Genomic DNA, 50,720 nt, shown 5'->3' with positions numbered 1-50,720 from the left:
TCTTCCTTGATCGTATCGGGGCCGGCCCCTTTCGCCAGCAGGTAGGTATCGCTGCCGACGCCACCATTGAGGACATCCGAGCCCACGCCGCCGTCGAGGATGTCATCGCCATTACCTCCGTCAAGCGAGTCATTACCATTCCCGCCGAATAATTTATCGTTTCCATCGACTCCCAGCAGCGTATCATTGTCGTCGCCGCCGTCGAGCATATCATCCTTCGCACCGCCATAAATCGAATCGGTCCCACTCAGGCCATAGATGCGATTCGGCGCGTTGCTATACCCCGATATGACATTTGCATCGGCAGTTCCGTAAGTTGGAAGAGTCGCCTTAACCGCAGCCTCGTCCCATACTACGCCGTCACTGAACTTAAACAGTTCTATCTGCTTACCGGGAGCGTTGAAGTAATCGATGACTTTTAGTTGATCATCCGTTCCGTACCGCATGATTAGATCATTGCCGCTTCGCTCAAAGCCCGTCAGCTCAGTGGATTTGACATCGATAAATTGCACAACATCGATCGCCGTGGTTGACGTGTCTTCATTGATGATATCGGTCCCCGACCCCGTGGAAAATAGATAGGTATCGCTGCCTGCCGCTCCCAAGAGAACATCGGAACCCACATCGCCATCCAAGGTGTCGTCACCGCTACCGCCTTCAAGCGAATCATTTCCCTGGCCGCCGAACAGCGTATCGTTTCCTTCATAGGCGGTCAAAGTATCGTTGCCGGCATCGCCGTGAAGCACATCACCGCCGTCACGCCCGGTAATGTAGTCATTCCCGCCAAGCCCGGAAATCCGGTTGCCAGCGCCGATATACCCGCTCATGGTGTCAGCGCCTTCAGTCCCCAAGTGACTGACCCGTGCCAGGATCGTCGCCGTGTCCCAGACGATGCTATCACTAAACTTAAACTGTTCGACCGTCTTCCCAAGATAAGAGGAATTGAAATAGTCGGCTACTTTTAATTGATCGGATATTCCATACCATACAAAGAGATCGTCACCTTTGCGCTCAAGTGCGATAGGTTCGGTCGATTGGATATCAACAAACTGCACGACGTCGATTGTCGCGCTAGAGGCATCCTCTTTGATCGTGTCGATGCCGGCTCCCCTAGCCAATATATAGGTATCGCTTCCGGCGCCGCCATTGAGAAGGTCGGCGCCGATACCGCCGTCGACGGTGTCGTCGTGGCTCCCTCCTTCCAGTGAATCATTGCCATCGCCACCGAGCAGCACGTCATTCCCATCGTAGCCAGCCAAGGTATCACTGCCCACGCCGCCCTCCAACAGATCATCTCCCTCTCTGGCGCTGAGATAATCGTCTCCATCCAGTCCATAAATGCGGTTATCGGCACCACCATAACCAGTAATGGTGTCCGCAGCGTTGCTCCCGACAGTTTTTACCTGAGCCAGGACGGTAGCGACATCCCAGCTTACATCGCTGAATTTGAGTTGTTCGATTTTCTGACCCGGATAGGAGACGTTGAAATAATCAACCATCGTAACTTGATCAGAGGCACCATATTGAACTAGGAGGTCATTTCCCCTGCGCTCTAGCACGTTGACGGCTGAGGATGCAATATTGACAAAATGAGCCACATCGAGCGGACTGGTCGAGGTGTCGCCATCCTTGAGAATATCGTTGCCCGAACCTGTTGAAAATATATATAGATCACTGCCAGAGCTGCCGTACAGGGTGTCGTTACCAGCGCCCCCATCCAGCACATCGTCGCCTTGCCCCCCATTCAGCGAGTCGTTGCCATCGCCACCCAACAATGCATCGTTCCCTTCATATCCGACGACTAAGTCGTCGCCAGCGCCGCCATCGATCAAGTCATTGCCGTCACGTGCGTCGAGATAATCATTACCGTCAAGTCCATAAATGCGGTTATCGGCGCCGCCATATCCAGTGACGGTATCCGCAGCGTTGGTCCCGACGGTTCTTACCTTGGCCAAGACGGCGGCGACATCCCAGCTCACGTCGCTGAATCGGAGTTGCTCGATTTTTTGGCCTGGGTAGGAGACGTTGAAATAGCCGATCATGGTGACTTGATCAGACGCTCCATATTGAAGAACAAGGTCGTCTTCCCGGCGCTCGAGCCCGTTGACGGCTGAGGATGCGATATCGACAAAGTGAGCCACATCAATCGCGCTGGTCGAGGTATCACCATCCCTGATAATATCGGCGCCCGAGCCGGTTGAAAGTATATATACATCACTGCCGGAGCTGCCGTATAGGGTATCCTTGCCAGCGCCGCCAACTAGCGTATCGTCGCCTTGTCCGCCATCCAGAGAGTCATCGCCATCGCTGCCCAACAATGAATCGTTTCCTTCATATCCCAGGACCGAATCGTCACCAACTCCGCCGTCGATTAAGTCGTTACCACCGCGCGCGTCCAGATAATCATTCCCTTCTAGACCGTAGATACGGTTATCGGCCCCGGCGTAGCCGGTAATTGTCTCGCCGGAGCTGGTGCCAAGCGTAACGACCCGCGCCAGAATCGCTGCCGTATCCCATGTCACAGCATCGCTGAATTTGAACTCCTCGACTTTTTTGCCGGGATAACCAACGCTGAAGTAGTCCACGACCGAAAGAAAGTCGTCCAACCCGTACTGCAATATCAAATCATTTCCCTTGCGTAGAAGTGATGTGACTTCCTCCGATCTTACGTCCATGAACCGCACTACATCGGTCGATGTGATGGAGGTGTCTTCGTTGATCGTATCGGTTCCCGATCCTTTCGAGAGTAAATATGTGTCACTCCCTGCTCCGCCATCGAGAACGTCGTTACCCTTTCCACCAACCAGCACGTCGATGCCCGCGCTCCCGTTCAGGGTGTCGCTGCCGACATGCCCCATAAGAATGTCATCACCTCCGTTGCCCGTCGCCGTGCTCTCGTTGGCGTCGGTGATGATGATGTCTTCCTTCGACGATCCATATGGAGAGAAATTAGTTTGACCGGCTATCTTGACACCGACAGCCATATAGTTGTCCAACACCTCTTGGGACAGGGCAAGCGATTGCATTGCCTCGGCCGCCAGCAATTTCCCGTCCCAACCTTGCATATCGCCAAGCCCGGAGAAGCGATTGAACTCCATTAGCCCTATCAATCCATTCAGAGGGTTCGCTTCAATGGAATTTTTGAAGTATAGCTGCAGTTGGGAAAAATCAAATTCCGTAGTCTGATCGCCGAAGGAAATTTCTATTTTGTCAAATAGTTCTTGAAAGCGAGTTTGAGCTAATAGACCAGCATAGACGGAATCCCGCAGGCCTTCGTATGACTTTGTGAACAAATTCATATGCTCTTGGGTGAAAAAAACATCTACTTGGGTATGACGTCCGTCGGCGGTGGTGAAATATGAAGTAATACCCGGCCCGCTATAACCTATTGAAACGGAATTTCCAACTGTCTCACCCACATGCTTGTTGAATAGATTCCTGCCATTGAATGCCTCAAGTATATGTATTTTTGCATCCCATTCTTGTGACACGCTTCTGAATTCATCAGCGGTTAATTTGCTGTAAAGCTTCTCTCCGTATCCCCAAATGGCGAGCACTTGATTCGTGGGGCCGTTGGAGATGGGGCCAAATAAATGTTCTTGATCTGATTTAAGGGTTGAAGTAGACGCCCATTCTTTTAATATCAGGTCCACTAGCGAACGTTGCTCGCCAGAATCTTGTGATTGCACGAATTGTTCTAACAAGCCTTTCAAAATACTGGAAAGGCTGGCGGCATCATGCAACGAGCGCACTACCCCGGAGCCTCCCATATCGGGGAGCGCATCGACACCCGCTGCAAGCGGAATATGGTCGGTAAACTGGCTGATGAACGTATCTTGAGCCAGATTTATGTCCGCCATTTGAGCAATATCGCCCATGGTGCCAAGACTGCCATCCGTTTTGATATAGGTCCCTAGATCCGCCAGTTGGTTGCCATTTGGTAATATTGTGCTATTTTCTTTTTTTGCAACATTGAAGCTGGCGATCCCAAGTTCGGCCAATGACAGCAATTCGCCGGTCTCTGATATGCCATTTTGATTTAAATCGGTCCAGACGCGCAACGATGACCAGTTACCATCTGAACTATCCACTTTTCCATCTGAATTTTTATCTTCGAAAGCCAAAGCTGCGAATCCATCCCGCGCCTTGATGTCGCCAATAGGACTCGAATCCCCAAAGAGTTCCGTGCCGTTATCTATCGTTCCATTGCCGTTTCGGTCCAGCACTAAAAAGCCATCGGAAGGCAGAACCCATCCAGAACTTGTTTTTATGCCGTCGCCGTCCTGATCGAATAGAATAGGATTGGTTTGAGATACCCCGACCGAATCAAGACCATTTCCATTAAGGTCCAGCGTGAGGGGGTCTTTGCGAGGCGGGTTGGTTACAGTATTGAAGTTATTCTTGGTTTCAGGTGAGATGCCGTGGTCCGGCTTTGTCGCGTCGGAATTTGAAGAGCTATCGGGATTGATGAGGTCGTAAATTTTTGAGCCGATATGCAGGTCGTTCGCGGTATTAATAGCTTGATTAACAATTGAAGCAGCTGCGGCTCCGACGCCAAATGCTTTACCGACGTTAGTAAGTCTTTGGGCCACTAGCGGATCGTCGATCAATCCCATATCCATTAGCCGTTTTCCGATTCCAGCGGGGTCTTTCCCTAAAGCACCAATTGCTGAGCTCAAGCCGGAGATTGCATACGTCGAGCCAAATCCGGCAAGCGTTCCTGCAGCATATGCTGCTGAAACCGCCATTACGTGGGCGGTTGAGGCTGCGGCGTCGGCATAGTTCCCGTTTTCGAAGGAAGTTATTGCGCTGGTGACCTTGTCGCCCAAGGCGCTGGTTGCGGATGCTTTAGGAGTAAGTGGTGGTAAACCAAACATTTTATGCTTTCTGGAATTGGATTCTCATATGGAAGATTAGGTGCGCAAATATAGTTGCAGCACAAAACATCCCAAAAAGGTTGAACGAGAGTGACCATTTAGTTAGCTGGACTGGCCAATCATGGGCGATCGGGCTTGGTTCGCTTAGAGCTTGATTTAGCTGCAGGCCAAAAGCGAGCAAATAAATTCCATAAATTGAATTTCTTTTAAAAAACTCTTTCCATGATGTTTTTTCTATACGTTCAGTTGCAAAAAGACGTATGAGGTTAAATATAAAAAATAATGAAATTGTTATAAATGGAAAGGCAAGAAATCCGTATTTATTAAAAAAATCGGGCGGAACTAGGAAATTCAACAGAGAAAATGTGTAAATGCAAAACGTCGAATACGATGTTGTGAAAAACAACACAAAAAGTGTCAATGTCAATTCTGGAATAAGATATTTCATAAAAACTCACAATAGGTTCGTGGTTTTTGAGCGGGACAATTGGGCAGAAACTTGTTGTCAATATGGAACTCATTGGCGATCAGATGCCGGGAGATGCGGAAGCACGTGGCCTTTGCGTCCATAATGTAGTACGGGAAATAATTCCAGTTGGAAATAATATTGTAAAGCTGTCTTTCGCGAAAAAATCTATCCAAAAGTAACGGGTGAAGTAGCTGGCTAAAATATAGTCTTTCGGCGCGACAGATCACTGTGGCAGGGTTAGCTACGAGGCGCGGCTTCTAAAAATGACGCGCATGGGACGGGCGCATGTTGACAAAGTGCTTGGTGGGGCGCGAAGGGGGGGCGGTCGGGGAAGATGGGCTATCTTGCTGCAATCCCCTGCCATTTGCTTTGAAACGGCGCCCAGTGTTCTCACTTGGGGTGCATAGGTGTTATGCTTGCATGAGAATAAACAGAGATCCTCGCTATGCAACAAAAAGCACCCCGCCGCACCCGTGAACGCATACTGGAACTGTCCCTACGCTTGTTTAACGAGTTTGGCGAACCCAACATCACCACGACGGTGATCGCCGAGGAGATGAATATCTCGCCGGGGAACCTGTATTACCATTTCCGCAATAAGGACGACATCGTCAACTCGATCTTCGTCCAGTTCGAGGCCGAGATCGAACGCATCCTCACCGTGCCCAACGGCCGGCGCTCGAACATCGACGACGTCTGGATGTACCTGCACCTGATGTTCGAGCTGATCTGGCGCTACCGCTTCTTCTACCGCGACCTCAACGATTTGCTGTCGCGCAACCGCAAGCTGGAGCTGCACTTCAAGCAGATCCTGGCGCACAAGATCAAGGTCGCCAAGCAGCTGTGCGAGGACTTGCGCAGCGAAAAATCGCTGGAGGCGTCCGACGCCGCCATCGACGCCATGGCTACCAACATGGTGGTGGTGGCGACGTACTGGCTGTCGTACGAGTACGTGCGCAACCCGCGCAAATACAGCGAGCAGCAATCGATGGCCGACGCGCTGGCGCGCGGCTGTTACCAGGTGCTGTCGCAGATCGGGCCGTATCTGCGCAATGAGACCAGTTTGCTGTTCCAGAAACTGTCCGAAGAATATCTGAAGAAGCTCAAGTGAGCCGCGGAGACACCATGGCCTGGACCCCTTTCCCTTATCCCGATCCCGCCTACCGCTACACGCCGGAGGGCCTGAAGGCGGCCTGGCCGGCGCTGCACAGCGGCGACCTGGAGCCGTTCCCGGCCAATCCGGCGCTGCTGCAGGCCTGGATCGCCTTCCATGCCGGCGAGTTCGAGCGGGCCGCGCGGCTCGGGCTGGACGCCGGCGTGAACGGCTATTCGGTCGCCCACAAGGCGATCTGCATTTACGCCCAGTATCTGGAAACGAGCGTCAAGAAGCGTATCGCCACCTTTGAATGCGTGGCCGAGCGCTGCGAACGCCAGCAGCGCGAGCAGCCCGGCAATCCGGCCGGCTATTACTGGCACGCCTACGCGCTGGGTTACTACGCCGAGGGCATCTCGGTGGTCAAGGCGCTGGCGCAGGGGCTCGGCCCGCGCGTGCGCGCCAGTCTGGAAAAAACCGTCCAGCTGGCGCCGGCGCGCGCCGACGCCCATGTCGGCCTGGGCGTGTACCACACCGAGATCGTCGACAAGGTCGGCGCCATGATCGGCGGCCTGACCTACGGCGTCAAGAAGGAGGAGGGCTACCGCCACTTCGAGACCGCGCTGCGGCTCGATCCCGATTCGGCGATCGCGCGCATCCAGTACGGCCACGCGCTGGCGATGCTCGACGGTAAAAAGAAAATGGCCGATGCCACTGCCTTGCTGGAACAGGCCGCGCGCCTGGCCCCGCGCGACGCGATGGAGCGGCTCGATGTCGAGGCCGCGCGACAGGAACTCATGGAGGAAAAGCAGCAGTGACGAAGACGATTTGTGTGTATTGCGGCGCCAACGCGGGCGCCAGCCCCGTCTACGCCGAGGCGGCGCGCGCGCTGGGCCGGGCGCTGGTCGATCAAAACCTGGCGCTGGTGTACGGCGGCGGCAAGGTCGGACTGATGGGCATCATCGCCGACGAGGTGCTGCGGCTCGGCGGCGAGGCGACCGGCGTGATACCCACCGCGCTGGTCGAGCTTGAAGTGGGCCACACCGGCCTGACGCGCCAGTTCATCGTCAAGGACATGCATGAGCGCAAGGCGATGATGGCCAGCCTGTCGGACGGCTTCATCGCCATGCCCGGCGGCATGGGCACACTGGAGGAGTTGTTCGAGATGCTGACCTGGTCGCAGCTGGGCATCCACGCCAAGCCGATCGGCCTGCTCAATGTCGACGGCTTCTACGATGGCTTGATCGACTTCATCGCCCACGCCAGGGAGCAGGGCTTCATCCGTCCGCAGCACGCGGCGCTGATGATGTCCGAGAGCGATCCGCAGGCGCTGCTGAAGCTGCTGAAGGCCTAGGGCCTCGGCCTTTCCTGCATGGCCGCCGCGCGCCACATCCTGATCCTTGCCGCCGGCAGCGCCGGCGACGTCTATCCCTTCATCGCCGTCGGCCAGGCCCTGCTGCGGCGCGGCTACGACGTCACCCTGGTCGCCTCCGACAATTTCAGGGAGCGGGTCGAGCGCGCCGGCATGGCCTTCGCCTCCGGCCTGAGCCAGGCCGAGCTCGACGAGCTGGTGCACGACCCCGACCTGTGGCATCCGCAGAAGGGTCTGTTCACGATCTGGAAGCATATGGCCGGGCATTTCGCCCCCTCGTATGCGCGGCAGCTGGCGCTGGTTGAAGCGCGGCCCACGGTGATCGTGGCCAGCACCCTGGCGATGACCGGCCGCATTTTGCAGGAAGCCAGGGGCGTGCCGTTGGCCACGGTCCATCTGGCGCCGGCGTGTTTCTTTTCCGCCTATGACCCGGCCGCGCGCGCCGGACTGGAGTGGCTGGCCGGGATGCCGCCGTGGATGGTGCGCATCGTGCTCGGCTTGATCGACCGCCTGTTGATCGATCCCGCCGTTCGCCCCGGCGTCAACGGCTTGCGCGCCTCGCTCGGCCTGGCGCCCGCGCGCCGCATACTGAGCTGGTGGCTGCATTCGCCACAACGCGTCATCTGCGCGTTTCCCGACTGGTTAGCCGCGCCGCAGCCCGACTGGCCGCCGAACACCGTGTGCACCGGCTTTCCGCGCATGCCGGCCGCGCCGGATGATTCCCTCGGCGAGGAGCTGCGGCGCTTCCTCGATGCCGGCGCGGCGCCGATCGCCGTCACGCCCGGTTCGGCGATGGCGCACGGCCGCGCCTTCATCGAACGGGCGATCGCGGCGGCCGAGGCCTTGCAACAGCGGGTGGTGGTGATCACGCCGTTCCGCGACCAGTTGCCGCCGGTGTTGCCGGTGTTTGTGCACCACGTGGCGTATGCGCCGTTCGACGCGCTGGCGCCCCGCGTGGCGCTGTTCGTCCACCACGGCGGCATCGGCACCAGCGCCACGGTGATGGCGGCGGGCAAGCCGCAGCTGGTCGTGCCGTTTTCGTACGATCAACCCGACAACGGCAGGCGCCTGGCGCGCCTCGGCGTGGGCGACATGGTCAAGCTCGACGCGCCGCTCGCCGCCTGGACCGCCGCGCTGTCCGGGCTGCTGAACCGGCCGGAGGTGGCCGGCGCCTGCGCGGCGCTGGCCGCGAAGCTGGCGGCCGAACGCCCGCCCGCCGAACAGATCGCCGATTTGATCGTGGCGTTGGCGGCGGAAGTGCCGCATAATCCGCCATAATTTCAGAAAAACAACAAGGAGACGAAGTGACTCATCGACTGGGCAAGGTACTGATCGCCTTCATTCTCGCGGGCTGCGCCTGCATTGCTGCGACGTCTGCAACGGCCGCCGAGCCGGCCCCGCCGGCCGCGGCGCGCGCCGTCGACGGCCGCGAACGCATCAACATCGACAAGGACTGGCGCTTCGCCCACGGCCACGCCTACGACGCGCAAAAGGATTTCCGGCACGGCCTGCGACCCTTCTTCTTCGCCAAGGCGGGCTATGGCGACGGCCCGGCGGCCGTCGACTTCAGCGACGCCGCCTGGCGCAAGCTGGACCTGCCGCACGACTGGGCGGTCGAGTTGCCGTTCGATGCGCGCGCCAACACCAACCACGGCTCGCTGGCCATCGGCCGCAGCTTCCCGGAAAACAGCGTCGGCTGGTATCGCAAGGTGATCCATATCCCGGCCGCCGACAAGGGGCGCCGCATCTCGCTGGAGTTCGACGGCGTGTACCGCAACAGCGTGGTCTGGGTGAACGGCCACTACATCGGCACCGAGCCGAGCGGCTACTCGGGCTTCCGCTACGACATCACCGATTATCTGACCGTCGGCGGCGACAACGTCATCGCCGTGCGCGCCGACGCCACGGTGGAGGAGGGCTGGTTTTACGAGGGCGCCGGCATCTACCGCCATGTCTGGCTGACCAAGACCGATCCGCTGCACGTGGCGCAGTGGGGCACCTTCGTCAAAACCAAGGTGGATGGCGGCAAGGCCCGCGTCGACGTCGACGTCACCGTGGTCAACGACGGCAAGAGCGCGCAAGCGTTCACCTTGCGCCAGCAGGTGTACGGGCCCGACGGCAAGCTGGTGGCGCAGGCCGAGCAGGCCCGCCGCTCCGTGGGCGCCGTGCGCGATGGCGGCTTCAGCTCGGCGCTGACGGTGCCGCGTCCGCGTCTGTGGTCGCTCGAAGAACCGAACCTGTACACCCTGAAGACCACGCTGCTGCAAGGCGGCCGGGTGGTCGACAGCTACGACACCCGCTTCGGCATCCGCACCGTGGTGTTCGATCCGGACAAGGGCTTCTCGCTGAACGGCAAGCCGCTCAAGCTGCAGGGCACCAACAACCACCAGGACCACGCCGGCGTCGGCGTGGCGCTGCCGGACGGCTTGCAGAGCTGGCGCCTGAAGCAGCTCAAGTCGTTCGGCGTGAACGCCTACCGCGCCTCGCACCATCCGCCGACGCCGGAACTGCTGGACGAGGCCGACCGGCTGGGCATGCTCGTCATCGACGAACACCGCATGATGGGCACGACGCCCGAGGTGCGCGGCCAGCTCGAGCGCATGATACGGCGCGACCGCAACCATCCGAGCGTCATCATCTGGTCGGTGGGCAACGAGGAATGGGCGCTGGAGTGGAAGGACCCCGGCCCCCATCTGGCGCGCGAGATGGACGAGTACGTCAAGCGCATGGATCCGACGCGGCGTACCATGCTGGCCGCCAGCGGATCGGGCAAGGGCGTGTCGCTGGGGGCGGACGTGATCGGCTTTAACTACGGCGCCCAGCACGACGTCGACCAGTTCCACCGCGACCATCCGGCCAAGCCGGCGATGATGTCCGAGGAGGGCTCGACCTTCACCACGCGCGGCATCTACTTCGACGAGCCGGCGCGCTCCCATCTGAACGCCTACGACCGCCAGGGTCGCCCGGGCAGCAGCCTCAGTATCGAAGAGGGCTGGCGCCGCGTCCAGGAGCGCGACTGGATGAGCGGCATGTTCGTCTGGACCGGCTTCGACTACCGGGGCGAGACCACGCCGTTCGGCTGGCCGGCCGTCGGCTCGCAGTTCGGCATGCTCGATACCACCGGCGTGTTGAAGGACACGGCCTACTACCTTAAATCGGTGTGGACGCGCGAACCGATGGTGCACATCCTGCCGCACTGGAACTGGGCGGGCAGGGAGGGGCAACCGATCAAGGTGCACGTCTACAGCAACGGCGACGCGGTCGAGTTGTTCCAGGATGGCCGCCCGCTGGGCCGCAAGGCGATGGTCAAGGACGGCAAGCTCGAGTGGATGGTGCCCTATCAGGCCGGCAAGTTGACCGCGACCGCCTACCGCGACGGCCAGCCGGTGGCCACGGCCGAGGTGGCGACCACCGGCGCCGGCGCGCGCGTCGCGCTGAGCGCCGACAAAACCGTCCTTAAGCCCGACGGCACCGATGTCGCCGTCGTGTGGGTCAACGTCGCCGATGCAGCCGGCAAGATCGTGCCGACCGCCGGCGACCTGGTCGGCTTCGAGGTATCCGGCCCGATCCGCATCATCGGCGTCGGCAACGGCGATCCCGGTTCGCACGAGGCGGACCGTCCGTCCGACCGCCACAGCTTCGTGCAACTCTCCGGCTGGCGCACGCTCGCCGTCGACAGCGCCGACCAGCCGGCCGCGCTGGCCGCGACGGCCGATACGTCGTCGTGGCGCGACCCGGCCGCGTGGTTGCCGCCCACGGAGCAGCCGCCATTGACGCGCTATCTGGTGTTGCGCGGCGAGTTCCCACGTCCCGCCATGGCGCAGGACGGCCGCGCCGCCCTGTTCATCGACCGCCTGGACGCCGACCAGGCGGTGTATGTGAACGGCCGCGCGGTCGAGGCGACGCCGGTCGACGGCGGCCTGATGATCGCGCTGGAGGGCGCGCGGCTGAAGGACACCAACAGCCTGGCCTATGTCGTGGCGACGCCGAAGGATGGCGTGCAGGGCATGTTCGACCGCTCCGTCGGCACCAGCAAATGGGGTGTGCTGCGCGTCACCGCGCCGGCGGCGCCGTGGCAGCGGCGCGTGTTCAACGGCTGGGCACAGGTGATCGTGCAATCGACCGGGCAAGCCGGGGAGGCCAGCTTGACGGCCAGGTCGCCCGGCCTGGCGCCGGCGGCGATCCGGTTCCAGACAGGGCCGGCCGCCCGTTAACGTTCGACCAACGTTCGACCCTATGCGGCCGCCGCATAGGGTCAGTTCCAAATTGCATAACCTTGTGTGGTCGTGCGGATATCGTGGAGGCATGACTTCCACACAAAAATGCATCGGCATCATCGGCGGCCTCGGCACGCTTGCGGGCGCGGACGTGCACCGCAAGATGCTGCGCGGCGTCGCCCGCGACGCCTTTCCCGACCAGTACCGCATCCTGTACCGGCACCACCATTTTGAAGGAGCCGACCGCCAACCGGGCGGCGGCGCGGCGCTGTACGGGCGCCAGTTGTATGTCTACGACATGGTGCAGCGCTACGCGCGGGCCGGCGCCGACAGCGTCATGCTGCCTTGTTTTATCAGCCACACTTTCCTGCACCAGCTGCGCGCCGAACTGCGCCTGCCCATCATCAGTCTGATGGACGCCGTGCTGGCCACGCTGGAGCGGGGCGGCGCCGGCATCGGCGCCCGCACCGTCGGCGTGCTCACGTCCGACCACGTGCGCGGCGAGCGCCTGTTCGAACGCCACCTGGAACCGGCCGGTTACCGGCTGCTCTATCCGCAGCCGGAGATCCAGCGGCGCTGCGTCATGGGGGCAGTCTACGGCGCGGGGGGATTGCAGGCCGGCGCCCCGACACCGCACGCGGCGGCCCTGCTGATGGAGGCGTGCCGCGACCTGATGGCGCGGGGAGCAGATGTCATCGTGCCAGGCGCGACCGACATCGCCATCGTCGCCGGCCTGCTGCGCGCCGGCGGCATGCCGGTATTGGACAGCAACCAGGCATACGTCGATTTCGCGCTGGCGCAAGAGGAGTTCCAAGGGCGCCAGCCGCCGGGCGCTTTCAAGATCGGCATCGTCGGCGGCGTCGGTCCGGCGGCGACGGTCGATTTCATGGACAAGATCATCTCGAACACCGATGCCCGGCGCGATCAGGACCATATCAAGCTTGTCGTCGACCACAACCCGCAGATTCCCGACCGCACCGCCAATCTGATCGGCGACGGCGAGGACCCCACGCTGGCGATCTATGCCGCGTGCAAACGGCTGGAGGCCAACCAGGCCGATCTGATCGCCATTCCCTGCAACACCGCCCACGCCTATGTCGAGCGCATCCGACGGCAATTGACTATCCCCATCGTCAACATGCTGCACGAAACGGTGCGGCATATCGGCTTGCGCCACCCCGGGCGCCGCCGGGTGGGCCTGCTGGCGACCACCGGCACCATCGGCAGCCGGGTGTATCACCAGGCCGCGGCGGGCGCGCCGTTTGAATTGCTGGTGCCGGACCAGGCGCACCAGGCTTTGGTGACGCGCGCCATTTATGGCGAGCGCGGCGTCAAGGCCGGTTATCTGGACGGCGAATGCCGGGACGATTTGATGCGGGCGCTGGCGCATCTGGCCGACGCCGGCGCCAGCGTGGTGATCCTGGGTTGCACCGAACTGCCGCTGCTGCTGCGCGAGGACGCGGCGTTCGCCGTCGGCGGGCGCGAGGTCGCGCTGCTCGACCCGACCGCGATCCTGGCGCGGCGTTGTGTGGCGCTGGCGCGCCAATAGCCGGTCGCCGGCCCGGCGTTCCGCGGCGTCACCGCGCCTTTGCGGGGGCCAGGCCGGCCAGCAAGGCTTGTAGCTCGGTTTGCGCCAGCAGGAAGTCGAAGTCGTCGATGGCCGCTTGCAGCGTGGCCAGGCGCCGCGCCACGGCGGCGGGCGCTCCCGCCACGCTACAGGCCAGCGCGGCCAGCGCGGCGTCGTCAAGCGCGCCGCGCCGCAGCGCCGGCAGCAGCGCTGCGGCGCTGGCGAGCGCGCCCGCCGGATCGAAGGCCGTGGCCGCCGGGCCCCGTTCGGCCGGCGGCAGTTCCATCGCCCGCGCGATCTCGTGCGACGGCGCCGGCCAGTCCACCGGTTTGGAGGCGAAGCCGTCCATGCGCGGCATTTGCAGGTCCATCGGGATCACGTCGGAGCGCGGCGCCGCCGCCATCCGCGCGGCCTGCGCGCCGTCGCCGGCCGTGCCGAGCGCGTGGCCGTGCTTGGCCGGCAGCCCCAGGTTGGGCGGCGCGTCGTCCGCCGCCGGCGCGCCGGCCGCTTGCAGCGGCAGCGTCACGTGGAAGGTCGTGCCCGCGCCGGCCGTGCTCTCGACCCGGATCGTGCCGCCCATCAGCGACACCAGTTGCCGGCTGATGGTCGTGCCCAGTCCGGTGCCGCCGAAACGCCGCGTCATCGAGGCGTCGGCCTGGGTGAACGGCTCGAAGATGGCGGCGAGCCGTTCGGGCGCGATGCCGATGCCGGTGTCGCGCACGGCGATGCGCAGCATGTCCTTGTCGGCGCTGGCGCGCAGGCCGACGCCGCCGGCGGCGGTGAACTTGACCGCGTTGTCGAGCAGGTTGCCGAGGATCTGGCGCATGCGCAGCTCGTCGCCGTGCAGCCGCGGCGCCAGCGCGGGGTCGTAATCGACGTCGAACGCCAGCCCCTTGGCGCGCGCGACGGCGCCGAAGGTGGCGGCCAGGTCGTCGATCAGGCCGAGCAGGCTGTAGTCGCAAGGCTCCAGCTCCATCGAGCCCTTGTCGAGCTTGGCGGTGTCGAGGATTTTGTTGAGCAGGCGCAGCAGCGAGCGCCCCTGCTTGCGCACCGTGTCGAGATGGCGGCGCTGGTCGGCGTCCAGGTCGGTGTCGAGCAGCACGTCGGTGAAGCCGAGGATGGCGTTCATCGGCGTGCGGATCTCGTGGCCCATGTTGGCGACGAAGCTGGCGCGCGCCGCCGCCGCCCGTTCCGCCGTCTCCTTGGCTTGGCGCAGTTGGTGCTCCATCTGGTGGCGCTCGCTGATGTCGAGCACCACGCCGTCGATCCAGCGCATCGCCGCGTCGCCCTCGTCGTGGGTGACGGCGCCGTGCTCCCACATCCAGCGCGTGTCGCCGTTGGCGTGGCGCAGCCGGTATTCGACCTGGTAGGGACGCCGTTCGGCCACGCTGCGGGCGATCTCGGCCTCGACGCCGGGGCGGTCCTCGGGCAGCACCAGGTCGGCCAGCGCGCGGGTGCGCCCGGGGCCGACGAAATCGCTGGCCGGATAGCCCGCCAGCCGCTCGACGGCGTCGCTGATGAACACCGGCGGCGCGCCGGCGCGCAGGCCGTAGCGGAAGGAGATGCCCGGAATGTTGCCGATCAGCGAACGGAATTGCTGTTCGCTGTCGCGCAGCGCCTGCATGATGGCGCGCCGCTCGCTGATGTCGGTGATGAACAGCACGTACAGGTCGCGGCCGGCGAGCCGCGCGTGGCCCAGCGCGCTGCGGATCGGCACCTGGCCGCCGTCCTTGCGCACGGCGTTGACCTCCCTGCTGTTGCCGTTGACGATGGGGATGCCGGTGCGCAGGTAGTGCAGCAAGCCGTCGCGGTCGGCGCGCTCGGGGTCGGCCATCAGCAGGCGGATGTCGCGGCCGACGATCTCGGCGCGGGTCCAGCCGAAGATGCGTTCGGCCGAGACGTTGAACTCGTGGATGGTGCCGTCGCGGTCGATGGTGATGACGCCGTCGACGGTGGTGGTGAGCAGGGCGCGCATCCAGCTTTCGGTTTCGCTTTGCCGGCGGAACAGTTGCGGGTAGCGCAGCAGCGCGTTGGCCGCCATGACGAGTGCGGTGATGACGAGCGTAAGCAGGGTGACGGTCAGCGCCAGGGACGCGGTGTTGTGCGCCGGCGCGGCGCCGGCCGGCAATTGGCCGACAAAGCGCGCCGCCGCCATGCCGGTGTAATGCATGCCGGCGATGGCGCCGCCCATGACGACGGCGCTGATCGGTCCCGGTGCGCGCGCCGGCAGGCGCACGCCCGGCCGGCCCAGGCCGAAGCGTATCCAGATCGCCAGCGTGGCCAGCGCCACCGCCACCACGATCGACAGCGCGAACATGGCCGGATCGTAGCGCAGTTCCAGGTTCATGCGCATGGCCGCCATGCCGGTGTAGTGCATGGCGCCGATGCCGGCGCCGACCAATACGCCGCCGGTGAGCAGCGCCGGCGTGCCGAGCCGGGGCCGGCTGATGATGGCCAGCGCCAGGCCGGACGCGGCTATGCTGGGCAGCACCGACAGCATGGTGGTGCCGTGGTGGTAATCGACGGCGGTGCACAGGTCGAAGGCCAGCATGCCGATGAAGTGCATGGCCCACACGCCGGTGCCCAGGGCCAGGCCGCCGGTGCCCAGCATGACGGCGCGCACGCCGGCGCTGGTGCTGTTCTGCACCTGGCCGACCACCCGCAAGCCCATCCATGATGAGAAGATCGCCACCAGTATCGACAGCAGCACCAGCGACGGGGTGTAGGTGCCGTAATGCAGAAGGGAGGGGGTGTCCGGCGTCACGAACAGTTGCGGCATCGCCAGGCCGGTCATGGCGGGCCGCCGCGCGCCGTCGAGGCCGAAATGGCGCTCCCGGCCCGTGCCGTCGTGCCGGCACGTATTGTGATGTCCATGCGCTTTTCCCCGTTTAGCGTTGCACGGCGCGCTGGATGATCGTCCGCGCGCGCGCCGCGTCACCCATGTTTGTCGAGCAGTCGTGTGTATGGATGTAAGGTAACAAACATTTCACAGAAAAAACGTCGGGAAAAGATGGTTTTCTTGTAGGGAAATTCCTGCTCCGGGCTCCGTCCGGCGCCGCCTAGCCCTGTGGCGTGCTGCCCCGCCCAGCCGCATCTTCAACACCGCGGCCGGTCCGGTGGGGCTGGCCGCCGGCGCTCAATTCATCACGGTGAACTACGCCCATAGCCGGCCGGCGCCGGTGTCGAGATGGGTCAGGTACAGGCGCAGATCGAACTCGTACTGGTGGTAGTTCGGCTCCATGTACGTGCACAGTTTGTAGAAGGCCTTGTCGTGCTGCTTTTCCTTGACGTGGGCCAGTTCGTGCACGGCGATCATGCGCAGGAATTCCAGCGGCACTTCCTTGAACATGGTGGCGACGCGGATCTCGTGCTTGGCCTTGAGCTTGCCGCCCTGGACGCGCGAGATCGACGTGTGCAAACCCAGCGCGTGGTTGATCACGTGGATCTTGCTGTCGTACTCGACCTTGTTGATCGGCTCGGCGTTGCGCAAGTGCTCATCTTTCAATTCCTGCACGTAGTTGTACAGCGCCTTGTCGGTGCGCAGCTCGTGCGGCTTCTTGTAGCGCTTGAGCAGCACGTCGCCCAGCTGGTTCTTGGCCAGCAGTTGTGTCACTTGTTGCTGCGTTTGCTCGGAATAGGCGCTGAGGTACTTCAGGGAGGACATGGCGTGACGGCTGAAAAGAATCGAGGCGTGAATGTACCACAACCATGACAAAGGGCCGTGCGTCGAGTACGATGGCGCAAACTTCCCTGCGCTCATCCATGCTCGATATCCTCGCCATCACCAGCCCGATCTACATCATCGTCCTCGCCGGCTATCTCGCCACCCGTTTCGGCGTGTTCGAGCGGGCGGACATGCGGGTGTTCGGCAAGTTCGTGCTCAATTTCGCGCTGCCGGCGCTGATCTTCAACGCGCTGGCGACGCGCCATATCCGCGAGGTGCTGCACCCGGCGTATTTGCTGGCCTACCTGGGCGGCTCCCTGGCGATGATGACGCTCGCCTACGTGGTGGGCCGGCGCCTGGGCGGCTTGAGCCGCATGCGCAGCACCTTCCTGGCGATGGGCGTGTCGTGCTCCAACAGCAGCTTCATGGGCTTTCCGATTCTGTTGCTGATGGTGGCGCCGGTGGCCGGCGTGGCGCTGGCGCTGAACGTGATGGTGGAGAATCTGGTGATGCTGCCGTTGTTGCTGGCGATGGCGGAGAGCGCCCGGGGCGCCGGCGGGTCGTGGCACCAGGTGCTCGGGCAGTCGGTCAAGCGCCTGGCGCGCAACCCGCTGGTGCTGGCGGTGACGGCCGGCCTGGTCGTCAGCCTGGCGGAAGTGTCGCTGCCGCAGCCGGTGCTGCGCAGCGTGACCTTGTTCTCGCAGGCCAGCGGTGGCGTGTCGCTGTTCGCCATCGGCGGCACCCTGGTGGGCTTGCCTTTGGCCACCGGCTGGCAGCGCGTGCTGCCCATCGTGGCGGGCAAGCTGGTGGGGCATCCGCTGGCCGTGCTGATGATTATCGCGCTGTTGCCGCTGGTGGGCATCGCGCCGATGGAGCCGTCGCTGCGCGCGGCGGCGCTGCTGATGGCGGCGATGCCGATGTTGAGCATTTATCCGATCCTGGCGCAGGCCTACGGCGAGGCCGATCGCAGCGCGACGACCTTGTTGATTTGCATGGTGGCGTCGTTTTTCACCCTGAGCGCTTGGATGTGGTTGGTGCGGTAAAAAGCACCAACCACGCTGCGCCTCGGACGTCGGCGTTATTTCGCCTCTAATTTGGCGCGCACTTTCGCGACATCCTTTTCCGATACCGCGCCCGCCGTATTGCCCCAACCCTGGCGCACGAAGGTCGCCAGCGCGGCCGCCTCGCCGTCGCTGAGCCGCTTGCCGAAGCCCGGCATCACCAGCACCGACGGCGCCTTGTCCGTCGACGGCGTGCGCGCGCCCGCCAGCATCACATGCAGCAGCGCGGTCGGATTCTCGGCGTTGACCACGGTGGCGCCATCCAGTTCAGGGAATACCCGCGTCGCGCCCTTGCCGGTGACGAAGTGGCAGGCTACGCAGTTGTCCAGGTACAGCCGCTCGCCGAGGGTCAGCCCGACGGCGGCGGACAATTTCTTGACGGTGGCGTCGTGCCCCTGCGCCTTGACGGCGGCGCCGCGCGCCGGCGCCGGCGGCAGGGTCTTGAGGTAGGCGGCGATGTCGTTCAAATCGCCCTCGCTCAAGTGCGAGGTGCTGTGCTCGACGACGGCGGTCATCTCGCCGGCCACCGCCGAGTTCTTGTTGCGCCCGGTTTGCAGGTAGTCGACGATGGCCGCCTGGCTCCAGTGCGGCATGCCGCGCAGCGACGGCACCGGCCAGTCGTTCAGCTCGCCGCCGGCCAGGAACTTGGGCGACGAACTGTCGCCGGCCTTTTCGTTCATGGCGAAGCCGCGCGGCGTGTGGCAGCTACTGCAGTGGCCCAGTCCTTCGACCAGGTAGGCGCCGTTGCGAACTTGCGCGCTCCAGCCCGGCTGCGCCTTGAACGGCTTGTCGTCGGCGAAGAAGTAGTTCCAGAACGCCATGCCCCAGCGCAGGTTGAACGGGAAGCTCATTTGCGAGGCCGGCGGCTTGTAGGCGGCCGGCTTGACGCCGCGCTGGAAGTAGGCGTACAGCGCCTTGATGTCCTGGTCGCTGACCTTGGCGTAGCTGGTGTACGGCATGGCCGGGTACAGGTGGGTGCCGTCGGCGCGCACGCCCTTGCGCACGGCGTCGGCGAACTGCTGTTCGGTGTACTTGCCGATGCCGTGCTGCTTGTCGGGCGTGATGTTGGTCGAATAGATGATGCCGTGGCCGCTGTCGATGGCGAGGCCGCCGGCGAAGGCCGGCTTGCCCGGCGCGCTGTGGCAGGCGATGCAGTCGCCGGCGCGCGCCAGGTAGGCGCCGCGCTGGGCCAGCGTCTCGGCGGGCGCCGTGGCGGCGGCGCCGGCCGCGAGCGCCGGGGCCGCCGCCAGCGCGATGGCGGCCGCGCCCAGGAAGTGCTTGAGAGTTTTCATAACGTCGCTCATACCCGGACCAGCGGTCCCGGGTTTTTCAGATATTGGTTTTTGATCGCCTCGGCCGCGAACAGCGTGATGGCGCCGATGGTGGCGGTCGGGTTGGCCTGGAAGTTCTGCGGGAAGGCGTTGCCGCCCGGGACGAAGACGTTGTGCACGTCCCACGATTGCAGGTAGCGGTTGAGCGCCGAATCGCGCGGCGAGGTGCCCATGATGGCGCCGCCGACGTTGTGGGTCGAGACGTACTTGGTGATGTCCCAGTGCGAATCGAGGCCGAGGAAGTTCTCCGACATGGCGTCCGGCTTGAGTTCCTTGGCGATGCCGAGCACGATGTCGCGCAGGTGGCGTTGCAGCTTGAGTTCGTTCTGGCGCCAGTCGAACGTCATGCGCAGCAGCGGTTGGCCCCACGGGTCCTTGTAGTTCGGGTCCAGGTCCAGATAGTGGCCGCGATAGGACATGCAGGTGGTGGTGATGCCGATCTTCATCGAGCGGCCGTACCAGTCGACCATGCCTTCCTTCCAGCCCTTGCCCCAGCCCGGCGTGCCCGGCGGCAGCGCGGTGCCGATCGGCGCGCCGGTGGCCTGCGAGCTGTGGATCTTGGCGCCGCCGATGAAGCCGAGCGACGGCCCGTCGAAGTTGCCGGGCGAGATGTCGTTGAACATTTCTCCGGTGGCGCCGGCGGTGGCGAACGGGTTGAAGTGCTTGTCCTTGAAGAACAGGGTGGCGTCGCCGTTGCTCAGGAAGGCGTAGTTGCGGCCGATGGTGCCCTGCTCGGTGAGCGGGTTGTAGGGCTGGCCGATGCCCGACAACAGCATCAGGCGCACGTTGGCGAACTGGAAGCTGCTGAGGATGACGATCTTGGCCGGCTGGAACACCTCGCGCTGATGCTCGTCGATGTAGGTGACCCCCTTGGCGGTCTTCTTGTCGGCGTGCAGGTCGACGCGGATGACGTTGGCGTTGACCTTGTAATCGAAGTTGGGCATGCGTTTGACCACGTCCAGGATCGCCGTCTGCGGCGAAGCCTTGGAGTAGTTCAGGCACGGGTACTTGCTGCAATAGCCGCAGTAGTTGCACGGCGCCAGCTGGGCGCCGTACGGATTGGTCCAGGCCTGCGAGACGTTGGCCGACGGATTGGGGAACGGATGGTAGCCCATCTTTTTGGCGGTGGCCGCGAACAGCGAGCTGTTGAGCGTGTCGTGCAGCGCCGGCAGCGGGTAGGGGCTCGAGCGCGGCCCTTCGAACGGGTCGCCGCCCGGCTGCAGCTGGCCGTTGAGGTTGCCGGTGTTGCCGGACAGCCCGCAGATCTTGTCGAACTTGTCGAAGTGCGGTTCGATTTCTTCCCACGTGAACGGGAAGTCCTTGACGCGCATGTCGGGGTCGAGCGTGCCGCGCTTGTAGGCCTGGTCGGCGTAGGTCTTGAGCTTGAGGTCGGTGGTGGTCGGGCGGATCAGCACGCCGGTCCAGTGCAGGCCGGAGCCGCCGACGCCGGTGCCGGGCGCGAAGGCGCCCCATTTGCGCGTCGGCAGCGCCGTCTCGCCGGTGTTGTAGCGCACCGTGAGGGCGGCGTCGCGCGGCGTGGCGAACACCTTGTTCTTGATCGCGTAGGCGTACTGGTCGGCAGGCTTCGGATAGGCGAAGTCCTCCGGCGGACGGTCCGGGCCGCGTTCGAGCGCGCGCACCTTCAGGCCCTCTTTGGCCAGTTCGATGGCCATGATGGAGCCGGCCCAGCCGAGTCCGACGATGACGACGTCGACGTCGTCGTTAGTGATGGTTTGCATAGTTGGTCTTTGTGTGGGATGGATCAGGCGCGCTTGCCGCTCAGGCTCACCGGCCCCAGCGGATATTTGACGTCGTGCGCGTCGACCCATTCGGTGTAGGCGGCGCGGGCGCCCGGGAAGCCGATGGCGACCCAGGCCTTCATGTCCTTGTTGCCGCCGTACATGGGGTCGGCCAGGTAGCCGTTCTTGGCGTCGCCGAGGAACTGGCCGAAGAACTGCGACGGCTTCAGGGTCGGCTCGCCCAGGTCGGCAAAGCTGATCCCGTTCTTTTGCAGCGCCGTCAGCAGCGCGTCCTTGTCGGCAGGCGCCAGCTGCTCGAACGGCTTGCCGTGCGCCTGCTGGCTATGCTGCTGGGTCAGCTTGATGCCGATCCGGTACATCTGCTGCGGCGTGTGGTCGTGCTGGAAGCCCAGGGTCGGCGCGGCGTCGGCCTTGTGCGGGCCCTGCATGTAGACGTCGTCGCCGAGGCCGGCGTGCAGCTGCTGGTCGATGAAGACGGGGACGTTGGTCTCCAGCGCGCCGGGGCCTTTGCCCTCGGCCGGGATCAGGCGGTCGCAGGCGGCGAGGACGAACTGCCATTCGGCGGCCGAAAAGAACACCGGCTGATACCGATGCAGCTCGACGCCCTCCAGGCCCTCGGCGCGCGCGCGGTGCGGCGACAGCGACGCGAGGGGAATGGCTGCCGCGGTCGCCATCAGTATCGTTCGGCGGGAAAGATTGACTTTTTCTGTGGACATGGGTGGCTTATGGAAATATTAAGTAACCGGAGGAAATTTTGACTTGTACGATGACTAGCTTAGTTGGAAAGTAATACATAGTCAAACATTTTATATGTGAAGTTAGTGCTTCTACGTAGACGCTTTGCCAAGGTAGCTGGTGCCTTGGGGAAAAGTGCGCATACGGGGCGGCCGCAGCGGTTACGCTAGCCGCATACCCGTTTCGAGAAGGAGCCTGCTTTGGATATCCGTCAATTCGGCTTGCCGATCGCCGGCATCGGCCCTGAAAACTGGATCGTCGCGGCCATTGCCTGCGTGGTCACGTTCGCCGCCATTCACGGCGCGCTCATGCTGCTGCGCCGTCGCATGGCCAGACTGGTCGACTCCGGCCAGGCCGGGAAACCGGCCGCCGAACTGCTCGGCGCCACGCTGGCGCGCACGAGCAACCTCGCCGTCGTGCTGATTTCGGTGCTGGTGGGCCTGTCCCTGCTGGACCTGCCGCCGCCGTGGCACCAGCGCGTGCAAATCCTCTGGTTCATCGTGCTCGGCCTGCAGGTGACGCTGTACATCGACCGCGCCGTCGGCATCGGCACACGGCGCTACTTCCGCCAGCATTCGGCCGACGAGTCGGCGCCGGACACGGTGGCCAACACGCTGATCGGCTGGGCCGTCAAGACGGTGCTGTGGGCGATCTTCGCGCTGGCGGTGCTGTCGAACCTGGGCATCAACATCACCACCTTCGTCGCCAGCCTGGGCATCGGCGGCATCGCCATCGCGCTGGCGGCGCAAAACATCCTCGGCGACCTGTTCGCCTCGCTGGCGATCGCCATCGACAAGCCGTTCGAGGTGGGCGACGCCATCGCCGTGGCCGGGGTTTCCGGTTCGGTCGAGCATGTGGGCCTGAAGACGACGCGCATCCGCGCCGACAGCGGCGAGCAGATCGTCATCTCCAACGCCGACCTGCTCAAAAACGTCGTGCGCAATTACAAGCGCATGTCGACCCGGCGCGTGCAGCTGTCGTTCCGCATCAACCCGGCCACGCCGGCGTCGCTGGCGGCCGTCATCCCGGCCGCGATCCGCGAGATCGTCGAGGCGCAGGAAGAGGTGCGTTTCGACCGCGTCCATCTGAAGGGATTGAGCCCGGAGGCGATCGAGTTCGAGCTGGTGTTCTTCATGTTGACGGCCGCGTACGGCACGTACATGGATACGCAGCAGGCGGTGCTGCTGGCGGTGATGGAGAAGTTCGACCAGTTGGGCGTCGACACCGGCACGCCGGCGCACCATGTGATGATCGAGCGCCAGCCGCGCGCCGTGGATGACGCGCCGCAGCGCGACGAGCTGGCGGAGTTCAAGGGGCGCGCGCACGGCAGCCGCTAGTCGGTGACGACGAGCTCGCGGAACGCGCCGCCGTTAAAATAGATGATCTCGCAACTGGCTTCGCCGAAGCACAGACTGATCGCCTCATTGCTGATTTTTACCGGAGCGCATGGAACGCCTGCGTGGCAGACCGGCGTGTAGCTGCCGGGCTTGACCAGCGACAGGCGCGGCGGGTTGGGCCCGGTATCAATGAAGGTCTTGACGACCTTGGCCGGTTGGCCGCTGCCGGCGTCGGGGAATATCACTACGCCATATTGGTCGCCCCGGCCTTTTTTGTCGTTGTGCGTGAGCACGGCGAGGTCGCGTTTGCCCCGTTGCCGGAAGCTACCCGTCAGCACAGGCAGCGACGTCGGCTGCCAGCGTTGCGGCGACGGATGTTCATTGATCGCGCCCGCCGCAGCCGCATCGGTGCCCGCATCCGTGTCGGCGTTGGCGTGGGCTGCCAAGGCCAACAGGCCCGCCATCAATCCGCCTTGTAGCCGGCGTGTGGCGGCACCGCCGCGCAGTGGCTGAGACATCGCTATTCCCTCCAAGATCATTGCGTTTAACGCAAGCTGAAGGTCATGGTAGGTTTTTTCGGTACCGGCGCCAATATGGAAATCATTACGATTTGGTAATGATCGTCAAGCTTGGTCAGTCGCCGCCGCCTCCGCCGCAGCCACCGCCGCCGCATCCGCCACCGCCATCGCCGCCACCATCGCTCGCGCCGTCGCTATCGCCGGAACCAGAACCGCCGCCGTCACCGCCGCCGCCCAGATCGGCGCCGCAATAGACGCCGCCCCCGGAACCGTCGCCGCCGGCACCACCTTGGCGCTTGACGCCGCTGCAATCGGGGACGTAGTGAAAGCCGCCCGGGATGTGGAGTTTGGTGTCCAGGGCGAACAGCAACGGCAGCCGGGTGGGCTTGAGGGGATTGATGTTTTCTTCGTGGCACGCGAAGTGCCAGGCGCGGCGAATGCCGTCGTTGCCCTGATTGCGTTCGCCCAGGACGACGGCCGGCGTGTGGTGCAGCATGTGGCCGAAGGCGCGGCGGCAGAATTGTTCGTAGGCCCGCGTGTACAGGATGAACTCGTGCCACATGTCGTCGACCACTTGCGACGGCATGGAAACGAATTTGCCGCCGCTCTTCAAATGGGCCAGGAAGAATTGACGCAGTCCCTGCGCCACCAGTTGGCAGTCCTTCAGCGACAGTTGCGGATGATGGGCGCGTAGCGCTTCGAACAATCCCTTCGGCAGCAGGAAGTCGCGGATGTAGGCTTCGCGGGTGGACCTGCGTTGGCGCGCCCAGAGGAAGCCGGAAAAGCTGGCCAGGGAGATACAGGCAAGGGATATGAGGACGCTCATGAGGAAATCCGGTGACGAGTTAAGTCATGATTGCATGAAAGACAATCTTGGGCAAGATTGCGGTCTTGATATACCCCGCGGTTCCGAAAACCCGTATGGGATCGAGAGGTAGCCATGGAAAGCGGTTCGTGCGCATGGTCGATCATTGCATTATCTTGATCGGAAGGCCAAGTTGCTTATGGCGTTATATAATTGGGTATATTGCGGTTCCGTGCCCTGCGTGGGCCGCCGATGACGCACGCAATGGCGGATTACGCTGCGCTAATCCGCCCTACGTGGTTTAGATGAGGCCAGGGCCTCGGTCCCCAGCGCGAACCTGGGATCACGTAGGGTCGATTAGGCGGAACGCCGTAATCCGCCATCGATGAGCCGCCACCACACTTCAACGAAAAGGAAACCGATGCGGGCTTTGAAAACAACGATGGCGGCGGTCCTGGTGACCGTTGCGGCAACGGCGTCGGCCACCGACATCACGGTCTCGGCCGCCGCCAGCCTGACCAACGCCTTCAAGGAAATCGGAGCCGCCTACGAGAAGGACCATGCGGGCGACAAGGTGCATTTCAACTTTGCCGCCTCCGATCCGTTGGTCCAGCAGATCGGCAAGGGCGCTCCCGTCGACGTGTTCGCCTCCGCAGACCAGGAGGCGATGGACAAGGCCGAATCGCTGAAACTGCTGGTGCCCGGCACCCGTCGCAACTTCGTCACTAACACTTTGGTGCTGATCGCCCCCGCCAACAGCAAGCTCGCGCTCAAAGGGATCGCCGACTTGCAGCAGGCCGCCGTCACCCGCGTAACGATGGGCAATCCCGCCAGCGTGCCGGTCGGACGCTACGCGAGGCAGGCGCTGGAGCAGGCCAAGCTGTGGGCGGCGGTGGAGCCCAAAGCCATCTTCGGCATCTCGGTGCGCCAAAGCCTCGACTACGTGGCCCGTGGGGAAGTCGATGCCGGCTTCGCCTACGCCACCGACGCGATCGTCCAGAAAGACAAAGTCAGGGTGGTCGCGACCGTGCCGACCGCCGCCCCGATCAGCTATCCGATCGCCGCGATCGCCGCCGGACCGCGGCCCGCGGCCGGGCGCAAGTTCGTCGAGTATGTGCTGACCCCCGCGGCGCAGGCGATCCTTGCCCGCCATGGCTTCGGCCGTCCATAGGATCGGAGCTCGCGTTTGGATAGTTTTCTCGCCGAACCGGCCTGGATCGCGCTGCGCCTGTCGCTGAAGGTGGCGCTGTGGGCCACGCTCATAGATCTGGTGTTGGGCGTCGCGCTCGGCTATCTGCTGGCGCGCAAGCGCTTCCCCGGCCGCGAGCTGCTGGACGCGCTGCTGACGTTGCCGATGGTGATGCCGCCGACGGTGCTCGGCTACTACCTGCTGGTGGTGATCGGACGCGAGGGTGTGCTGGGTTCGTGGTTGCGGGAAACCTTCGGCATCAACCTGATCTTCACCTGGCAGGCGGCGGTGATCGCGGCGGCGGTGGTGGCGTTCCCGCTGGTGCTCAAGGGCGCGCGCGCGGCCTTCGAGTCGGTCGACGGCCAACTGGAACAGGCCGCGCAGGTGCTGGGCATCCCGCCGTTCGGCGTGTTCCTGCGAGTGACGTTGCCGCTGGCGTGGCGCGGCGTGCTGGGCGGCACGCTGCTGGCGTTCGCCCGTTCGATGGGCGAGTTCGGCGCGACCTTGATGGTCGCCGGCAGCATTCCGGGCAAGACCCAGACCTTGTCGATCGCCGTCTACGAAGCCGTCCAGGCCGGGCAGGACGACAGCGCGAATTTGCTGGTCATCATCACGTCGGTGGTGTGCGTCGCCGTGCTGATCGCGGCCAATAAGTTGACGCCGAACCGTCATTTCCAGGGCTGACCATGCATATCAAAGTCGACATCGGCAAGACCCTGCGTTCCGGCGCGCGCGCATTCGAGTTGAATGCGCGCTTCGAATCGGCCAGCCGGCGCGTGGTGATCTACGGCCCGTCCGGCGCCGGCAAGAGCCAGTTGCTAAAGGCGCTGGCTGGCTTGATGACGCCCGATCGCGGGCATATCGAACTGGCGGGGCGCCGCTTGTTCGACAGCAACGCCGGCATCGATCTGGCGCCGCAGCGGCGGCAAGTGGCGTATCTGTTCCAGGACTACGCCTTGTTTCCGCACTTGAATGTGCGGCAGAATATCGGCTTCGGGTTGCAGCGTGGTTGGCGCAATCCTTTGGCCCGGGTCGACGGCGAAACCATCCGCTATTGGCTGCAAGCGTTTGAACTGGACCATGTCGCCCATCAGTTTCCGCATGAATTGTCCGGCGGACAGCGTCAGCGCGTGGCGTTGGCGCGCGCGCTGGCGCCCCGGCCGACCGCGCTTTTATTGGACGAACCGTTCGCGGCGCTCGACCCCGGCCTGCGCGATCGCATGCGCGCCGAACTCGATACCGTGCAGCGCAAGCTGGCGATACCGATGATACTGATCACCCACGATCCGGAGGACGCCCGGGCTTTCGGCGACCACGTGCTGCGCATGGAGCACGGGCGCGTCGTCGATGCGCAGGAGCAGCCATCATGAAGCCGACCATGGAATTGCAGGGCAACGTCTGGATGACTATCGACGGCCAGAAGCTCGGCGGGCATGAGCGGGTGGCGCTGCTGGCGGCGATAGCCTCGACCGGCTCCATCACCAGCGCGGCCAAGGCGGTGGGTATGAGCTACAAGGGCGCGTGGGACGCGATCGAGGCGATGAACAATCTGGCCGGCGAACCGCTGCTGGAGCGCGTTGCGGGCGGCAAGGGGGGAGGCGGCACGCGGTTGACTCCGCGCGGCGCGCAGTTGGTCGAAAACTTTCGCAAGATCGACGAGGAGCACCGCAGATTCGTCGCGCATCTGAGCGGGCAGTCGCATGCGCTGGCAGATGATTTCCTGCTGATACAAAGGATGAAGATGAAAACCAGCGCGCGCAACCAGTTCAGCGGCAAGGTGGTCGATGTGAAGGAGGGGGCCGTCAACGACGAGATCACGCTGGAGATCGTCGGTGGCCAGCATATCGTCGCCACCATCACGCGTGACAGCAGCGACAGTTTGGGTTTGACCATCGGCGCCGAAGCGTTCGCGTTGATCAAGGCGTCGTCGGTGATCGTGGTGGCGGAGATGGGAACGGCGCGCTTGTCGGCCCGCAATCAGCTGGCCGGCAAGGTCACGCGCCTGCAGGCCGGCGCCGTCATTATGGAAGTGAGCATCGAGTTGCGCGGTGGCGGCGTGATCGCCGCCATCGTCACCCGCGAGAGCGGCGACGCGCTGGCGCTGGCAGTCGGCAGCGAGGTGGGCGCCGTCTTCAAAGCATCGAGCGTCATCATCGGTACACCCGCTTAGCCAGCCTTACGAATCGCGCTTGCCGCCCTGACGGCTGCCCGTCTTGGCCGATTGCTCCGACTCCGTACCGCTGCGCGCCGCGCCGGCCGCCGCGGTCTTTTCAGCATTGGCGCGCGCGGCGGACTGGCGGCTTTCGCCCCCTTTGCGCCCGATCTGCGCCATATGTTCGCGATCCCGGCTGACCGTCTCGCCGCCTTTCTGGCCGGCGCGGCGCGCTTCCTCCGAGTCGAATTCGTGGGCCGTGCCTTTCTGGTGGGCGGCCTGGCCGCCCTTGCTGGCGATGGCGCGCTGGGTAGCCTCGTCCATCGCCGCGAAACCTCGCTTGGCGGTGCCCTTAGGCTTCGGCTGGGCGTTTCCTGAGTTATTACTATTACTTGCCATAACTTCCTCCTGATCTGTCTGGTGGTTCCGTCGGGTTGGTGGTCGGGTTGATAAGCAGCGACACATTCCGCTGCTCTGTGTGGTTAGAGTTGCAAGATTGACGGAAGTTCCACCTGGTTCGAGGGGCACGGCATGGCGAGCCTCGTCGTGTGCTTTGGTTAAAAAAACGCCGGGTTCTCGCCCGGCGGGTTATTCAGCACAGGGATAGACGCCCGTTGGGCGGGAAGGTTCCAAAAATGCACGACCGTTCTAGTTTTACCGGATGAGCCCAGCCGTGCGACAATACCGGCCTTGTTATTGTTCCGTTGATATCGAAATCTACTGTGATGGCCATGACTAAACCCGCATATCCCGAATACATCCTGAGTTTTTCCTGCCACGACCAGCGCGGCATCGTTCATCGCGTTTCGGGTTTCTTGGCCGATCACGGCTGTAACATCATCGATTCGGCCCAGTTCGGCGACAGCGAGTCGCGCCTGTTCTTTATGCGCGTGCACTTCGCGCTGGAAGACAGCGCCATCAACGACGAGCTGCTGCGCGCCGATTTCGGCCTGCTGGCGGCCGAGATGCAACTGACGTTCGAGATGCGCGACGCGCGCTACAAGCCGCGCGTGATGCTGATGGTGTCGAAGATCGGCCATTGCCTGAACGATTTGCTGTTCCGCTACAAGAGCGGGCTGCTGCCGGTGGAGATTCCGGCGATCGTGTCGAACCACATGGATTTCTATCAGTTGGCGGCGAGCTACAATATTCCGTTCCACCACTTGCCGCTGGCCGCAGGCGCGCCGCAGGAAGCCAAGCTGGCGCAGGAAGCCAAGGTCATCGAGCTGATGGACACCCACAAGATCGACCTGGTGGTGCTGGCGCGCTACATGCAGATCCTGTCGCCGGGCCTGTGCACGGCGTTGAAAGGGAAGGCGATCAACATCCACCATTCCTTCCTGCCGAGCTTCAAGGGCGCCAAGCCGTACGCGCAGGCCCATCACCGCGGCGTCAAGCTGATCGGCGCGACCGCCCACTTCGTCACGGGCGATCTGGACGAAGGTCCGATCATCGAGCAGGACGTCGAGCGGGTCGACCATTCGATGGACGCCGAGACCCTGTCGGCCATCGGCCGCGACGTCGAGTGCGTGGTGCTGGCGCGCGCCGTGAAGTGGTTTGTGGAGCACCGCATTTTGCAAAACGGCGACAAGACTGTCGTCTTCAAATAAAGAGATTTACCGATGGCCCTCAAAGCAACAATTTATAAAGCCGACTTGCAGATCGCGGACATGGACCGCAACTTCTACGAGACCCAGTCGCTGACGCTGGCGCGCCACCCGTCCGAGACCGACGAGCGCATGATGGTGCGGCTGGTGGCGTTCGCGATCCACGCCAACGAGGCGCTGACCTTCACCAAGGGCTTGTTCGACGTCGAAGAACCCGATATCTGGCAGAAGGATTTGACGGGCGCGATCCAGCTGTGGATCGAGGTCGGCCAGCCCGACGAGAAGGTGATCCTGAAGGCCAGCGGCCGGTCGGAGCACGTCTATGTGTACAGCTACGCCGCCACCAGCCACATCTGGTGGAAGTCGCTGGCGAACAAGGTCGAGCGCTGCAAGAACCTGACCGTGATTAACCTGAACGCCGACGCCACCGAGCAGCTGGCCCGCATGGCGCAGCGCTCGATGCAGCTGCAATGCACGATCCAGGACGGCCAGATCTGGCTGACCGACGGCACCACGACGGTGGAAGTGGGCCGGGAGACCTTCAAGGGCGAGCGCTAAGGTTTTACCGCACCACCGCGCCACCCTTCATCACCCACTGGACCCGCTCCAGCACCGTCACATCCTTGAGCGGTTCGCCGTCGACGGCTATCATGTCGGCGAACTTGCCCGCCTCTATTGTTCCGATCCGGTCGCTCCAGCCCAGCAGCTCGCTGGCATTGACGGTGGCCGTGCGGATCGCCTGCGCCGGCGTCATTCCCAGCTTGACCAGCACCGCGAATTCGCGCGCGTTCAAGCCGTGCGGATAGACGGCCGCGTCGGTCCCGAACGCCACCGGCACGCCGGCCTTGATCGCGCGGCCGATATTGATGCGCGCCTGCGGCAACACCACCTTGGCTTTTTCCAATAACGGCTTGGGCAGCTTGATGGCCTCGGCGTTCTCCACCAGCCAGTCGCCCAGGTAGACGGTCGGCACCAGCCAGGTCTTGTGTTCCTTCATCAGTTTGATGCCCTCGTCGTCGATGTACGAGCCGTGTTCGATCGAATCGACGCCCGCCAGCACCGACAGCTTGATGCCGTCGCCGCCGTGCGCGTGGGCCGCCACGGTGTGGCCGAGGCCGTGCGCGGTCTTGACGATGGCCTTCAATTCCTCCAGCGTGTACTGCGAGGCGCGCGGGTCGGTGCCGAACGACAGCACGCCGCCGGTGGCGCACACCTTGATGACGTCGGCGCCGTACTTGATGTTGCGGCGCGCGATCTTTTGCGCCTCGTCGGTGCCGTCGGCCACGCCCAGCGCCGAGCGCTGGTATTCCGGCGCGTGCATATTGTCGTCGCAGTGGCCGCCGGTGATGCTCATCGCCGGGCCGGAGGCGGCGATGCGCGGGCCGGGCACGTCGCCGTCGTTGATGGCGTCGCGCAGGCCGATGTCGGCATAGCCGTCGGCGCCGACGTCGCGCACGGTGGTGAAGCCGGCGTGGAGCGTGAGGCGGGCGTTCTTGGCGCCGGTCAAGGTCGAGCGCGGGATCGATTTGGCGACGATGGCGTAGCCGGCGTCCTGCGGGTCGCCGGTCAGGTGGGTGTGGCTGTCGATCAGGCCGGGCAGCAGGGTTTTGTTGCCCAGGTCGATGACTTTGGCGCCGGCCGGGATCGCCAGCTTGCCGCCGGCGGCGGTGATGCGCTCGCCACTGACGAGGACGACGGCGTCGTCGATCACCGTGCCCTTGCGCACGTCGAGCATGCGGGCGGCCTTGATGGCGGTGATGGCAGGCGAGCCGGCAGGGGCTTCTGCCGCAGTGGCGGCGGAACTCAACAATATGGCGGGCAGCGACGCCAGCGCGAGGCGGACGGATAAGGCGATGACGTTCAAGTATTTCTCCCTTTGGTTGATGTTTTTTTGAGGAGCGACAAAGCGGGCTCGCCAACAAGCGTACTCGTCAATGATGTCGAACGCTACACTTTGTCGATGAAAAGTCACAGCGATATGTTGTATAAGCAGTTGTTCGCACATCCCGAAGTCGTCCGGGATCTGCTGACGGGATTTGTCTCGGCTGAATGGACTGGATCGCTGGATATCGGCGCGTTCGAGCGCATCAACGCCAGCTACACCGGCGACGGTGGCAAGGCCCGCCACGAGGATATTGTGTGGCGCGCGAAAATCGGTGGCGATTGGGTGTATGTCTATTTATTGCTGGAGTTTCAGTCGCGCTCCGATCCGTGGATGGCGTTGCGCATGCAGGTGTATGTCGGACTGTTGTGTCAGGACCTGGTCGCGCAGCATCGGCTGACCCGGTATGGGAAGTTGCCGCCTGTTTTGCCCATCGTGCTCTATCACGGCCGCAAGCCTTGGAGCGCAAGCACCGACTTGACAAAGTTAATGCTGCCTCCGCCGGAGGGCCTGGAACGCTTCCAGCCAAGGCAGCATTACTTGCTGATCGACCAGTATCGGAACGTCGGCGCCGACGGCCGGTCTAATGTTTTGGCGATTCTTTTCCGCTTGATGCGTTCGCAGACGGACGGAGAGATGCGCGAAGCGTTGCGTGCTTTCGCGGACAGGATGAAATTGCCGGATATGTTGCGTGCCCGCGATAGCTTGGTGCGTTGGGTCCAGGTCGTGTTGCGGGACGAATTTTGTGAGACCGATATGAGTTTGGAGGAGGGACCGGCCATGTTATTTGACAAGCGATTTAAAAAGTACGAGGACCTGCTGGAGTTTGAGGCGATCCAGCGCGGCCGGGCGGAAGGGGTACGTCTGGTGTTGCAGGATGTACTGCAGGAAATGACAGACGACTGCAAGGCCGAATTGCCCGCTGATATGGACGAGAAAATTTCAGCGGCCGATGTGCCGCAATTGCGGCGCTGGGTTAAGCTACTGGTCGGCGGCGCCAAGCCACAGCAAGTATTTGCCGGGCCTTGACGCCTTGCGATGTGTTATTGCGGCGCCGCGCCCAGCCGCTTGATAGTGCCGGAGCCGCGTATGTTCTGGCTCACCTTCGGATCGCCGTAGTAGCCGATGTCGCCGGAGCCGGCCACGCTCAGGTTCAGCGTTTTGCTCGCCGCCACTGTCGCCTCGCCCGAGCCGCCGATGCTCACCACGGCGTCGCGCGACGCCAGCCGGCCCGCCTGCACCTCGCCCGAGCCGCCGATCGAAATCTGCAAACGCTCCACGTTCCCGCCCACATTCAGGCCGCCGCTGCCGCCCAGCGACACCGCCAGCGACTCGGCGCGCAGGTCGCGCACATTGAGCTCGCCGGACCCGCCAATGTCGAATTGCATGCGCTCGACGTGCAGCTTGTCCGCCGCCACCGCGCCGGAACCTGCCACCGAGACCCGCTCCAGGGTGCGAGCCATGACCACGATCTTCATGGTGCGCGTCTCCAGCGACATGTTTTTCTTGGCCGGGCGAATCCGCAAGGTGCCGTTTTCCACCACCGTCTCGACCAGCGCCTGCAGGTTGTCGTCGGTTTCCACGATGACGCCTTCGGTATTGCCCTGGCGGATTTCGACATTGCCGCTGACGCTGGTGGCGAAGGCGGTGAAGTGGCCGACTTCGCGGTTCTGCTTGACGATTTTGCCGCTGCCCTGGACGCGGTCGCCGCCGACCCAGCTCAGGGGACCGGCCAGCGCCAGGTTGGCCGGGGCGGCGACCGCCAGCATGCCGGCGGCGAGGATCAGGACGCGCAGTGTGTTGCGGACGGTGGTGGTGGTCATGGTGTTCTCCTGGTTGGTCATCTTGAGTTTGGATACTACGCAACCGGCGCCGCCGGCGATACCGGGCTGCGACAGAATGCGCGCTGGGCGGGCTGGAATGCGTTCCGGCGGGAATCGGCGAGGGGCGGTGGCGGCCGACGGCGGCCCGGGGAGCGGCATGAGGTATCATTCGGCCTATCCCGCAAAACCCTCGCACCACCACCGCGACACCTATCTGGAATCACATGCTTATCATCACCATCAAACAGGGCAAGGAAAAGAGCTTGCTGGCCGGCGACCCCTGGATCTACCCCACCGCGATCGACAAGGTCGACGGCAAGCCGCAGGAAAAAATGAAGCCGGGCTCGACCGCGATCGTGCAAAGTTCCTCGCACCAGTTCATCGGCCGCGCCGCCTACAACTCCAAGTCGCAGATCCGCGCCCGCATGTGGAGCTACAAGGAGGACGAGCCGGTCGACCACGCGATGATGAAGCGCCGCGTCAAGGCCGCCGTGGCCAAGCGCGCCGCCGCCATCCGCGCCGCCGGCCCCAATGCGCTGGTGCCGGTGATCCTGGGCGAGGACGACGGCCTGTCCGGCCTGCTGGTGCACGGCTGGGGCGGCGTCAACGGTTATCTGATCTGCCAGTTCCAGTCTGGCGGCGTCGACGCCTGGAAAGTGCCGATCGTGCAGGCGCTGCTGGCGGAGACCGGCTGCCCGAACGTCTACGAGCGTTGTGACGACCTGATCCGTAAGGGCGAGGGCCTGCCGTTGTTCTCCGGCGCGCTGGCCGGCGAAGAACCGCCCGAACACGTACTGGTGCTTGAGGGCAATCAGCGTTACAGTATGGACTTATGCACCGGCTTCAAATATCCGAAGCTGAAGAGCTAGTTCCTATGCCCCGGAGAGCACTGTACAGATGGAAAATTACTTGTCGTCGCAAATACGCACGCTGACCTATATCGAGAACGAAGACCACCCGGTGTTCGGCACCCTGGTACAACAGATCCTGCACCTGCTGAACTCCAAGCTCATTTTCAGCGACATTCTGATCCATCAAAACAGTCCGCTGTTGCTGCGCCAGCCCAAGGGGCTGGTGGCGGTGACCGATTCGCCGATCACGCGCGAGGAGCTGGAAGAGTTCTTCGAAGTGGTCGAGCCGAACTGGTCCGAGCGCATCCAGGACCGCGCCTTCGACCGCGCGGTCGACCTGCACACGGCGCGCATCCGCGCCAACTGCTTCACCTTCCAGGGCAAGAAGCGGCTCGGCTGCGTGATCCGCCGTTTCCCCAAGGAGCCGATGCCGCTCGATCAGCTGGGCCTGCGTCAGCACGAGCAGAACTTCGCCAAGCTGACCAGCGGGCTGGTGTTGATCATCGGCGACACCTGCCAGGGCAAGTCGACCACCATCGCCTCGATGCTCGACGAGATCAACAAGCACCGCTCCGGCCACATCATCACCATTGAAGATCCGGTCGAAACCTTGATTCCGCAGCGCCAGTGCGTGATCACGCAGCGCGAGGTGGGCTTTGACGGCGACGTCGAGAGTTTCTATCTTGGCGCTTTGGACGCGCTGCGCGAGCGGCCCGACGTCATCGTCATCGGCGAGATCCGCGACGCGCAAACGGCGCAGGAAGCGCTGGCGCTGGCCGAATCCGGCCCACTGGTGCTGGCCTCGCTGCACGCGCGCTCGACCGAGCTGGGCTTGCAGAAGATGGTGCGGCTGCTGGGCAACACCGAGGCGCAGTCGCAAGCGCTGGCGCACGCTCTGCGCGGCGTGCTGTGCCAGGCGTTGCTGCCGTCGGTGGAAGGGGAGCGCTACTACCTGGCCACCGAATGCCTGACGTCCAATCCGGAGGTGGTCGACATGATCGCCGGCGGGCAGTTGTCGGCGCTGCGCGGCTGGATGGCCGGCAAAACCAGCGAAGGCTGCCACACGATGAACGCCTCGCTGCGCGTGCTGCTGGCCGAAGGCAAGATCGGCGTCGACGACGCGCGCAACGCCACCACCGACCGCATCGGCTTCGCCGAACACCACTAGAGCTCGATTCGCCCTGGTTTCACGTAGGGCGGATTAGGCGGAACGCCGTAATCCGCCTATGCGTGCGCCGTCGAAACGCATGCATGGCCGATTACGCTGCGCTAATCCGCCCTACGTGTCTCCGTGGTTGCGCATCTCCGTGGTCGATTTTGATGGTTGGTTGCAGGCGATCAATCCAGCGGAATCGCCCGATACCGGTTGACCTCGTTGCCATCGACCGGCGGCGCGTTGTTGCCCCAGGCGCTGCGCAGGTAGGAGACGACTTGCGCCACCTCGGTGTCGTTGAGCACGTGGCCGAACGGCGGCATGCTGTACGGACGCGGATTGCCGGCGGTGCCCGGCGCGAAGCCGCCATTGAGCACGATGCGGATCGGGTTGACCGCCTGCTCCATCGTCAGCGCGCGGTTGCCCGCCAGCGGCGGATAGCCGGGCGGCATGCCGGCGCCGCCGGCGCCATGACACTCGGCGCAGTGCTGCTCGTACAGCTTGGCGCCCGCCGTCAGGAAGGCCGTCGCCTGCGGCCCGTTGTCGCGCTCGAACTCCGACTTGACCCCTTGAGCCGGCAACGCGCGCAGATACACCGCCATCGCGTTGATATCGCTGTCGCTCAGATACTGCAGGCTTTCCCTGACCACCTCCGCCATCGGCCCGAACACGGTGGCGCGCGGCGACACGCCGGTCTTCAGCAGCGCGGCGATGTGGTCCTGCCGCCAGTCGCCCAGGCCCGCTTCCGCGTCCGAGTTGAGCGACGGCGCATACCAGCCCAGCACCGGTATCATGCCGCCGGACAGGCTCTCGCCGCCGACCGCGCCCAAGGCGTTGCGCGGGCTGTGGCAGGCGCTGCAATGCCCCGGTCCCTGCACCAGATAGGCGCCCCGGTTCCAGTCCACCGACTGCCCGGTCTCCGGACGGAATACCGCCGGCTTGAAGTACAGCGCGCGCCATGCGGCCAGCATGAACTGCTGGTTGTACGGGAAGCGCAACTCGTGCGGCTGGTTGGCCTGGTTCACGGCCGGCACCGACTGCAAGTAGGCGTGCAGCGCGTCCGAGTCGTCGCGGGTGATGCGGGTGTAATTGGTGTAGGGAAAGGCGGGATACAACAGCCGACCGTCTTTCGATTTGCCGTTGTGCAGCGCGAGCCAGAAGTCGTCGGCGCTCCAGCCGCCGATGCCGGTGGCCTTGTCCGACGTGATATTGGGCGAGACCACGCTACCGAACGGCGTCTTGAGCGCGCGCCCGCCGGCGTATTGCCGGCCACCGCGCGTGGTGTGGCAAGCCATGCAGTCGCCGGCCTTGGCCAGGTAGGCGCCGCGGGCGATTCTCTCGGCGGGCGCCAATGTGGCGGTCACGCTCGGCGGCGGCCCGGTATCGTCGCCGCCGGTACGGAACAGCACGAAGAGCACGCCGGCCACGACCAGCCCGACCAGGCCCGCCAGCGTATAAAGGATTTTTTTTATCATCGTCGTCCCCGCGCTCATTTGGCGCCGTTCGGCACGCTGCCGCATGGCTGCGGCAACGGCATGGCGATGCTGGCGGCCGTGGCCGGCCGGGCGGCCGCGTCCGGCGGCTGCTTGCTGAGCCAGGCCGAAATGGCGGCGACGTCGGCCACGGTCAGTTTGCCGGCGATGTCGGCCATGCAGTCGGGCGCGGCGGCGCGCCGCACCCCGCTCTTCCACGCGCCGAACTGGGCGTTGATGTAATCGCTCGGCAGGCCCAGCAGTCCGGGTGTGGCCGGTTCGACCCCGTACAGCGCCGCGCCGTGGCAGCTGACGCAGGCGGGGATCTTTTTGGCCGGATCGCCGTGCCGCACCAGCGCCTCGCCGCGCGCCAGGCTGGCGGCGCCCGCGTTGGCGCCGCTGCCGGCCAGGGCGGGCGGGTAGGGCGGATGCTGGGCGGCGAAGTAGTCGGCGATCTCGCGCAGGTAGGCGTCGGGCAGATGGTCGACCATATAGGTCATCATCGGATAATTGCGGCGGCCCTCGCGGAAATTGATCAGCTGGTTATACAGGTAGCCGGCCGGCTTGCCGGAGATGCGCGGGAAGAAGGCGTCGCCGCGCTCCTTGACGGCGTGGCAGGCGATGCAGGCGGCCACGCGCTGCTCCAGGGTGTCGGGCGGCGCCGCGGCGGCCGCCGGCAGGCTCAACGCCAGCAGCGCGCCCAATCGCATGGTGGAAAAAGTAAGCATCCAATCCCTCGTTCATCGTCCGCATCCCACGTGCACGTACCTAGCCTGTGTTTCACGTAGGGCGGATTAGCGCAGCGTAATCCGCCATGAGCCGCCACGGACTTGGCCAGCGTCATCGACACAGCATACCCCGGTGTTGCCAGAAATGACAGTGGACAGAACGTCTAAGCGTCGGTTTGCGGCGGCTTGGGCGCGCGCGGCAGCTTGACCGGCCGCATCGGCGGCAGCTTGCCGCCGTTGGCGATCCAGTGCCGGTACACGCGCAACGCCACCTGGGCGTCGTCGGCCGCGTACAGGATCTGTTTGTCGTTCAGGCGCGGCAGCGCCCAGTTGGTGGTGGAGATCTTCTTGGATTTTTGCAGCTTTTGGCCGAAAAACTTGGCCACCGCCGTCTTGGCGCCGAGGTCGTTGCGCTGACCCGGCGAGCGCAGCGCCACCGACAGGTCCACCACGCCGGCGGCGCGGATCGCCAGTTTGGCGTGCAGCCGCTTGACGTCGTCGGACAGGCCGAAACCGACCTTCAGCGGCGCCGGCTGTTCCAGGACGGCTTGCAACAGTTCGAGCGTTTGCGCCGACGTGCTGGCGCCGATCTGGAACAGATAGGCTTTGTCGTCGGTGGAGAATTGAATCAGGTGGGGGCCGGTCGAGGTCTCGCCCTTGACGAAGGTCGGCTTCGACTCGGTGTCGAAGCCGATGGCGTCGGCCGCCAGCAGGGCGGCGCGCGCGGCGAGCGCGTGTTCCGGCGTCGTCACCAGTTGCACATCGGCGATGCGCAGGCCGACGTAGGGCGGAAGCTCGGCCTCCGCCGCCGGCGCGTGCCGCGCATTCGGCAACTGAGTGGGCAACTCGGCCAACTCAGCCCTTGCGCGAGAATTTCGCGGTCAGCTGGTTCAGCTTGTCGGCGCGCACGCGGGCCGCTTCTTCGGCCGCCGCCGCGTCGCGTTCTGCCTTCTTGCGTTCGGCTTCTTTCTTGAAGCGCTCCTGCAATACTTGTGTGGCGTGGGCGCGATGGGTATCGGTGACTTCGGCGCCGGGCGTGCCGTCGAGGTCGTGGCGCACCTTGGCTTTTTCCATCACTTTCAGATAACGCAGCGAGCCGGTGTGGATGCCGAGCGCCGAGCGCATGGTCTTGCGGTCCAGTTCGGGCATGATCGCCAGGATCTGCTTGTCGATACCGATCGACAGCGGCAGAAAATCGCGGAACGCCGGGAATTGGGTTTGCAGCTGTTTCAACAGGGTGCGCGGGGTCAGGGCCGCGGTGGCCGGAGCGGATGCGGCTGGCTCGGTCGCCAAAGGCTGAGGGGTAAGGCTAGTGTTCATCGACTTCGTAGGTTAAGCAAGAGGCGCCAGCATATCATGCGCCCCCCGGGATTGCAGTGCCTTTTAGGCTACCGTGCCGGTTTGCTCACACCCAGGCCAACGGGAGATGGACGGCAGGTGCGGCGGCGGCCTAAAACGTGTATAATGCTTGACGCACCAATTGCAGGGCGGTGCGTTTCAGTTTGGTACAGGATGCGATTCGGACGGTCTGACAGGGGCGCGTGCCCTTGTTATATGGTTTTAGGATGTCGGATATGTGATTTATTCATTATCCTGATGTCTCGCTATACGGCATACTTTGCCCTCTCCTCATTCTTCACTGAAAAGAGAAACAAGCCCGTTGTTGGAAGCGGGCTTTTTTTATTCCGCAGATAATCGTCAGCTAAATTACAACATTTCCATCCATGCGCACTGGTAACGGTCGGCGCGGGCTATGGCATTTTGTATTTTCTGGCGAATACGCATTGAGAGACTTTTAATGACAAAAACGCCGAAAACTTTAACGTTGTCCGTCAAGACCGCCCGCACCAGCTCCGCTCCGCTGGTGGTGCCAAAGACGACTCTATCCTATGTGATCGATAATGCGCAAGAGGCAGCGAGCAAAGTAACGGTAGTCAAGAAAAAAACGCGTCTGAGCGCCGCCGCCGAAGCGGCCCAGGCCGAAGCGCAGGTGGCCGTCGAGTCGCCGGTCAAGGCCGTCAAGGTGGCGCGCAAGGGCGCGCTCGCCGGCGCCGTCGCGGCCGACGAGCCGGTCGCCGACACGGTGGTGGTCAAGGCCGCGCCGAAGTCCAAACTGGTCAAGGCCGCCAAGGCGGAACCGGCGCCGGTGACCATCGTCACCGCCGGTCCGGCCGTCAGCCAGGTCACCGACGCGGCCACGCTGGCGTCGATCGACACCTCCGGCTATCTGCTGCCGAGCGTCAAGGTGCCGGGCCGCCGTGGCCGCAAGCCGTCCGAATTCACGCCCGAGAACGATGAAGTCGCCGCGTTGAACGCCGTCGAGCGCGCCGAACTGAAGGCCGTGTCGAAGGCGCGCGAGCGCAAGGCCAAGGGCGGCGCCGCCGACATGCTGGGCATGGACCCGAAAAGCTCGGCAGAGGACCTGGAACGCCGCCGCAACCAGATCAAGAACCTGATCAACATGGGCAAGGAGCGCGGCTTCCTGACCTACGCCGAGATCAACGACCAGTTGCCGGAAAACATCGTCGATCCGGAAGCGATCGAAGGCATCATCGCGACCTTCAACGACATGGGCATCGCCATCTACGAGCGCGCCCCGGACGCCGAATCGTTGCTGCTGACCGACAGCGTGGCCACCGTCACCTCCGACGACGAAGTGGAAGCGGCCGCCGCGACCGCGCTGTCGACGGTCGACTCCGACTTCGGCCGCACCACCGACCCGGTTCGCATGTACATGCGTGAGATGGGCGCCGTGGCGCTGCTGACGCGCGAAGGCGAGATCGAGATCGCCAAGCGCATCGAAGGCGGCTTGAAGGACATGATCCAGGCCATCTCCGCCTGCCCGACCACGATCGCCGAGATCGTCGCGCTGGCCCGCAAGATCGAAGCGGACGAGCTCAAGGTCGATGAGGTGGTGGACGGTTTCGTCGACCTGAACGAAGCGAACAACGCCCCGGCCGTGGCCGCCGCGCCGGCCGCGCCGTCGGACGACGACGAGGAAGAGGAAGAAGAAGTCGAGGAAGAAGACGGCGACGCCAATGGCGGCGCGGCCGGTTTCTCGACCGAGCAGCTGGCGCAGCTGAAGAAAGCCGCGCTGGAAAAGTTCGACGTCATCTCGAGCCAGTACGACAAGATGCGCAAGGCCGCCGGCGGTTACGGTTCGAAAGCCTACGTCGCCGCGCAGGAAGCCATCTCGGCCGAACTGCTGGGCATCCGCTTCACCGCCAAGGTCGTCGAGAAGCTGTGCGACACGCTGCGCGGCCAGATGGAAGAAGTGCGCCACATCGAGCGCGCCGTGCTGGAGCTGTGCGTGAACAAATGCGGCATGCCGCGCGCCCACTTCATCAAGGTGTTCCCGGGCAACGAGACGGACCTGGACTGGGTCGACGGCGAAGTCGATTCGGCTTATCCGTACAGCGCCATCCTGGGCCGCAACGTGCCTGCGGTGAAAGAGCTGCAAAAGAAGATGATCGACCTGCAAGCACGCGTGGCGCTGCCGCTGGCCGACCTGCGCAAGATCAACAAGCAGATGGCCGCCGGTGAAAAACGCGCGCGCCAAGCCAAGCGTGAAATGACGGTCGCCAACTTGCGTCTGGTGATTTCGATCGCCAAGAAGTACATCAACCGTGGCCTGCAGTTCCTGGATCTGATCCAGGAAGGCAATATCGGTTTGTTGAAGGCGGTCGACAAGTTCGAATACCGTCGCGGCTACAAGTTCTCGACGTATGCGACCTGGTGGATTCGCCAGGCCATCACCCGTTCGATCGCCGACATGGCCCGCACCATCCGCGTGCCGGTGCACATGATCGAAACGATCAACAAGATGAACCGCATCTCGCGTCAGATCATGCAGGAAACCGGCAGCGAGCCGGATCTGGCGACGTTGGCCGTCAAGATGGAAATGCCGGAAAACAAAGTGCGCGAAATCATGAAGATCGCCAAAGAGCCGATCTCGATGGAAACGCCGATGGGCGAGGACGGCGATTCGCAGCTGGGCGACTTCATCGAGGACAACACCACGTTGGCCCCGCTGGACGCCGCGCTGCACGCGTCGATGCGCAACGTCATCAAGGAAGTGCTGGATTCGCTGACCCCGCGCGAAGCGAAAGTGCTGCGCATGCGCTACGGCGTGGAAATGTCGAACGACCACACCTTGGAAGAAGTGGGCAAGCAGTTCGACGTGACGCGCGAGCGGATCCGCCAGATCGAAGCGAAGGCCATGAGCAAGCTGCGCCAGCCGTCGCGTTCGGACAAGCTGAAGACGTTCCTGACGCAGAACTAAGCGTCAAGCGGACGAAAAGAAAAGGGGAGGCCATGTGCCTCCCTTTTTTCGCCTAAAGAGAGCTTGGAGACATGTAGCGCGGATTCCTGTACTAGCTCAGGCTTGACCTGACACGGACGGTCGGATGGAGTTGACGTTCTGACGGGCCTCTACCGGCCATCAGCAGATGGCTAGTCAAATGTGACAATGCGTGAGTTTTCTTGGCGGAAAATTTGTTATCGTTGACATCCTCTCCGTACGCTTTTCGATACAACTGCTTACCGAAAGGCTACCGCTGGGTTTGATGAGGTTCTTGCCAAAAAAATCGACGATATGCAGACCGTTTTCAAGGAGGTTCGCATACCGGTTCAGCAGTTCCGCACTGAGGATAAGGCGACGGTTGCAATCATCTTTGAGCGCGTAAATAGACAAGGTGTTCCTCTTGATACCCTTCAGCTTCTGTCTGCTTGGACATGGAGCGATGACTTTCAACTTCAAGGGCAATTCGGGGAACTAGCTGAGCAGTTGGAGCCGTTCGGCTTCGGAAACATGGCTGACGATTCTAATCTGATACTGCGTTGCTGCTCCGCCATCTTGGGCGGAGACGCCTCACCCGAGTCGTTGATGTCCCTGACGGGACTCAGCGTTAGAACACGCTTCAGGAGGTCTTAAATGGAATACGTGGCGCGGTCGACTACGTTCGCACTAACTTCCAAGTTTACTCGCTTGGCAATCTTCCATATCCAAACCTTCTTGTTCCTCTTTCAACATTTTTTGCTATGGAAGGCAACAAGGAAATCAAGTATTCAGACCAGCAGCGCGCTGTGATTAACCGATGGTTCTGGCGAGCCTGCTTCGCGAAGCGATACAGTAGCGGCTTACTGCGCAACTTGAACATTGACGTGGAAGAAATGCGAAAACTCCGCGTGGGGAAGCCTTCCGGGGCACCTATTGACTTGGGCGAAAAACTTCGCCAGAGTAATCGAGCGGAGTTCCATCATTTGATGCCCAAAGCGTTCGTTCAAACCTTATCCAATTCAGCTCATAGCGTGAATTGCTTAGCTAATTTTGCATTTATTTCGCGTGCTGATAATCGCCTCTTAGGTGGCGACCGACCAAGCATTTATCGGAAACACATGCCCGTTGACTCTTCTAATATTTTTAAAAGAGCGCTGAGTCCGGAAACTGAATTGATGAGTGACGATTTCGACGCCTTTATCAAAGAACGTGCTAAAGTTCTTAGGTCAGCGGCTGAAGCTCTTTGCGTATAACAATATCATCCTGCAAAGCATCGGCTAATTGTTCTGCGTGGATATTGCATTCCTCTACTATTCGCATTAGGGCGGATGGTGTCGGTCGTCGAACGTCGGATAGAAGGTCAAGCAGGTAAAACGTTCCTCCCCGGGGTGGATTAGCGGACTTGGCCCGCTAATCCACCCTTCGTGTCTCCTGGGTATCCGACGTATCCAATGCGGCGGCGGCCGCCTCCGCCATCGCCCGATACCCGCGATCGTTCGGATGCAGATGATCGCCGCTGTCAAAGGCCGCCAGCAGCCGCGAAGGCTGCTCCGGATCGCGCATCAACCTATCGAAATCGACAACCGCGTCAAACTCGCCCGAGCCGCGTATCCACGCATTGACCTCCTGCCGTTTGGCCTCCGCGGCGGCCGTATGCACAAACGGCTTGCCGACCCCGCCATACGGCAGCAAAGTCCCCCCGAAAACCTTCACGTCTTGTCCATGCGCCTGCCGTATCAACGTCCGCATGCCATCGATAATCTGCCGCGCCGACACCTGCTCGGCCGGCGACGCCAGCATATCCCCGGCGCTGATGTCGTTTATCCCTTCGTGCAGCACGACCCAGCGCACACCCGGCTTGTCCAGCGCATCGCGCTGAAAGCGCGCCAGCGCGCTCGGCCCCACGAACGGCTTGCTGGGACCATTCAGCAGCCGGTTGCCCGCGACACCGGCATTGACGACGGCGATCGACGACGACGTCAAACGCGCGGCAAGCAGGTCCGGCCAGCGCGCGTTGGCATCCTCCTTCGAGCCGATGCCATCGGCGATCGAATCGCCAACCACCACGATGGCACGCGCGTTGCCGCCCGGGGCCACCTCGACATCGGTCAGGAAATAACGGCTATCGTCGGTCTCCGTCACCGTGAAGCCGGGTGCGGCCGTCGCATCGGCACCGCGCACGATGTAGGCGGTCTGCATGCCGGCGCCGTGGATGGTGGAGACGGCCGCGCCGCCAGGCAGATACACGCTGACCGCCAGTTCCCGCAGCGGCGCCACGTCGATGTCGACCGGGTCGCTCAAGACGCTGTCGCCCTTGGCGATGGTCACCGCCGGCTGGCCGTCGAAGGTCAGCGCGCGATCGCTGCCCGGCGCGATGGACGCGCCGGTCGTCCGCAACGCCACATGCGCGGCGCCGATGCCGACAGGACCGGCGCCGTGCAGATTGGACAGGCGGATGCGCACGCTGCCGCCGCCGACGCTGGTGCGGACGATCTGGCGGATCGTCTGCGCCGGCAGCGACGGGCCGGCGCTGTCCGGCGCGGCGGTCCAGGTGGTGACCCAGTTCGACGGCGTCGTCGACCAAACCGGCGACATGCTCCCCGTCAGCATGAGTAGAAGGGTCGCTGCGGGGCGCAGACATACGAGTTTCATTGATCGATCCCATGACTGTTAAAAATACAAGTTCCCCAGTCTACGGAAGTCATGCCAAAGGATCAACGCGCGGGGCCGCATAGTGGGTATGCGCGCGCGGCATGGCGGGCGCGCCGCTCAGTCGGAATTGAAGTGCGTGACGCCGTGGTCGAAACGGTGCAGCACCTCGAAGACCTGATGCCGGAACCATTGGTGCGCGGGATCGTGGTGAGTGCGCGCGTGCCACAGCAGCCAGTAGCGGTAGACGGGCGCGTCGAACGGCAGCGGCTGCCAAACGACGGGCGCCTGCGCCGCCAGTTTGATCGCGATATGCTCGGGGATCGTCAGCAGCAGGTCGTTGTCGCTGACGATGCGCAGCGCCGACGAGAAAAACGGCACGGTCAGGCGCACGTCTCGGCGCAAGCCTTGTCGCGCCAGCGCCTGCTCGACGAAGCCGTCCTTGTCGCTGCCGCCGGTGATGCGCGCGTGGGGCCAGCGCGCATAATCGGCCAGCGTGAGGGTTTGGCGCGCCAGCGGGTGCGTGGCGCGCATGGCGCAGACCGGCCGGTCCTCGCCCATGGCGCGGCCGTGCAGATTGTCCGGCACTAGGTCGGCGATCGTGGCCACCAGATCGACGCCCTCGTCGCTGAGCAAGCGATAGTAGCCGGGTTCCCACAGGTGGAAGGCGACGCCGGCGCGCGGCGCGCTCGACGTGATCGCCTCGACCAGCGGCGGCAGCATGTGGTCGGCCAGGTAGTCAGAGCCGGCGATCGAAAAGGTGCGGGAGCAGATGGCGGCGTCGAAGGAAGGGCTGTCCATCATCGACTCGAGCGTGAGCAGCGTGGCCTTGAGCGGCCCGCGCATCGCCTCCGCCCGCTGTGTGAGCAGGAAGCGCTGGCCCTCGCGTATCAGCAGCGGATCGTCGAACTGCGTGCGCAACTGCGCCAACTGGCGGCTGAGCGCGGACTGGGTCAGTCCGAGCATGGTTGCCGCCAAGGTCAGGTTGCGGGTCTCCAGCAGCGCGTCGAGCGAGCGCAGCAGATTTAAGTTCGCTATTTTTTCCACGGGGTCTGGCCGGCCGCGCTGGCCTTAGCGAAGACCTCTTGTTCGTAGTCGAGGTAGGCGCGCAGCATCGGGCGGTAGGTCGATTCGGCGATCTGCGGCGAGAGGCCGTTCTGCTGGGCCAGCGCCTTCGCTTTCTGTACCACCGCCTCGGCGCGGGCCGGCACTTCCACGTGGGTCGGGTCGGCCTTGAAACGGGCGGCCTCGTGGACATAGCGGCCGCGTTCGGCCATCAGGCGCACGATGTCGTGATCGATGCGGTCGATGTTCGCGCGCACCTCGTCGATCGATTGGCAGCAGGCGCCGTTGTCGACGGTCGGGCTGCCCCAAGGGGCCGGCTTGGCCGTCGCCGGCTCCTGCGCATGGGCCGACGCGGCGGCCAGCAGGACAACAGTCAAAAGGGATATGCGCATGAAGACTCCGGTTGAAAAGGCGATGGGCGCGATTCTACCGGTTTTCCCGGCGTTTATTGCATGAACCAGCCGTGGCTGACGACCAGCGATTGGCCAGTCAGCGCGTTCGACGGGAAGCTGGCGAACAGCAGCGCGACTTCGGCGACGTCTTCCACCGTGGTGAATTTGCCGTCGACGGTGTCGGCCAGCATGACCTTTTTGATGACGTCGTCCTCGGAGATGCCCAGGCTCTTGGCTTGCTCGGGGATTTGCTTGTCCACCAGCGGCGTGCGCACGAAGCCGGGGCAGATGACGTTGGCACGCACACCGTGCTCGGCGCCTTCCTTCGAGACGGCCTTGGCCAGCCCGATCAGCCCGTGCTTGGCCGTGACGTAGGCGGACTTGAGCTTGGAGGCTTCCTTCGAGTGCACCGACCCCATGTAGATGACGCTGCCGCTGCCGGCCTTGTACATGTGCGGCAGGCAGGCCTTGGTGGTGAGGAAGGCGCCGTCGAGGTGGATCGATAGCAGCTTTTTCCAATCCTCGTAGGGGAAGTCCTCGACCGGGTGGATGATCTGGATGCCGGCGTTGCTCACGAGTACGTCGATTTGGCCCCAGGCGGCGATCACTTCGGCGACGCCGGCATTCACTTGCGCTTCGTCGGTGACGTTCATGGCGACGGCCATCGCCTGTTTGCCGGCGGCCTTGAGCTCGTCGGCGGTGGCCCGGGCCGCTTCCAGGTTGAGGTCGGCGATGACGATCTTGCCGCCTTCGCGCGCGTAGATCAGGGCGATTTCCTTGCCGATGCCACTGGCGGCGCCGGTGACGACGCAGACTTTGTCTTTCAGTTTCATGTGCTGGCTCCTTGGGTTGGGTGATGTCGGGACATTACACGCCATGCGCTGTCGCATGTCGATGCTCCGACGTACAGTGCACGCCCTGGCTGAAGGGAGGGTTAAAGTGCGCCACATGTTGAACCAAAATCCGCCGGGGAGGCACGTAGGGCGGATTAGCCGAAGGCGTAATCCGCCATGCATGCTCCGTCGGCGGCTCATAGATGGCGGATTACGGCGTTCCGCCTAATCCGCCCTACGTGTTTCCGTGGATCTCATCGTGGATCGCACGGTGACACGGACGAAGGCGCCGCCCGTGTCGACGTTGCCCATCTCCAACGCCGCGCCGATGCGCATGGCGCGTTCGCGCATGCCGACCAGGCCGAAGTGGCCGCGCCGCTTGCCTTCGTCGAGGATGTCGTCCGGGATGCCCTTGCCGTCGTCGCGCACCCGCAAGGTCAGCGCGTCAGCGCCGAAGTCCAGTTCCACCGCGATCTCCCCGGCCTCGGCGTGGTGGAAGGCGTTGCCGATCGCTTCCCGGCCGATGGCGAACAGGTCGTCCCGCAGCGCCGCCTCCAGCGGGTACGGCGTGCCGCGCACCTCCAGGCGGAAACGCGCCGGCAGCACTTCGGCCAGGCCGTTGCCGAAACATGCCAGCGCCTCGGCCAGCGTTTCGTTGCCGTTCGACGCCGAGCGCAGCCCCATCACCTCGTCCCGGCCCTCGACCAGCGCCCGTTCGATATAGCCGATGCCGCGCTCCATCGCGGCGCGCGCGGGCAGGGCGGGCGGGATCTGCTCCATCGCCGCCTGCATCATCAGGATCGTGCCTTGCGCCTGTTGCAGGAAGGTGTCGTGCAGCGCGCGGGCGATGCGCTCGCGCTCGCTCAGGCGCTCCAGCTGGCGCGCCTCGATCAGCCTGGCCACCTGCGCCAGCCGCCAGCGCCACGCCAGCGCCACCAGCAGGATCAACAGCGTCCCGCACAGCAGCTTGAACCACACGCTTTGCACAAACGTCGGCGACAGCTCGATGTCGAGCGCGGCGCCGTCCATGTTCCATACGCCGTCGCGGTTGGCGGCGATCACCTGGAAACGGTAGCGGCCCGGCTGCAGGTTGGTGTAGAACGCTTCGCGCCGGCCCTCGGCGTTTTGCCAGTCCTGGTCGACGCCATCGAGTTTGTAGCGGAAGGCCCCGCGCTCCGGCACCGACAAGCCGAGCGCGGTGAAGGCGATGTGCAGGTTGTTCGCCCCCTGCGGCAGGCGCAGCGGCTTTGCCGCGGCGTAGCGCTTGCCGTTGCTGGAGACCGAGATGATCTCGACCGGCGGCGGGATCGGGTCGCGGCGGATGGTCCCGGGCGTGATCAGCATCGCGCCGCTGGTGGTCGACAGCCACAGCTTGCCGTCGCCGGCCTGCACCATCGACGGGAACGGGCCGCTGGGCTGGACGGTGCCGGTCAGGCCCTCTTCATTGCCCAGCAGTTCGTACGCCACCCTGGCGCCGTCGCGCACGAAGGCTTTGAGCTGGTCGGCGGGGATGCGGAAGGCGCCGTCGTGGCCGTGCAGCCAGAGTTCGCCGCCGTCGGTGGCGACGATGCCGCTGATGCCGCGCAGCTCGTGGCCGTCGGCCGCCAGCAGCGGCACGAAGCGCTGGCCGTCGTGGCGCGCCACGCCGGATTCGCCCGCCACCCATAAATTGCCGTCGCGCTCGTAGATGCACAGCACGTTGCCGATGCGCAGGCCGTGCTCGGCGCCCATCAAGTCCACCTTGCCGCCGTCGACGACGGCCATGCGGTTGCCCTGGTAGCCTATCCACAGCCGGTCGCGGCTGTCCGACAGCAGCGACATCACCCGCAGTTTCGGCAGCGACGGGTAGGGCTGCTCCCACTTGCCGTCGCGGTGGCGGAACAGGTCGTAATTCAGATAGCTGGCCCACCAGTCGCCGTTGCGGCTGCGCGCCAGAGCGTAGATGGTGGAACTGTCGCGTAGCGGCCCCGGCGGCGAAGGGATCAGCGTTACACCGGACCGCGCCGCCTGCCAGATGCCCTTGTAGCTGCCGAGCGCGCGGCCGCCATCGCCCGCCGCCGAACTCCAGAAGCCACTGTCGAGGGTGGCGTGCTGGCGGCCTTCGGCGTCCATCAGCCAGGCGCTGGTGCTGAAGTTGCTGAGCCAGACCTTGCCGTCGACGTCGGCCGCCAGTCCCGGCGTGACGATCGGCTGGTCGCCCGGGAGCGGCAACGCGCGGTGGCGGCGGAAGCGATCGAGGCCGGTCGCCGTGCCGAACCAGATATTGCCGTCGCGGTCTTCAAAAAAGGTCTGCGGACTCAGCCCGCTCAAGCCTTGGTCGCGCGTGAGGCGCTGGCGTGGATCGGGAAACACGTCCGGCAGCACGCGCTCGACGTGGGTATCGCTCGCCAGCCACATCGTGCCGGCGCGGTCGAACCACATGCCGCTGCCGGGCAGTTCCGGCCGGGGCGGCCTGGCGCCGGCCGGCGGTGGCGTTTGCGACAGGCGATAATTGGCGTCGACGCCGTTCGATACCCACACGGTGCCGTCGGGCGCGGCGGCCAGCGACGCCAGTTCGATGTCGCCGGGGCTGGCGACGCGGTAGCGCGCCTCGCCGGCGCGGCGGTAGTAGACCTTGCTGGAGGTCGAGACCCATTGCGTGCCGGCGCGGTCGAACAGCACCTGCCAGATGGCCTGCGGCGGATCGAAGCCGCTGTCCGGGCCGATCCGCACCCAGCGGCCGCGCGCGCGGTCGAGCCAGGCCAGGCCGCGCGCCGTGGTGGCCCACAGTACGCCGTCCGGGGCGGTGGTGAAGCTGTGGGCGGCGCCGGGCGGGAAGCCGTTGTCGGCGCCGTAGTGGGCGGCCTTGCCGTCCTTGAACACGCTGGCGCCGCCGAAGCGGTAGCCGACCCACAGGCCGCCGTCGGGCGCGGTGTGCAGCGGCAGCACGATGGTCGACAGCAGCGGCTGGCCGCCGACCTGGTCGCGGCGCTCGAAATTAACGCCGTCGAAACGGTACAAGCCGGTGGGCGTGGACAGCCACAACCAGCCGTCCGGCGTTTGCGTGATGGCCTGGATTTGCGCCGGCGCGCCTTGGGCGGCGGTCCAGGCGCGGTGCGCGTAGTCGCCCAGCAGGCGCGCGTGCTGGGCCGCCCGCGCGGGCGGGGCCGGGCAGGTCAGTGCGCACAGCGCGGCCACCATCAGCAAGCGGGCGCGCAGGAGTGTCCAACTTGCGATGATGTCCATGACAAGGAGCATAGCGGATTTCAATCAAACCAGAATGAAGATGGCGAAAAAACGCCCCGATGATCGGTCGGGGCGCTGGTCCTTCAGTCGACGGCGGTGCGGCTTAGCCGGTGTTGCGCAAGCCGGCCGCGACGCCGTTGATCGACAGGTGGATGCCGCGGTGGACCCGCTCGTCCGTCGCCTTGGCCGGGTCGATCGTCAGCGCGCGGTGGCGCTTGATCAGCTCGACCTGCAAGTGGTTCAGCGGATCGAGGTAGGCGATGCGGTTCTGGATCGAGCGCGCCAGCAGCGGGTTGCCCGTCAGGCGCTCGGAGGCGCCGGTGATGTCCTGCAGGATCGTCAGGGTGTTGGCGTGCTCTTCGGTGATGCGCTTGAAGATGCGGTCGCGCAGTTCCTTGTCCTGCACCAGGTCGGCGTAACGCGAGGCGATCGCCAGGTCGGTCTTGGCCAGCACCATGTCCATGTTCGACAGCAGGGTGGCGAAGAACGGCCATTCCTTGAACATCGACTGCAGCTGGGCCAGGCGTTGCGGCCTGTCGCCGTCGGCGACCCAGGCGCCGATGGCGCTGCCGAAGCCGTACCAGCCCGGCAGCAGCAGGCGGCACTGGCCCCAC

General features: G+C 63.9%; 40 protein-coding genes (1 of these 40 running past the window's edge). 19 read left to right on the top strand and 21 right to left on the bottom strand.

All coding sequences use genetic code 11. The features are described 5' to 3' along the window. Positions 1-4,877 (bottom strand): calcium-binding protein (locus AC07P1_RS18095; RefSeq protein ID WP_494697119.1); only part of this gene is annotated, 4,877 nt, incomplete at its 3' end. Between the two features lie 914 nt (positions 4,878-5,791). Between AC07P1_RS18095 and AC07P1_RS18090 the strand changes: the two genes are divergently transcribed. The 6 genes from AC07P1_RS18090 (at position 5,792) to cuyB (ending at position 13,577) form a co-directional block, all read left to right on the top strand. Further along, on the top strand, positions 5,792-6,457 hold the full coding sequence (locus tag AC07P1_RS18090) for a TetR/AcrR family transcriptional regulator (protein WP_090320420.1): 666 nt from the start codon (positions 5,792-5,794) through the stop codon (positions 6,455-6,457). A gap of 14 nt (positions 6,458-6,471) precedes the next feature. After that, positions 6,472-7,257, top strand: a complete 786-nt coding sequence (locus AC07P1_RS18085; RefSeq protein WP_494697118.1) for a hypothetical protein — start codon at positions 6,472-6,474, stop codon at positions 7,255-7,257. Next, on the top strand, positions 7,254-7,793 hold the full coding sequence (locus tag AC07P1_RS18080; protein WP_494697117.1) for an LOG family protein: 540 nt from the start codon (positions 7,254-7,256) through the stop codon (positions 7,791-7,793). The genes AC07P1_RS18085 and AC07P1_RS18080 overlap by 4 nt, the downstream gene beginning before the upstream one ends. 18 nt (positions 7,794-7,811) lie before the next feature. Next, positions 7,812-9,089, top strand: coding sequence for a glycosyltransferase (locus AC07P1_RS18075; RefSeq protein WP_494697116.1), 1,278 nt, complete (start codon positions 7,812-7,814; stop codon positions 9,087-9,089). Between the two features lie 26 nt (positions 9,090-9,115). Beyond that, on the top strand, positions 9,116-12,025 hold the full coding sequence (gene galA, locus AC07P1_RS18070; RefSeq protein WP_494697115.1) for a beta-galactosidase GalA: 2,910 nt from the start codon (positions 9,116-9,118) through the stop codon (positions 12,023-12,025). 91 nt (positions 12,026-12,116) lie between these two features. After that, the gene (cuyB, locus tag AC07P1_RS18065) at positions 12,117-13,577 is read left to right on the top strand and encodes a cysteate racemase (protein WP_494697114.1); all 1,461 of its coding nucleotides are present in this window, start codon (positions 12,117-12,119) and stop codon (positions 13,575-13,577) included. Positions 13,578-13,605: 28 nt separating this feature from the next. On the opposite strand, the gene AC07P1_RS18060 is transcribed toward cuyB, so the two are convergent. Both AC07P1_RS18060 and AC07P1_RS18055 read right to left on the bottom strand, forming a co-directional pair. Further along, on the bottom strand, positions 13,606-16,389 hold the full coding sequence (locus AC07P1_RS18060) for a sensor histidine kinase (RefSeq protein WP_494697113.1): 2,784 nt from the start codon (positions 16,387-16,389) through the stop codon (positions 13,606-13,608). Positions 16,390-16,749: 360 nt separating this feature from the next. After that, the gene (locus tag AC07P1_RS18055; RefSeq protein ID WP_494697112.1) at positions 16,750-17,259 is read right to left on the bottom strand and encodes a YgjP-like metallopeptidase domain-containing protein; all 510 of its coding nucleotides are present in this window, start codon (positions 17,257-17,259) and stop codon (positions 16,750-16,752) included. Between the two features lie 71 nt (positions 17,260-17,330). On the opposite strand from AC07P1_RS18055, the gene AC07P1_RS18050 reads away from it, so the two are divergent. Beyond that, positions 17,331-18,302, top strand: coding sequence for an AEC family transporter (locus tag AC07P1_RS18050; RefSeq protein WP_494697111.1), 972 nt, complete (start codon positions 17,331-17,333; stop codon positions 18,300-18,302). A gap of 35 nt (positions 18,303-18,337) precedes the next feature. Here AC07P1_RS18050 and AC07P1_RS18045 read toward each other — a convergent pair whose 3' ends face one another. Genes AC07P1_RS18045 through AC07P1_RS18035 form a run of 3 tightly spaced genes read right to left on the bottom strand, consistent with a single transcriptional unit; the run spans position 18,338 to position 22,127 of the window. After that, on the bottom strand, positions 18,338-19,612 hold the full coding sequence (locus AC07P1_RS18045) for a c-type cytochrome (RefSeq protein ID WP_494697110.1): 1,275 nt from the start codon (positions 19,610-19,612) through the stop codon (positions 18,338-18,340). Between the two features lie 8 nt (positions 19,613-19,620). Then, positions 19,621-21,390, bottom strand: coding sequence for a GMC family oxidoreductase (locus AC07P1_RS18040; RefSeq protein ID WP_494697109.1), 1,770 nt, complete (start codon positions 21,388-21,390; stop codon positions 19,621-19,623). Positions 21,391-21,413: 23 nt separating this feature from the next. Further along, a complete protein-coding gene (locus AC07P1_RS18035; RefSeq protein WP_494697108.1) occupies positions 21,414-22,127 on the bottom strand; it encodes a gluconate 2-dehydrogenase subunit 3 family protein in 714 nt (237 codons plus the stop codon). A gap of 219 nt (positions 22,128-22,346) precedes the next feature. On the opposite strand from AC07P1_RS18035, the gene AC07P1_RS18030 reads away from it, so the two are divergent. Continuing rightward, positions 22,347-23,483, top strand: a complete 1,137-nt coding sequence (locus AC07P1_RS18030) for a mechanosensitive ion channel family protein (RefSeq protein WP_494697107.1) — start codon at positions 22,347-22,349, stop codon at positions 23,481-23,483. Here AC07P1_RS18030 and AC07P1_RS18025 read toward each other — a convergent pair. Together AC07P1_RS18025 and AC07P1_RS18020 are read right to left on the bottom strand one after the other, a co-directional pair. Then, positions 23,480-24,001: a hypothetical protein gene (locus AC07P1_RS18025; protein ID WP_494697106.1), complete on the bottom strand. Its 522-nt coding sequence runs from the start codon at positions 23,999-24,001 to the stop codon at positions 23,480-23,482. The two genes, AC07P1_RS18030 and AC07P1_RS18025, sit on opposite strands and share 4 nt — an antisense overlap. 115 nt (positions 24,002-24,116) lie before the next feature. Beyond that, entirely contained in the window at positions 24,117-24,827 is a 711-nt protein-coding gene (locus AC07P1_RS18020; protein ID WP_494697105.1) for a glycine-rich domain-containing protein, read from the bottom strand. 400 nt (positions 24,828-25,227) lie between these two features. On the opposite strand from AC07P1_RS18020, the gene modA reads away from it, so the two are divergent. Genes modA through AC07P1_RS18000 form a run of 4 tightly spaced genes read left to right on the top strand, consistent with a single transcriptional unit; the run spans position 25,228 to position 28,165 of the window. After that, positions 25,228-25,977, top strand: a complete 750-nt coding sequence (modA, locus tag AC07P1_RS18015; protein WP_494697104.1) for a molybdate ABC transporter substrate-binding protein — start codon at positions 25,228-25,230, stop codon at positions 25,975-25,977. A gap of 15 nt (positions 25,978-25,992) precedes the next feature. Further along, entirely contained in the window at positions 25,993-26,679 is a 687-nt protein-coding gene (modB, locus tag AC07P1_RS18010) for a molybdate ABC transporter permease subunit (protein ID WP_494697103.1), read from the top strand. A gap of 2 nt (positions 26,680-26,681) precedes the next feature. Then, on the top strand, positions 26,682-27,365 hold the full coding sequence (locus AC07P1_RS18005; protein WP_494697102.1) for an ABC transporter ATP-binding protein: 684 nt from the start codon (positions 26,682-26,684) through the stop codon (positions 27,363-27,365). Then, on the top strand, positions 27,362-28,165 hold the full coding sequence (locus AC07P1_RS18000; protein ID WP_494697101.1) for a TOBE domain-containing protein: 804 nt from the start codon (positions 27,362-27,364) through the stop codon (positions 28,163-28,165). The genes AC07P1_RS18005 and AC07P1_RS18000 overlap by 4 nt, the downstream gene beginning before the upstream one ends. Before the next feature lie 6 nt (positions 28,166-28,171). Here AC07P1_RS18000 and AC07P1_RS17995 read toward each other — a convergent pair whose 3' ends face one another. Continuing rightward, positions 28,172-28,546 carry a KGG domain-containing protein gene (locus AC07P1_RS17995; RefSeq protein WP_494697100.1) on the bottom strand — a complete coding sequence of 125 codons (375 nt, stop codon included), beginning with the start codon at positions 28,544-28,546 and terminating at the stop codon, positions 28,172-28,174. Positions 28,547-28,878: 332 nt separating this feature from the next. Between AC07P1_RS17995 and purU the strand changes: the two genes are divergently transcribed. Further along, positions 28,879-29,757, top strand: a complete 879-nt coding sequence (gene purU / locus AC07P1_RS17990; RefSeq protein WP_494697099.1) for a formyltetrahydrofolate deformylase — start codon at positions 28,879-28,881, stop codon at positions 29,755-29,757. Positions 29,758-29,769: 12 nt separating this feature from the next. After that, positions 29,770-30,312 (top strand): YaeQ family protein, encoded by a 543-nt coding sequence (locus AC07P1_RS17985; protein WP_090320480.1) that lies wholly within the window; start codon positions 29,770-29,772, stop codon positions 30,310-30,312. A 4-nt stretch (positions 30,313-30,316) separates the two neighbouring features. On the opposite strand, the gene AC07P1_RS17980 is transcribed toward AC07P1_RS17985, so the two are convergent. Next, positions 30,317-31,618: a Xaa-Pro dipeptidase gene (locus AC07P1_RS17980; RefSeq protein WP_494697098.1), complete on the bottom strand. Its 1,302-nt coding sequence runs from the start codon at positions 31,616-31,618 to the stop codon at positions 30,317-30,319. A 27-nt stretch (positions 31,619-31,645) separates the two neighbouring features. On the opposite strand from AC07P1_RS17980, the gene AC07P1_RS17975 reads away from it, so the two are divergent. After that, positions 31,646-32,665 (top strand): Rpn family recombination-promoting nuclease/putative transposase, encoded by a 1,020-nt coding sequence (locus AC07P1_RS17975; RefSeq protein WP_494697097.1) that lies wholly within the window; start codon positions 31,646-31,648, stop codon positions 32,663-32,665. 14 nt (positions 32,666-32,679) lie between these two features. Here the strand turns inward: AC07P1_RS17975 and AC07P1_RS17970 are convergent, their stop codons facing one another. Further along, the gene (locus AC07P1_RS17970) at positions 32,680-33,459 is read right to left on the bottom strand and encodes a head GIN domain-containing protein (protein WP_494697096.1); all 780 of its coding nucleotides are present in this window, start codon (positions 33,457-33,459) and stop codon (positions 32,680-32,682) included. Between the two features lie 224 nt (positions 33,460-33,683). Here AC07P1_RS17970 and AC07P1_RS17965 point away from each other — a divergent pair, with 224 nt between their 5' ends. Together AC07P1_RS17965 and AC07P1_RS17960 are read left to right on the top strand one after the other, a co-directional pair. Then, a complete protein-coding gene (locus AC07P1_RS17965) occupies positions 33,684-34,328 on the top strand; it encodes a class I SAM-dependent rRNA methyltransferase (RefSeq protein ID WP_494697095.1) in 645 nt (214 codons plus the stop codon). 28 nt (positions 34,329-34,356) lie between these two features. Further along, positions 34,357-35,478, top strand: coding sequence for a type IV pilus twitching motility protein PilT (locus tag AC07P1_RS17960; RefSeq protein WP_494697094.1), 1,122 nt, complete (start codon positions 34,357-34,359; stop codon positions 35,476-35,478). A gap of 170 nt (positions 35,479-35,648) precedes the next feature. On the opposite strand, the gene AC07P1_RS17955 is transcribed toward AC07P1_RS17960, so the two are convergent. The 4 genes from AC07P1_RS17955 to AC07P1_RS17940 all read right to left on the bottom strand — a co-directional run bounded on the left by AC07P1_RS17955 (position 35,649) and on the right by AC07P1_RS17940 (position 38,983). Then, positions 35,649-36,935 (bottom strand): c-type cytochrome, encoded by a 1,287-nt coding sequence (locus tag AC07P1_RS17955; RefSeq protein ID WP_494697250.1) that lies wholly within the window; start codon positions 36,933-36,935, stop codon positions 35,649-35,651. Positions 36,936-36,952: 17 nt separating this feature from the next. Beyond that, entirely contained in the window at positions 36,953-37,663 is a 711-nt protein-coding gene (locus tag AC07P1_RS17950; RefSeq protein WP_494697093.1) for a c-type cytochrome, read from the bottom strand. Positions 37,664-37,827: 164 nt separating this feature from the next. Further along, positions 37,828-38,508 carry a 3'-5' exonuclease gene (locus AC07P1_RS17945; RefSeq protein WP_494697092.1) on the bottom strand — a complete coding sequence of 227 codons (681 nt, stop codon included), beginning with the start codon at positions 38,506-38,508 and terminating at the stop codon, positions 37,828-37,830. Between the two features lie 10 nt (positions 38,509-38,518). After that, positions 38,519-38,983 (bottom strand): ProQ/FINO family protein, encoded by a 465-nt coding sequence (locus tag AC07P1_RS17940; protein ID WP_315219023.1) that lies wholly within the window; start codon positions 38,981-38,983, stop codon positions 38,519-38,521. 478 nt (positions 38,984-39,461) lie between these two features. Here AC07P1_RS17940 and rpoD point away from each other — a divergent pair, with 478 nt between their 5' ends. Then, on the top strand, positions 39,462-41,945 hold the full coding sequence (gene rpoD, locus AC07P1_RS17935) for an RNA polymerase sigma factor RpoD (RefSeq protein ID WP_494697091.1): 2,484 nt from the start codon (positions 39,462-39,464) through the stop codon (positions 41,943-41,945). A 758-nt stretch (positions 41,946-42,703) separates the two neighbouring features. Beyond that, a complete protein-coding gene (locus AC07P1_RS17930; protein WP_494697090.1) occupies positions 42,704-43,195 on the top strand; it encodes a hypothetical protein in 492 nt (163 codons plus the stop codon). 157 nt (positions 43,196-43,352) lie between these two features. Here AC07P1_RS17930 and AC07P1_RS17925 read toward each other — a convergent pair whose 3' ends face one another. The 6 genes from AC07P1_RS17925 to ppc all read right to left on the bottom strand — a co-directional run. Then, positions 43,353-44,594 (bottom strand): SGNH/GDSL hydrolase family protein, encoded by a 1,242-nt coding sequence (locus AC07P1_RS17925; RefSeq protein WP_494697089.1) that lies wholly within the window; start codon positions 44,592-44,594, stop codon positions 43,353-43,355. Between the two features lie 117 nt (positions 44,595-44,711). After that, positions 44,712-45,638 carry a LysR family transcriptional regulator gene (locus AC07P1_RS17920; RefSeq protein WP_494697088.1) on the bottom strand — a complete coding sequence of 309 codons (927 nt, stop codon included), beginning with the start codon at positions 45,636-45,638 and terminating at the stop codon, positions 44,712-44,714. Next, entirely contained in the window at positions 45,626-46,048 is a 423-nt protein-coding gene (locus AC07P1_RS17915) for a chorismate mutase (RefSeq protein ID WP_494697087.1), read from the bottom strand. Before AC07P1_RS17915 ends, AC07P1_RS17920 begins: the two co-directional genes overlap by 13 nt. A gap of 53 nt (positions 46,049-46,101) precedes the next feature. Further along, positions 46,102-46,881, bottom strand: a complete 780-nt coding sequence (locus tag AC07P1_RS17910; RefSeq protein ID WP_494697086.1) for a 3-hydroxybutyrate dehydrogenase — start codon at positions 46,879-46,881, stop codon at positions 46,102-46,104. Positions 46,882-47,106: 225 nt separating this feature from the next. Further along, entirely contained in the window at positions 47,107-50,106 is a 3,000-nt protein-coding gene (locus tag AC07P1_RS17905) for a sensor histidine kinase (RefSeq protein WP_494697085.1), read from the bottom strand. A gap of 103 nt (positions 50,107-50,209) precedes the next feature. Continuing rightward, on the bottom strand, positions 50,210-50,720 hold the 3' portion of the coding sequence (gene ppc, locus AC07P1_RS17900; protein WP_494697084.1) for a phosphoenolpyruvate carboxylase. The gene runs 2,372 nt beyond the window's last position; only the last 511 of its 2,883 coding nucleotides appear in the window; its start codon lies off the right edge, out of view; it ends in the stop codon at positions 50,210-50,212.

The sequence above is a fragment of the Duganella sp. GW821-FHT07F09 genome (genome assembly GCF_059418705.1).
This window is presented reverse-complemented; position numbering and strand designations above follow the sequence as displayed.

Excerpts from the sequence above, each read along its gene's own strand:
- AC07P1_RS18090 (WP_090320420.1), top strand. The coding sequence starts at position 5,792 with ATGCAACAAAAAGCACCCCGCCGCACCCGTGAACGCATACTGGAACTG.
- AC07P1_RS18085 (WP_494697118.1), top strand. The coding sequence starts at position 6,472 with ATGGCCTGGACCCCTTTCCCTTATCCCGATCCCGCCTACCGCTACACG.
- AC07P1_RS18075 (WP_494697116.1), top strand. The coding sequence starts at position 7,812 with ATGGCCGCCGCGCGCCACATCCTGATCCTTGCCGCCGGCAGCGCCGGC.
- cuyB (WP_494697114.1), top strand. The coding sequence starts at position 12,117 with ATGACTTCCACACAAAAATGCATCGGCATCATCGGCGGCCTCGGCACG.
- AC07P1_RS18060 (WP_494697113.1), bottom strand. The coding sequence starts at position 16,389 with ATGACCGGCCTGGCGATGCCGCAACTGTTCGTGACGCCGGACACCCCC.
- AC07P1_RS18055 (WP_494697112.1), bottom strand. The coding sequence starts at position 17,259 with ATGTCCTCCCTGAAGTACCTCAGCGCCTATTCCGAGCAAACGCAGCAA.
- AC07P1_RS18050 (WP_494697111.1), top strand. The coding sequence starts at position 17,331 with ATGGCGCAAACTTCCCTGCGCTCATCCATGCTCGATATCCTCGCCATC.
- AC07P1_RS18045 (WP_494697110.1), bottom strand. The coding sequence starts at position 19,612 with ATGAAAACTCTCAAGCACTTCCTGGGCGCGGCCGCCATCGCGCTGGCG.
- AC07P1_RS18040 (WP_494697109.1), bottom strand. The coding sequence starts at position 21,390 with ATGCAAACCATCACTAACGACGACGTCGACGTCGTCATCGTCGGACTC.
- AC07P1_RS18035 (WP_494697108.1), bottom strand. The coding sequence starts at position 22,127 with ATGTCCACAGAAAAAGTCAATCTTTCCCGCCGAACGATACTGATGGCG.
- AC07P1_RS18025 (WP_494697106.1), bottom strand. The coding sequence starts at position 24,001 with ATGTCTCAGCCACTGCGCGGCGGTGCCGCCACACGCCGGCTACAAGGC.
- AC07P1_RS18020 (WP_494697105.1), bottom strand. The coding sequence starts at position 24,827 with ATGAGCGTCCTCATATCCCTTGCCTGTATCTCCCTGGCCAGCTTTTCC.
- modA (WP_494697104.1), top strand. The coding sequence starts at position 25,228 with ATGCGGGCTTTGAAAACAACGATGGCGGCGGTCCTGGTGACCGTTGCG.
- AC07P1_RS18005 (WP_494697102.1), top strand. The coding sequence starts at position 26,682 with ATGCATATCAAAGTCGACATCGGCAAGACCCTGCGTTCCGGCGCGCGC.
- AC07P1_RS18000 (WP_494697101.1), top strand. The coding sequence starts at position 27,362 with ATGAAGCCGACCATGGAATTGCAGGGCAACGTCTGGATGACTATCGAC.
- AC07P1_RS17995 (WP_494697100.1), bottom strand. The coding sequence starts at position 28,546 with ATGGCAAGTAATAGTAATAACTCAGGAAACGCCCAGCCGAAGCCTAAG.
- purU (WP_494697099.1), top strand. The coding sequence starts at position 28,879 with ATGACTAAACCCGCATATCCCGAATACATCCTGAGTTTTTCCTGCCAC.
- AC07P1_RS17985 (WP_090320480.1), top strand. The coding sequence starts at position 29,770 with ATGGCCCTCAAAGCAACAATTTATAAAGCCGACTTGCAGATCGCGGAC.
- AC07P1_RS17970 (WP_494697096.1), bottom strand. The coding sequence starts at position 33,459 with ATGACCACCACCACCGTCCGCAACACACTGCGCGTCCTGATCCTCGCC.
- AC07P1_RS17965 (WP_494697095.1), top strand. The coding sequence starts at position 33,684 with ATGCTTATCATCACCATCAAACAGGGCAAGGAAAAGAGCTTGCTGGCC.
- AC07P1_RS17960 (WP_494697094.1), top strand. The coding sequence starts at position 34,357 with ATGGAAAATTACTTGTCGTCGCAAATACGCACGCTGACCTATATCGAG.
- AC07P1_RS17950 (WP_494697093.1), bottom strand. The coding sequence starts at position 37,663 with ATGCTTACTTTTTCCACCATGCGATTGGGCGCGCTGCTGGCGTTGAGC.
- AC07P1_RS17940 (WP_315219023.1), bottom strand. The coding sequence starts at position 38,983 with ATGAACACTAGCCTTACCCCTCAGCCTTTGGCGACCGAGCCAGCCGCA.
- rpoD (WP_494697091.1), top strand. The coding sequence starts at position 39,462 with ATGACAAAAACGCCGAAAACTTTAACGTTGTCCGTCAAGACCGCCCGC.
- AC07P1_RS17930 (WP_494697090.1), top strand. The coding sequence starts at position 42,704 with ATGGAAGGCAACAAGGAAATCAAGTATTCAGACCAGCAGCGCGCTGTG.
- AC07P1_RS17925 (WP_494697089.1), bottom strand. The coding sequence starts at position 44,594 with ATGAAACTCGTATGTCTGCGCCCCGCAGCGACCCTTCTACTCATGCTG.
- AC07P1_RS17915 (WP_494697087.1), bottom strand. The coding sequence starts at position 46,048 with ATGCGCATATCCCTTTTGACTGTTGTCCTGCTGGCCGCCGCGTCGGCC.
- AC07P1_RS17910 (WP_494697086.1), bottom strand. The coding sequence starts at position 46,881 with ATGAAACTGAAAGACAAAGTCTGCGTCGTCACCGGCGCCGCCAGTGGC.
- AC07P1_RS17905 (WP_494697085.1), bottom strand. The coding sequence starts at position 50,106 with ATGGACATCATCGCAAGTTGGACACTCCTGCGCGCCCGCTTGCTGATG.